Origin of the sequence: Paraburkholderia sp. XV (assembly GCF_020177535.1) — a bacterium.
Lineage (GTDB): Bacteria > Pseudomonadota > Gammaproteobacteria > Burkholderiales > Burkholderiaceae > Paraburkholderia > Paraburkholderia caribensis.
In genome coordinates, this window is the sequence record NZ_JAGUUD010000006.1 from 113,320 (window position 1) to 170,187 (window position 56,868).

General features: G+C 60.5%; 52 protein-coding genes and 4 pseudogenes (2 of these 56 cut by a window edge). 15 read left to right on the forward strand and 41 right to left on the reverse strand.

Going from position 1 to position 56,868, the window contains the following annotated elements; all coding sequences use genetic code 11:
* Positions 1-1,278, forward strand: partial view of a class I poly(R)-hydroxyalkanoic acid synthase gene (gene phaC, locus KFO72_RS05420; RefSeq protein ID WP_225031583.1) — the 3' portion only. The gene continues 483 nt to the left of window position 1, outside the view; the window shows 1,278 of its 1,761 coding nt (coding positions 484-1,761); the start codon falls outside the window, past its left edge; the stop codon is at positions 1,276-1,278.
* 88 nt (positions 1,279-1,366) lie between these two features.
* Here the strand turns inward: phaC and KFO72_RS05425 are convergent, their stop codons facing one another.
* The 5 genes from KFO72_RS05425 to KFO72_RS05445 form a co-directional block, all read right to left on the reverse strand.
* Entirely contained in the window at positions 1,367-3,178 is a 1,812-nt protein-coding gene (locus KFO72_RS05425; protein ID WP_176052437.1) for an ABC transporter transmembrane domain-containing protein, read from the reverse strand.
* 97 nt (positions 3,179-3,275) lie between these two features.
* Positions 3,276-3,521 (reverse strand): hypothetical protein, encoded by a 246-nt coding sequence (locus KFO72_RS05430; RefSeq protein ID WP_225031584.1) that lies wholly within the window; start codon positions 3,519-3,521, stop codon positions 3,276-3,278.
* Positions 3,522-3,555: 34 nt separating this feature from the next.
* Complete coding sequence (locus KFO72_RS05435) at positions 3,556-3,852, reverse strand: 4Fe-4S dicluster domain-containing protein (protein ID WP_062916756.1); 297 nt, start codon at positions 3,850-3,852, stop codon at positions 3,556-3,558.
* Entirely contained in the window at positions 3,849-4,163 is a 315-nt protein-coding gene (locus KFO72_RS05440; RefSeq protein WP_054935099.1) for a hypothetical protein, read from the reverse strand. The genes KFO72_RS05435 and KFO72_RS05440 overlap by 4 nt, the downstream gene beginning before the upstream one ends.
* 16 nt (positions 4,164-4,179) lie before the next feature.
* Positions 4,180-4,767, reverse strand: a complete 588-nt coding sequence (locus KFO72_RS05445; RefSeq protein ID WP_225031585.1) for an RNA polymerase sigma factor — start codon at positions 4,765-4,767, stop codon at positions 4,180-4,182.
* A 320-nt stretch (positions 4,768-5,087) separates the two neighbouring features.
* Here KFO72_RS05445 and KFO72_RS05450 point away from each other — a divergent pair, with 320 nt between their 5' ends.
* On the forward strand, positions 5,088-6,590 hold the full coding sequence (locus tag KFO72_RS05450) for an HdeD family acid-resistance protein (RefSeq protein WP_107201542.1): 1,503 nt from the start codon (positions 5,088-5,090) through the stop codon (positions 6,588-6,590).
* Between the two features lie 32 nt (positions 6,591-6,622).
* Here the strand turns inward: KFO72_RS05450 and KFO72_RS05455 are convergent, their stop codons facing one another.
* A complete protein-coding gene (locus KFO72_RS05455) occupies positions 6,623-7,462 on the reverse strand; it encodes an isocitrate lyase/PEP mutase family protein (RefSeq protein ID WP_225031586.1) in 840 nt (279 codons plus the stop codon).
* A 120-nt stretch (positions 7,463-7,582) separates the two neighbouring features.
* Positions 7,583-8,008, reverse strand: coding sequence for an OsmC family protein (locus KFO72_RS05460; RefSeq protein ID WP_035988268.1), 426 nt, complete (start codon positions 8,006-8,008; stop codon positions 7,583-7,585).
* A gap of 326 nt (positions 8,009-8,334) precedes the next feature.
* On the opposite strand from KFO72_RS05460, the gene KFO72_RS05465 reads away from it, so the two are divergent.
* Entirely contained in the window at positions 8,335-8,628 is a 294-nt protein-coding gene (locus KFO72_RS05465) for a DUF4148 domain-containing protein (protein WP_054935112.1), read from the forward strand.
* A 145-nt stretch (positions 8,629-8,773) separates the two neighbouring features.
* On the opposite strand, the gene KFO72_RS05470 is transcribed toward KFO72_RS05465, so the two are convergent.
* The 4 genes from KFO72_RS05470 to KFO72_RS05485 all read right to left on the reverse strand — a co-directional run bounded on the left by KFO72_RS05470 (position 8,774) and on the right by KFO72_RS05485 (position 13,704).
* Positions 8,774-9,328 carry a carboxymuconolactone decarboxylase family protein gene (locus tag KFO72_RS05470; protein WP_225031587.1) on the reverse strand — a complete coding sequence of 185 codons (555 nt, stop codon included), beginning with the start codon at positions 9,326-9,328 and terminating at the stop codon, positions 8,774-8,776.
* A gap of 32 nt (positions 9,329-9,360) precedes the next feature.
* Complete coding sequence (locus tag KFO72_RS05475) at positions 9,361-10,698, reverse strand: aspartate aminotransferase family protein (RefSeq protein ID WP_225031588.1); 1,338 nt, start codon at positions 10,696-10,698, stop codon at positions 9,361-9,363.
* 266 nt (positions 10,699-10,964) lie between these two features.
* Positions 10,965-11,825 (reverse strand): MurR/RpiR family transcriptional regulator, encoded by an 861-nt coding sequence (locus KFO72_RS05480; protein WP_054935105.1) that lies wholly within the window; start codon positions 11,823-11,825, stop codon positions 10,965-10,967.
* 775 nt (positions 11,826-12,600) lie between these two features.
* Complete coding sequence (locus KFO72_RS05485) at positions 12,601-13,704, reverse strand: DNA recombination protein RmuC (RefSeq protein ID WP_225031589.1); 1,104 nt, start codon at positions 13,702-13,704, stop codon at positions 12,601-12,603.
* Positions 13,705-14,213: 509 nt separating this feature from the next.
* On the opposite strand from KFO72_RS05485, the gene KFO72_RS42420 reads away from it, so the two are divergent.
* Positions 14,214-14,456, forward strand: coding sequence for a DUF4236 domain-containing protein (locus KFO72_RS42420; RefSeq protein WP_225031590.1), 243 nt, complete (start codon positions 14,214-14,216; stop codon positions 14,454-14,456).
* Between the two features lie 818 nt (positions 14,457-15,274).
* On the opposite strand, the gene KFO72_RS05495 is transcribed toward KFO72_RS42420, so the two are convergent.
* From KFO72_RS05495 to KFO72_RS05510, 4 genes and pseudogenes are all read right to left on the reverse strand, one after another.
* The gene (locus tag KFO72_RS05495; protein WP_098021640.1) at positions 15,275-16,393 is read right to left on the reverse strand and encodes an Imm72 family immunity protein; all 1,119 of its coding nucleotides are present in this window, start codon (positions 16,391-16,393) and stop codon (positions 15,275-15,277) included.
* On the reverse strand, positions 16,390-17,958 hold the full coding sequence (locus tag KFO72_RS05500; protein ID WP_225031591.1) for a hypothetical protein: 1,569 nt from the start codon (positions 17,956-17,958) through the stop codon (positions 16,390-16,392). Before KFO72_RS05500 ends, KFO72_RS05495 begins: the two co-directional genes overlap by 4 nt.
* Positions 17,959-17,960: 2 nt before the next feature.
* Positions 17,961-20,728 (reverse strand): annotated as a pseudogene (locus KFO72_RS05505) (type VI secretion system Vgr family protein).
* A gap of 599 nt (positions 20,729-21,327) precedes the next feature.
* Complete coding sequence (locus KFO72_RS05510; RefSeq protein ID WP_225031592.1) at positions 21,328-21,498, reverse strand: diguanylate cyclase domain-containing protein; 171 nt, start codon at positions 21,496-21,498, stop codon at positions 21,328-21,330.
* Positions 21,499-21,747: 249 nt separating this feature from the next.
* Here KFO72_RS05510 and KFO72_RS05515 point away from each other — a divergent pair, with 249 nt between their 5' ends.
* Positions 21,748-22,539, forward strand: coding sequence for an EAL domain-containing protein (locus KFO72_RS05515; protein ID WP_225031593.1), 792 nt, complete (start codon positions 21,748-21,750; stop codon positions 22,537-22,539).
* A 364-nt stretch (positions 22,540-22,903) separates the two neighbouring features.
* Here the strand turns inward: KFO72_RS05515 and KFO72_RS05520 are convergent, their stop codons facing one another.
* The 11 genes from KFO72_RS05520 to KFO72_RS05575 form a co-directional block, all read right to left on the reverse strand.
* Positions 22,904-23,311 (reverse strand): copper-binding protein, encoded by a 408-nt coding sequence (locus KFO72_RS05520; RefSeq protein WP_225031594.1) that lies wholly within the window; start codon positions 23,309-23,311, stop codon positions 22,904-22,906.
* Positions 23,308-26,511, reverse strand: coding sequence for an efflux RND transporter permease subunit (locus KFO72_RS05525; protein ID WP_225031595.1), 3,204 nt, complete (start codon positions 26,509-26,511; stop codon positions 23,308-23,310). The genes KFO72_RS05520 and KFO72_RS05525 overlap by 4 nt, the downstream gene beginning before the upstream one ends.
* Complete coding sequence (locus tag KFO72_RS05530; RefSeq protein WP_225031596.1) at positions 26,508-28,049, reverse strand: efflux RND transporter periplasmic adaptor subunit; 1,542 nt, start codon at positions 28,047-28,049, stop codon at positions 26,508-26,510. The genes KFO72_RS05525 and KFO72_RS05530 overlap by 4 nt, the downstream gene beginning before the upstream one ends.
* Before the next feature lie 11 nt (positions 28,050-28,060).
* On the reverse strand, positions 28,061-29,356 hold the full coding sequence (locus KFO72_RS05535; protein ID WP_225031597.1) for a TolC family protein: 1,296 nt from the start codon (positions 29,354-29,356) through the stop codon (positions 28,061-28,063).
* A gap of 93 nt (positions 29,357-29,449) precedes the next feature.
* A complete protein-coding gene (locus tag KFO72_RS05540) occupies positions 29,450-29,815 on the reverse strand; it encodes a hypothetical protein (protein WP_054935120.1) in 366 nt (121 codons plus the stop codon).
* A gap of 224 nt (positions 29,816-30,039) precedes the next feature.
* Positions 30,040-30,981 (reverse strand): copper resistance D family protein, encoded by a 942-nt coding sequence (locus KFO72_RS05545; protein WP_225031598.1) that lies wholly within the window; start codon positions 30,979-30,981, stop codon positions 30,040-30,042.
* The gene (gene copC, locus KFO72_RS05550; protein ID WP_060606170.1) at positions 30,981-31,355 is read right to left on the reverse strand and encodes a copper homeostasis periplasmic binding protein CopC; all 375 of its coding nucleotides are present in this window, start codon (positions 31,353-31,355) and stop codon (positions 30,981-30,983) included. Before copC ends, KFO72_RS05545 begins: the two co-directional genes overlap by 1 nt.
* Before the next feature lie 65 nt (positions 31,356-31,420).
* Positions 31,421-31,768 (reverse strand): copper-binding protein, encoded by a 348-nt coding sequence (locus KFO72_RS05555; protein ID WP_054935123.1) that lies wholly within the window; start codon positions 31,766-31,768, stop codon positions 31,421-31,423.
* A gap of 63 nt (positions 31,769-31,831) precedes the next feature.
* The gene (locus KFO72_RS05560; RefSeq protein ID WP_225031618.1) at positions 31,832-33,127 is read right to left on the reverse strand and encodes a copper oxidase; all 1,296 of its coding nucleotides are present in this window, start codon (positions 33,125-33,127) and stop codon (positions 31,832-31,834) included.
* Positions 33,128-33,129: 2 nt separating this feature from the next.
* Complete coding sequence (locus KFO72_RS05565) at positions 33,130-34,635, reverse strand: TolC family protein (protein WP_224099722.1); 1,506 nt, start codon at positions 34,633-34,635, stop codon at positions 33,130-33,132.
* A gap of 371 nt (positions 34,636-35,006) precedes the next feature.
* On the reverse strand, positions 35,007-35,414 hold the full coding sequence (locus tag KFO72_RS05575) for a hypothetical protein (RefSeq protein WP_225031599.1): 408 nt from the start codon (positions 35,412-35,414) through the stop codon (positions 35,007-35,009).
* A 246-nt stretch (positions 35,415-35,660) separates the two neighbouring features.
* Between KFO72_RS05575 and KFO72_RS05580 the strand changes: the two genes are divergently transcribed.
* The 3 genes from KFO72_RS05580 to KFO72_RS05590 all read left to right on the forward strand — a co-directional run bounded on the left by KFO72_RS05580 (position 35,661) and on the right by KFO72_RS05590 (position 37,331).
* Entirely contained in the window at positions 35,661-35,861 is a 201-nt protein-coding gene (locus tag KFO72_RS05580; RefSeq protein ID WP_225031600.1) for a heavy-metal-associated domain-containing protein, read from the forward strand.
* Between the two features lie 18 nt (positions 35,862-35,879).
* Complete coding sequence (locus KFO72_RS05585; RefSeq protein ID WP_225031601.1) at positions 35,880-36,842, forward strand: cytochrome D1 domain-containing protein; 963 nt, start codon at positions 35,880-35,882, stop codon at positions 36,840-36,842.
* 138 nt (positions 36,843-36,980) lie between these two features.
* Entirely contained in the window at positions 36,981-37,331 is a 351-nt protein-coding gene (locus KFO72_RS05590; protein WP_412101759.1) for a DUF305 domain-containing protein, read from the forward strand.
* A 49-nt stretch (positions 37,332-37,380) separates the two neighbouring features.
* Here the strand turns inward: KFO72_RS05590 and KFO72_RS05595 are convergent, their stop codons facing one another.
* From KFO72_RS05595 to KFO72_RS05615, 5 genes are all read right to left on the reverse strand, one after another.
* Positions 37,381-38,094: a phosphatase PAP2 family protein gene (locus KFO72_RS05595; protein WP_060607239.1), complete on the reverse strand. Its 714-nt coding sequence runs from the start codon at positions 38,092-38,094 to the stop codon at positions 37,381-37,383.
* Positions 38,095-38,309: 215 nt separating this feature from the next.
* Positions 38,310-40,565: a copper-transporting P-type ATPase gene (locus KFO72_RS05600; RefSeq protein ID WP_225031603.1), complete on the reverse strand. Its 2,256-nt coding sequence runs from the start codon at positions 40,563-40,565 to the stop codon at positions 38,310-38,312.
* Positions 40,566-40,585: 20 nt separating this feature from the next.
* Positions 40,586-41,242: a methyltransferase family protein gene (locus tag KFO72_RS05605; RefSeq protein ID WP_062917423.1), complete on the reverse strand. Its 657-nt coding sequence runs from the start codon at positions 41,240-41,242 to the stop codon at positions 40,586-40,588.
* Entirely contained in the window at positions 41,226-41,486 is a 261-nt protein-coding gene (locus KFO72_RS05610; protein WP_082845455.1) for a DUF2933 domain-containing protein, read from the reverse strand. Before KFO72_RS05610 ends, KFO72_RS05605 begins: the two co-directional genes overlap by 17 nt.
* A 25-nt stretch (positions 41,487-41,511) precedes the next feature.
* Positions 41,512-41,943 (reverse strand): hypothetical protein, encoded by a 432-nt coding sequence (locus KFO72_RS05615; RefSeq protein WP_062916791.1) that lies wholly within the window; start codon positions 41,941-41,943, stop codon positions 41,512-41,514.
* A gap of 645 nt (positions 41,944-42,588) precedes the next feature.
* Here KFO72_RS05615 and KFO72_RS05620 point away from each other — a divergent pair.
* From KFO72_RS05620 to KFO72_RS05635, 4 genes and pseudogenes are all read left to right on the forward strand, one after another.
* The gene (locus tag KFO72_RS05620; RefSeq protein WP_225031604.1) at positions 42,589-43,575 is read left to right on the forward strand and encodes a histidine kinase dimerization/phospho-acceptor domain-containing protein; all 987 of its coding nucleotides are present in this window, start codon (positions 42,589-42,591) and stop codon (positions 43,573-43,575) included.
* Positions 43,559-44,266, forward strand: coding sequence for an ATP-binding protein (locus KFO72_RS05625; protein ID WP_225031605.1), 708 nt, complete (start codon positions 43,559-43,561; stop codon positions 44,264-44,266). Before KFO72_RS05620 ends, KFO72_RS05625 begins: the two co-directional genes overlap by 17 nt.
* Before the next feature lie 477 nt (positions 44,267-44,743).
* Positions 44,744-44,863, forward strand: a pseudogene (locus KFO72_RS05630) (DNA-binding protein); the annotation flags it as partial.
* A 243-nt stretch (positions 44,864-45,106) separates the two neighbouring features.
* Positions 45,107-45,913 carry an RMD1 family protein gene (locus KFO72_RS05635; RefSeq protein WP_062916794.1) on the forward strand — a complete coding sequence of 269 codons (807 nt, stop codon included), beginning with the start codon at positions 45,107-45,109 and terminating at the stop codon, positions 45,911-45,913.
* A 22-nt stretch (positions 45,914-45,935) separates the two neighbouring features.
* Here KFO72_RS05635 and KFO72_RS05640 read toward each other — a convergent pair.
* Positions 45,936-46,130 (reverse strand): annotated as a pseudogene (locus KFO72_RS05640) (NADP-dependent glyceraldehyde-3-phosphate dehydrogenase); the annotation flags it as partial.
* Between the two features lie 215 nt (positions 46,131-46,345).
* Between KFO72_RS05640 and KFO72_RS05645 the strand changes: the two are divergent.
* Positions 46,346-46,927: pseudogene (locus KFO72_RS05645) on the forward strand (gamma-glutamylcyclotransferase).
* A gap of 193 nt (positions 46,928-47,120) precedes the next feature.
* Here KFO72_RS05645 and KFO72_RS05650 read toward each other — a convergent pair.
* Both KFO72_RS05650 and KFO72_RS05655 read right to left on the reverse strand, forming a co-directional pair.
* Complete coding sequence (locus KFO72_RS05650) at positions 47,121-47,573, reverse strand: hypothetical protein (protein ID WP_225031606.1); 453 nt, start codon at positions 47,571-47,573, stop codon at positions 47,121-47,123.
* A gap of 1,072 nt (positions 47,574-48,645) precedes the next feature.
* Positions 48,646-49,449 (reverse strand): hypothetical protein, encoded by an 804-nt coding sequence (locus KFO72_RS05655; RefSeq protein WP_225031607.1) that lies wholly within the window; start codon positions 49,447-49,449, stop codon positions 48,646-48,648.
* Positions 49,450-49,555: 106 nt separating this feature from the next.
* On the opposite strand from KFO72_RS05655, the gene KFO72_RS05660 reads away from it, so the two are divergent.
* Positions 49,556-50,347: a phytanoyl-CoA dioxygenase family protein gene (locus KFO72_RS05660; RefSeq protein ID WP_225031608.1), complete on the forward strand. Its 792-nt coding sequence runs from the start codon at positions 49,556-49,558 to the stop codon at positions 50,345-50,347.
* A gap of 24 nt (positions 50,348-50,371) precedes the next feature.
* On the opposite strand, the gene KFO72_RS05665 is transcribed toward KFO72_RS05660, so the two are convergent.
* The 4 genes from KFO72_RS05665 to KFO72_RS42010 form a co-directional block, all read right to left on the reverse strand.
* Positions 50,372-50,608: a hypothetical protein gene (locus KFO72_RS05665; protein ID WP_225031609.1), complete on the reverse strand. Its 237-nt coding sequence runs from the start codon at positions 50,606-50,608 to the stop codon at positions 50,372-50,374.
* Between the two features lie 351 nt (positions 50,609-50,959).
* Positions 50,960-51,325 (reverse strand): hypothetical protein, encoded by a 366-nt coding sequence (locus KFO72_RS05670; RefSeq protein WP_225031610.1) that lies wholly within the window; start codon positions 51,323-51,325, stop codon positions 50,960-50,962.
* A 174-nt stretch (positions 51,326-51,499) separates the two neighbouring features.
* Complete coding sequence (locus KFO72_RS05675; RefSeq protein ID WP_054935140.1) at positions 51,500-51,844, reverse strand: hypothetical protein; 345 nt, start codon at positions 51,842-51,844, stop codon at positions 51,500-51,502.
* 244 nt (positions 51,845-52,088) lie between these two features.
* Entirely contained in the window at positions 52,089-52,223 is a 135-nt protein-coding gene (locus KFO72_RS42010; RefSeq protein WP_263627293.1) for a hypothetical protein, read from the reverse strand.
* A gap of 223 nt (positions 52,224-52,446) precedes the next feature.
* Here KFO72_RS42010 and KFO72_RS05680 point away from each other — a divergent pair, with 223 nt between their 5' ends.
* A complete protein-coding gene (locus KFO72_RS05680; protein WP_054935142.1) occupies positions 52,447-53,637 on the forward strand; it encodes a porin in 1,191 nt (396 codons plus the stop codon).
* A gap of 199 nt (positions 53,638-53,836) precedes the next feature.
* On the opposite strand, the gene KFO72_RS05685 is transcribed toward KFO72_RS05680, so the two are convergent.
* The 3 genes from KFO72_RS05685 to KFO72_RS05695 all read right to left on the reverse strand — a co-directional run.
* A complete protein-coding gene (locus tag KFO72_RS05685) occupies positions 53,837-55,192 on the reverse strand; it encodes an LLM class flavin-dependent oxidoreductase (protein ID WP_225031612.1) in 1,356 nt (451 codons plus the stop codon).
* A gap of 43 nt (positions 55,193-55,235) precedes the next feature.
* Entirely contained in the window at positions 55,236-56,585 is a 1,350-nt protein-coding gene (locus KFO72_RS05690; protein WP_054935144.1) for an LLM class flavin-dependent oxidoreductase, read from the reverse strand.
* A gap of 61 nt (positions 56,586-56,646) precedes the next feature.
* Positions 56,647-56,868, reverse strand: the 3' portion of a protein-coding gene (locus tag KFO72_RS05695) for a DUF3088 domain-containing protein (RefSeq protein ID WP_107201534.1). Its footprint extends 123 nt past the window's final position; the window shows 222 of its 345 coding nt (coding positions 124-345); its start codon lies off the right edge, out of view; the stop codon is at positions 56,647-56,649.

The window sequence follows — 56,868 nt, forward strand, 5'->3', positions numbered from 1 at the left end:
GTGATCCGGCGTGCGCTCGAAACCAGCGGCAGCAGTCTGCTGGCGGGCCTCACGCATCTGCTGGAGGATGTGAAGCGAGGCAGCATTTCGATCACTGACCAGAGTGCGTTCGAAGTGGGCCACAGCGTTGCGGTGTCCGCAGGGTCGGTGGTGTTCGAGAACGATCTGTTCCAGCTGGTCCAGTACGCACCGTTGACGCCAACAGTCGCGCGGCGCCCCCTCGTGATCGTCCCGCCTTGCATCAACAAGTTCTACATTCTGGACCTGCAGCCCGAGAACTCCTTTGTGCGCTTCGCCAATGACCACGGGCTCACCGTGTTCATGGTGTCGTGGCGCAACGTGGACGCACAGACGGCACATACCGGCTGGGACGATTACCTCGAACAGGGTGTGATGAAGGCCATCGAAGTCGCGCGCGCCATCAGTCGCGCCGATAAGGTCAATGCCTTGGGCTGGTGCGTCGGCGGGACGATGCTGTCGTCCGCACTCGCTGTGATGCGCGCCAATGGCGACGAGTCGGTAGCCAGCGTGACCTTGCTGACGTCGTTGCTCGACTTCAGCGAACCGGGCGACCTCGGCGTGTTCATCGACGAGGCGGGTGTCGCGATGCGCGAGCAGACGATCGGCCGCGGCGGGCTGTATCCGGGGCGTGAACTCGGCTTCACCTTTCAGACGCTACGCGCCAACGATCTGATCTGGCCGTACGTCGTGAACAACTACCTGAAGGGCAAAACGCCGGCCGCATTCGATCTGCTGTACTGGAACGCGGACACGACCAATCTTCCCGGTCCGATGTATAGCTGGTATCTGCGTAACATGTATCTGGAGAACAATCTCCGCGTGCCCGGCAAGCTCACGATGTGCGGCACGGCCGTCGATCTCAAGCGCATCGACATGCCTGGCTATCTGCTCGCAACGCGGGACGATCACATCGTTCCCTGGCAATCCGCGTGGCGCTCGACACAACTGTTGGGCGGCAAGGTCGAATTCGTGCTGGGTGCCAGCGGGCATATCGCTGGTGTGATCAATCCCGCGTCGAAGAACAAGCGCAGCTATTGGACGAGTGGGACGAGCGCGACGAGCGCGGAATCGGCCAGCGACGCCCGGGCATGGCTCGCGTCCGCCGAGGAACAGCCGGGTAGCTGGTGGAACCATTGGATCGTCTGGCTGAAGCAGCATGCGGGCGAGCAGGTGAAAGCGCGCACTGTATTGGGAAGCACGAAACACCGTCCGATCGAACCGGCGCCCGGCAGGTATGTGAAGGTGCGCGCGGACTAGTGTGGTCGCCGCGCCATGCTGCTGTGTTTGCGGCCATCAAACGGAGAACGGCTGGCGGCCGGGTGCGGCGCGAATTCGCCCGCCCGGCTCACTGAAATCCTGCATGAGCGCGCGAGCTATCCCGCTCCACACTGTTCCCATGCAGTTCGCCAAACTGCAGTGCCGCGAGCTGCGCATACAGCGGCGAATTCTGCAGAAGCTCTGCGTGACGGCCTTGCGCGACAATGCGGCCCTGGTCCAGAACAACGATGCGATCCGCTTGCTGCACAGTAGCAAGACGATGCGCGATCACGAGTGTGGTACGGTTCATCGCGGCGTTGTCCAGCGCCGTTTGCACGAGCCGCTCGCTCGCGGCGTCGAGCGCACTGGTCGCTTCGTCGAGCAGCAGAATGGGCGGATTCTTGAGAATCGCGCGTGCGATCGCAAGGCGCTGACGCTGACCGCCCGACAGCCGCACACCGCGCTCACCCAGAAACGTGTCATAACCTTGCGGCAGTTCCTCGATAAAACCAGCGGCCGCCGCCATTCCGGCGGCGCGCTGCACCTGAGCGAGGGTTGCGTCGGGCATCCCGTAGCGGATGTTGTCGAGCACGCTGCCCGAAAAGATCACCGATTCCTGCAACACGACGCCAATCGCCTTGCGCAACGAAGCGAGCGATACCTGATCCGTCGACACGCCGTTGATCAGGATGCCACCCGATTGCGGCTCGTAAAAGCGCAACAGCAGCTGAAACAGCGTCGTCTTGCCCGCGCCAGACGGCCCCACCAGCGCGACATGCTCACCCGGACGCACATCGAGCGAGAAGCCGGAGAGCGCGGCGATGCCGGGACGCGACGGATAGGAAAAGCTCACGTCGTGGAAACGGATACCGTCGCCCTGCGCGGGCAGCGGCACGGTCGTCGCCGCTTCCTGCACCGGCGAGCGCGCGGCCAGCAATTGCAGCAGCCGTTCGGTTGCGCCGGCAGCCCGCTGCAGATCGCCCCACACTTCGGCGACGGCGCCCACCGCGCCCGCCGTGAATACCGCATAGAGGATGAACTGCGACAACTGTCCCGCTGTCATCTGTCCGGCGAGGACCGCCTGTGCGCCCAGCCACAGCACGAACACGACGGCGGCGAAGACGAACACGATCACCACGGCCGTCAGCGACGCGCGCGCGCGAATGCGTGTGAGCGCAGTGTCGAAGGCCAGTTCCACAGCGCCACCGAAGCGCTTTGCCTCATACGTCTCCTGCGTGTACGACTGCACGGTCGGCATCGCGTTGAGCACCTCGCCCGCCAGCGCGCTGGCGTTCGCGATCCTGTCCTGGCTTGCGCGCGAAAGCCGCCGCACGCGCCGCCCGAAGATCACGATGGGCGCGACCACGACCACCAGCGTCGCGATGATGTAGCCCGATAGCACGGGACTCGTCGTGATGAGCATCGCAATCCCGCCGACGGCCAGCAGCACGTTGCGCAATCCAAGCGACAGGCTCGTGCCAACTACGGTCTGGATCAGCGTCGTGTCGGTGGTGAGGCGCGACAGCACCTCGCCCGTCTGCGTGGTCTCGAAGTACTGCGGGCTCATTCGCATGACGTGGTCGTAGACCGCGCGGCGCAAATCGGCCGTGACCCGTTCGCCGAGCCACGACACCCAATAGAAACGCAGCGCCGTCGCGGCGGCGAGAATCAGCGAGACGATGAAGAGCGCGATGAAGTAGCGATCGATATGCGTGCGGTCGCCGCTCGCGAAGCCACGGTCGATCAGGTACTTGAACGCGACGGGGAGCGCCAGCGTCGCGCCCGCCGACGTCAGCAGCGCGAGGAACGCGAGCGCCCAGCGCCGCGCATACGGACGCAGGAACGGCAGCAGGGCAAAAAGCGGAGCGACACGTAGCGTGCGCGCAGCGGTATCGGGCATGGAGTGTTCTGTGTGGATCAGCGACAGGTCGATTATGTCAGCCCGTCGACTGGAATGTCGGCGGCACGGTCCGTGGACGGATACCGTCCGTTTGCGGCTAGAGCAGATTGTCGTCTTCTGTCGTCAGCGCGTCACCGTCGTGATGTCGTTCGAGGCGCGCGGCGGCTTCAAGCATATGCATTCCGGCGGGCGTCAGCATCGGCCGATGCCATCCGCCTGCGCGCGGCTCGATAGAGATGAGCCGGTAATCCAGCAAGGTATCGAGTTCGATACGCGTCGTGTCGATCTGATCGGGTGCGCTGCGCACGAGCATCAGCGTAGCCAGTTCATGTGGACTGCGCATGGTCGTTTCCTCAACCGTTATCGGGCGCGCCGGTTCAGCGCATCCTGACGAGCGTGATGGCGTGCTCCGGACACGCCGACACGCACTGGCCGCACGCGCGGCACGCGTCCGCACGCGGCGCGTAGGCGACCTTCATGCCGTGCACGCGCAGCTTGAAGCGTTGCAATGGGCGCAGCGCCTGGTAGTCGGCCGCATCGATGCGGCGGATGTCGAAGACGTTCTCGGGGCAAACCACCGCGCAATCCGCCTTGCCCTCGCAGCGGGCGAAATCGACCTCGGGGACGATCACGCCGGGCGGCTGTTTGCAGGCCGAAGTGGCATTGTGTGTCATGTGCCCGCTCCCTCGTTGTGGCGCGAAGCGGACGCCGGATCGTTGCGCAACCGCTCGCGCTCTTGCTGCGTCATCTGTTGCCAGTGCCGCCATTGGCGGGCTTTGTAGCAGCCCCCATGTCCGCGGAATCCGCCGAACAGAATCCGGCAGAGCACGAGCAGACCGATCGCGCGCGGATAGTCGATCGCATGCGCATCGATCACGAGGGCCGGGATGATCCAGTTCCATAGGCTCATGACGATCCAGCCCAGCAACGCAATGATCAGCACGAGCAACAGCGCCTTGGCGACAATTTTTCGGCGGAACTTCATTCCATTCTCCTTGGGTTCATATCTCGAAGCCGTCGTAAGACGATCGCAGGCGTTCGCGCAGATGCAGGACCGCATAACGCTTGCGCGCAAGCAGCGTGTTGACGCCTACGCCCGTCGCGGCCGCCATCTCCTTGAAGCTGCGGCCGTCCAGTTCGTGAGCGATGAACACCTCGCGCTGGTTCGCGGGCAACTCGTCGAGCGCGGCGCGCAGTGTGTCGAGCAGCGCCGCGCGTGCGTAAGCGGCCTCGGGCCCGGCATCGGCGGAAGGCAGCGTCAGGTCCAGGCGGTACGGATCGTCGGCTTCTTCACCATCGAAGGTGTTGACGGCATCGGGCAGAGGCGCTTCTTTCTTCTTGCGGAAGCGGTCGATGATCCGGTTTCGCGCGACGCGAAACAGCCACGCGCCGACCTGCTCGACGGGGTCCGGCAGCCGCCAGGCCTCGACGAGTTCCTCGAAGACGTCCTGTAGGATGTCCTCGGCTTCGTCCTGGTCGATGACGCGGCGGCGGATGAAATTGCGCAGCCTCGGACGCTCGCGGGCAACCGTATCGGCAATTTCGCGGTCCTGCTCGGTCATCGTGCTCGGGGCGTTTGGCGGTTCCATACCCGTGATGACGTTCCGCGAAGAAAAATATTGTGAGGCGCGCGACTGACCCGCAACATTTTGTCCGGCGGGCGAGCGGTTCAAGGTGGCGTGTCGAGAAAGCTCGACAGACTCGACGAAAAAATTCACCGCCTATCGTCACACAAAACAGGGGTTTCAGCCCTCGACCTGCATCCTGGCAACTGTTCTCATACTCACCAGAATCGCACTATGATGCGTTCTGTTGCCGACGCGCGGCACAGCCCGCGTCGCCCACGGCAAGCGCAGTCCGGCTGGTCTCCTGGCGTAGGGCACCCGGGAAGTGCGGCAAGGATGAAATCATGGTCCGTCTCGCGATGATTCTTCTTGGTGTCGACTATCTTCGCGTCCGCTGGCGCGAGCTGCTGATGGTCGGCTGCCTGAGTGTCGTGCTCGGTGTGACGATCTTCTGCGATGCGCTCGACGGCGCGCTGTGGTTCCCCATCATGCCGTTTGCCGCCCTGCTGATGCTCGAAGGCGTCGCGACGGTATGCGTCGCGTGGACGGGCATGGGTGGCCAGCGCACCCTGCGCTACGTGAAAGGGACCACGTTCATTCTGTCGGCGGCGCTCGTGCTGGTCGGCGGGGAACACGGCAACTTTATTCTGTCGATGATCTTCGGCACGCTGTTTCTCGTGGATGGCGCATTGCAGATCATCGCGGCCAGAGTGGTCCGCTACCGGAAGTGGAAAATCGCAGCCGCAGGCGGCGCACTGGAGGTTGCGATTGCAATCTTCTTCTACCAGCCCTACCCCGATCACTATGCGGGCACCGTCGCGTACTGCGTGGCATTCGGCTTGCTGTTCGGCGGCTGGAACATGATCCTGCTCGCCATGCGCGTACGGCGAATGGCCGTCAACCCCGCCGTCGCCGATGAGCAAACCGCTGCGCGCGCAACGGCATCGGCAGCGGCCGTCACGACGCAAGCGCCCGCCGTACAGCCGCGCCCGCTGCCGGGCCCATTCGACGGCCCACCCGAAGCGCACGAACCTGTGCTGACCGTGCACGTCTGGACGCCCGTTGGAACAGCGAAAGCCGAAGCGCGGCGGCAGCCGATCGTCGACCGTTACATCGCAGCCGTCGACAGGAACGGCTCGATCTCGACGGGGCACGCCGCGCTCGAAACAGCCGAAGGCATTTATATCAGCCTCTACCCGGCCGTTGAAATCGACAGGTCGCCGGAAGAATTCTCGCGGATCCTGCGTGCGACCCGCGACAACGATGTGCCCGGTGTGTTCCAGCCGGACTATGCGACGGAATCGGCAGCATGGTGCCCGTCGACGCGGCAGATCCGCATCCGTAACTACGATCCCGAGCGGCTCGCACGCTTCTGGGCCGAGTATCGCCGCGATACGACCTATAACCTCACGTACCGCAATTGTTCGAGCACCGTCGCTAAAGCGCTGGAAGCGGCGATCGAGGGTGCATCGGTGCGTGCCTGGGGAAAGCGTGGCGGCTGGCGGCCGTTCCTGCGCGTGGCGACCACGCCCGAACTGTGGGTCGCGGCACAGGTCAGAAAACGCTCGGCGACGATGGCATGGACGCCGGGACTCACGCTCGACTACGCACGCGCGCTCAGCATGCTGGCCGACCCGCGCCCGTCGGGGTGGGTGAAAATGGCGCGCCTCGCGCTGCGCACGATGTACGCATCGCGCCAGCGCTGGCGCGCGGAAAAAGCAGCCGCGCCGAACATCTATGATACGGACGCCGACGGCCAGCCCCCGGATTCGGAACAGACGTTGGCGCAGCCATGGCAGCCGGTCGCCGATCAGCATTACCCGGCAAAACGCCCGGACGCTTCGTAACACGCGCGGATCACGCCACGCGCCGCGCTGCGTCAATCGGGCTTGCGCACGGCCGCAAACAGATCGGTGATCTCTTTCATCGTCGCGGCTTCGTTCGTGTACGTGAACGTACCGCGCCCGAGCATTTCATTGGCGGCGCGCAGCAACGCGCCCAGCGCCGCACGCGCGAGCGCCCCGCCGACGCTGATCCGCTTCACGCCCATCTGCGCCAGATCGTCGACGGAAAACGGCAGGCCCGCCATGCCCATCAACACATTGACGGGCCGGTCGACGGAACTGACGACGGCGGCAATATCCTCACGCGTTTTCAATCCAGGCGCATAGAGCACGTCGGCGCCCGCCTCCTGGAAAGCCTGCAGGCGGCGGATCGTATCCGCGAGGTCGGCGCGGCCGTTCAGATAGTTCTCCGCGCGCGCCGTCAGCGTGAACGGAAACGGCAGCGAACGGGCCGCTTCCACGGCGGCGCGCACGCGCTCGACGGCGAGTTCGTGTGCATAGATGGGGTCGCTGGCGCGGCCCGTCGCGTCCTCGATCGAGCCGCCGACGACGCCCGCCGCAGCCGCCTGGCGAATCGTCTCGGCCGCGTCTTCCGGCGCGTCGCCGAAGCCGTTTTCGAGGTCCGCGCTCACGGGCAGGTCCGTCGACGGCGCGAGTTCGGCGAGATGGCGGATCATCTGCTCGCGGCCGACGGCGTTATCCGGCAAGCCCAGCGTGAACGCGTAGCCGGCGCTGGTGGTAGCCAGCGCCTTGAAACCGAGCGCTTCCAGCAGGCGCGCGGAGCCGATATCCCATGGATTGGGAATGATGAAGGGCGCGCTGGCCTCGTGAAGCGCGCGAAATGCCCGCGCCTTGTCTGCTTGTGTTGTTGTCATGGCGGCTCCATCGGTCGCGCAAGTGGATGCGGAAGATTCGCAATGTGCGGAACGGGAAGTGTTGCCCGGCCTGTCTCGCGACCGGGCAAAAGCAGAAGATGCGCAGATCGCGCCGCTTGCTCAGGTTTCGAGCTTCGCGTCCATCGTGATCGTCGCGTTCAACACCTTCGAGATCGGGCAACCGGCCTTGGCGTCGGCTGCGGCCTTGTCGAACGCGGCCTTGTCGCCGCCAGGAATCTTCACTACGACGTCCAGATGCGAGGCCGTCACCGCGAAGCCGCCGCCGTCCTTGTCGAGCGTGACCGTGGCCGTGGTGGCGATACGCTCCGGTTTGATGTTCGCCTTGCCGAGCTCGGCGGACAACGCCATCGAAAAGCATCCCGCATGCGCCGCCGCGATCAGTTCTTCGGGGTTCGTGCCGATGCCGTTTTCGAAGCGCGTCGCGAACGAATACTGCGTGTCCTTCAGCACGCCGCTGTCGGTGGAGATCGAGCCCTTGCCGTCTTGCAGACCGCCCTGCCAGATTGCTGATGCCTTGCGCTTCATTAGTCGCTCCTGTGTCGCGTTCGTGCTGCCGCGTTCCCCACCACGATGCCGGCCGCGACGGTCCCGCCCGGAATCACGCGGCGCCGGCATCGGTCACGCGTGCCGCGCCGAACCCGTGGGCCGTGGGCGTGGACCGAAGCTTCATCATAGGCGGATATCGGTGGCACTGCCGTGAAGCAGCGTGCATGCCCATTATTTCATCCACCGCAAGAATCTTTATCCAATCTGCCGCTTTTTTCATCACCCCGGCGGAAATACACTCTGCTCAACGGTTCGGACATCGGTGTTCAAACCGAACCGATCAACAAATGTTCCCGGAGGTCATCATGAAATCGCTTCTTTCCGCAGTGGTCGTCGCATCCGCCCTGATCGTTCCCGCTGCCGCGTTCGCCCAGCAAGCCAATGGCCCCGTGACGCGCGCGCAAGTCCAGGCCGAACTGGTCGCCGCACAGCAAAACGGTTCGCTCGACCAGAACGACGTGGCGTATCCCACGGCCAAGCCGCAATTCGGCGCCACGTCGGGATCGACGGAAGTTGGCGGCGTCTCGGCTGGCTCGTCGCAATCGGGCAAGCGTCCGAGCGTCGAACAGCGCATCTTCTCGACGTTCCGCGGCAACTAAATTGTTCGTGATGACGCGGCGCGTGTGATCCGGCACGAGTATTCGACAATCACGCGCGACCGTCGAAACAACGAAGGCCCCGGCTGACTCATCAAGTCAGCCGGGGCCTTTGCTTTTGCCGCGCCGCTTTTGTCGCGCGGCGCGCTTACTCGGCGAACGGCAGCGAGTCCTGCCCTTGCGCGCGCATGCCGAACACGTTCAGCGTCATCGCGACGAGCGCGTAGTAGCCGAGCAGCCCGACCAGATTGATCGCGACCTCGTGACCGAAGCGCTCGACTGTCTTCGCGTAGGTGGCATCGGTCACGCGCTTCGCCTCGTACAGTTCCGTCGCGAATGCGTAGATGAGCGCATCGTCGGCGTCGGCGAACGAAGGCGTCTGTCCGAGGCGGATCGCTTCGGCGTCTTCGGCGCGCACGCCTGCGTCGAGGGCGATCGGGTAGTGGATGAACCATTCGGCCTGCGCCTGCCAGCGCGAGGCCGTGACGAGAATCGCCAGTTCCGACAGCCGCAGCGGCAAGCCCGTCTTGTAGCGGCAGAACGCACCGAGGCGCTGCGCGTGCTGCGCGAGTTCGGGGCTATGAATCCAGCCGAGAAACGGCCCGTTCAGATTGCCGCGCGGTCCCGACAGGATTTCGTCGAGCACGGCTTTCTGGTCGGGTGTCGCGTGGCTGGCGTCGAAAGGAGGCAGGCGGTTGGTCATGAATCGCTCTTCGTGCAGGGTGGGTGGGTCGATCAGGCCGCGCCCGATGCCGCGAGCGCGCCTTCAATCGAATCCGTCAGGCGGCTGACGATCTCTTCGATATCGCGCGGCGTGCAGATGAACGGCGGCGCGAGCAGCACATGATCGCCGATCTTGCCGTCGACGGTGCCGCCCATCGGGTACACCATCAGACCGCGCTGGAACGCTTCGCGCTTGATCGCGGCGTGCAGCTTCAGTCTCGCATCGAATGGCGTTTTCGTCGCGCGGTCCCGTACCAGCTCGACGCCGACGAACAACCCGCGTCCGCGCACGTCGCCGATATAAGGATGCTGCGCATAGTGTTCGCGCAGCAGCGCGCACAGTTGCTCGCCACGCGCTTTCACGTTGTCGAGCAGATGTTCGTCGGCGATCACGCGCTGCACTTCGAGCGCGGCGGCGCAGGCCGTGGCGTGGCCGATGTAGGTGTGGCCGTGCTGGAAGAAGCCGGAGCCGCCTGTGATCGCCTGGTAGATCCTGTCGCTCACGAGCGTTGCACCGATCGGCTGATAACCCGCGCCAAGGCCCTTTGCGATGGTCAGCAGATCAGGCGTGACGCCGTCCTCCTCGCACGCGAACAGGTGGCCCGTGCGGCCCATGCCCGACATGATTTCATCGAGAATCAGCAACACGCCGTAGCGGTCGCACACCGCGCGAATCTTGCGGAAATACTCGCGCACAGGCGGCACCGCGCCTGCTGTCGCGCCGACCACCGTCTCCGCGACGAACGCGGCGACCGAGTCGGAACCGAGTTCGAGAATCTTCTGCTCGAGTTCGTCGGCCAGACGCTGCGCGAACTGTTCTTCCGTCTCGTCCGCGCGTTGCTCGCGATACGCGTAGCACGGACTCACGTGATGCGCGTCGATCAGCAACGGCAGGAACGGCTCGCGCCGCCACGCGTTGCCGCCGATGGCGAGCGCGCCCAGCGTATTGCCGTGATAGCTCTGGCGGCGCGCGATGATATGCCGCCGCTGCGGCTGCCCCACTTCGACGAAATACTGGCGCGCGAGCTTCAACGCCGCCTCGATCGCCTCCGATCCGCCCGACACGAAATACACATGCGCGAGACCTTGCGGCGCGCGTTCGACGAGATAGCTGGCGAGTTCCTCGGCGGGCTGCGTCGTGAAGAACGACGTGTGCGCGTACGGCAGTGCCTGCGCCTGACGCTTGATCGCATCGATCACGCGCTGGTTGCTGTGGCCGAGGCACGAGACGGCCGCGCCGCCCGATGCGTCGATATAACGCTTGCCCGTCGAATCGACGATCTCGATGCCCTCGCCTTTGACGGCGACGGGTAAGGTCTGCTTCGGCATGCGGTGGAATACGGTGGTCATACACTTTCCTCGAGTGAGCCAGTGAGCGGAAGCCGGCGACGCTCAGGCCGCCGTGCGTGCAATGAAGGTTCGCCGGGCCGGCGGCCGATTTCATACGACCCGCCCGCTATCCGATGCAACTCCCAACCCTGCTTCGGCACACGACACCTCGAACGTCAATCAACACGCGATGCACGTTTATAGTTCATTACAACATATGTTGTCAATGACGACGCAATCCACCCGTCTGTTGCAGGAACGGGGTCTTGCAGGTCGTGGGCGCGCGGTCAGGGCACGTAGGCGCCTTTCGCGTGCAGCGACTGCTCGGCGAGTTCGAGCTGCTGGACGGCGTCCGTGCCTTCGAGCGCGAGCAGATGCGCGACCAGCGATTCCGCAATCGCCGTCGCCGCCACCAGCGACGGGAAGAACGACGGGCTTTCGTGCGAGAAGATCAGCACCTTGTCGGCGTTCAGCGCGATGGGCGACACGGCGCTGTCAGTGATCGCGATGAGCTTGCTGCCTTTTTCCAGCGCGGCTTCGGCGACGCGCGCCGCCTCGACGGAATACGGCGCGAAGCTGACGACGACCGTCGCGCTGTCGCGTTCGATGCCGCGTAACTGCATTTCGAGCGTGCCGGCTTCGCCCGTCAGCAGCGACACGGACGAGCGAAACAGCCGGTATCCGTAGACGAAGCCGAACGCGACGGGAAAGCACGACCGGAACCCGGCGACATGCACGTGCGGCGCGCGCCGCAACAGCTTGGCCGCTTCGACGGTGACGCGCGTATTGTGCGCGGCCGTCACTTCGAGATTGTGTTGTTGCGCGACGAGCAGATCGTGCGCGAGGGCGTCTTTCGCATGACCCTTGACGAGGGATCGGGCACGGCTCGTCAGCGGCTCGGGCCGCGTGCGTACTCGCGCCACGAACAGATCGCGCAATTCATTCCAGCCCGGAAAGCCCAGTTGCTGCGACAAGCGCACGAGCGACGCCGGTTGCACCTGCGCGCGCTCGGCGACCTTGCGCATCGACGAGACGGCGACCTCGTCGGGGTGATCGAGCAGAAACGCCGCACCCATCTGGAACTGCGGACTGAGTTCTGAGAAACGTCCACGGATCAGAGCGGCGAGCTGGTCGAAGGTATCGGGCATGTGGTGTACCGGGGATGGGGATGACAACAAATGTTATCACCCGGTATGGAGGCAACGCCCGGCTCGACACGGTCTGGTGAATCGCAAACGATTCCTGTCCTATCGTAATTCAACCTGTCCCAGCAATATCTCGCAAATCAAACTGGCCTGAGACTCAGGGCACCAAACAAGGATTCGCAATACAAACTGGCCTGATAGCCGTAACTCATTGATTCGAATACACGCAGTGCGAACCTACGGTGACGTATCGAACACGGGCGGAGAAGCGCCGCATAGGTGTTGCAAGATTTACAAGCGACAGCGCCTTCCCCGAATGCGAACCGGCGCAATGCAGACCGCCCTAAATTCAGTGGGTTAGCTGAAGCACTTGCAAACAAAACTGGCCTGCGAGAATGCAGTTGCAAACGATATCTGGCCCGACAAAGTCGACCATAGTCAATTGATTTTAAAGGACTTTTCCAAGCTACAGAAGAGATGCCCGTGGCCGCAAGATAGGATGCAATGACACCCTGCCAAATTGCGCGTAGCGAAGTTGCTGCGCCGAACCGAGCTCAACAACAGTCTGTCGAATCGGTCGCTGGTTAGTTAAGCAGCCGAGTAAGCACGAAGTTCCTTCTCACTTCGAGCGGAATCGAGGTCATCGACGGAAACAACGACTTCGATGGCCCGCACGTAGTCTTCGAGCAAGTCCGCTTCCCGCGCGCCCAGCCGTCTGTCCCAATCGCTTTCTAACCGCTGCGACCTCGTCCGCCTCCGGAGCAGGCCGCCGCCGATGCTAGTTTTCGGTCACAGCGTCGAGCGACGACGTCGAATCGGCCAGTCCAGCAGGAACGACAATATCCGAGGTCATATCTGTTGAGGCGGCCTCGACAAGATTTGCCGGGAGTGTCTTGGATGGCTTTACACCCATTTCCCGTAGTAGTTCTGCCTGACGGATGACGTTTCCTCTACCTAATGAGAATTTGTTGTGCGCTTGGTCATACGCCTTCTGCGCCTGGTTGATTCCTTTTCCGACCTGCTGCAAATCCTCCACAAACCCACAAAGTTTGTCATACAACTCGCCGCCCCTGCGCGCGATATCCTGGGCGTTGCGGCTCTGTTGTTCCTGGCGCCAGAGGTGCGCCACAGTCCGGACCACGAACAGCAGCGTCGATGGACTGACAACCAGCACATTCTTACGCCACGCCTCCATGAAGAGGTCGTTGTCATTCGCCACTGCTAGCATGAAGGCCGGCTCAATCGGAATAAATGCGAGGACGAAATCGAGAGACCGCCCGTAAAGCGCCTGATATTGCTTTTCAGAGAGCGCTCTGATATGCCCCCGAACGGACTCGACGTGTTGGCGTAACGCGACGGTCCTCTCCGCGTCGGTGTCCGCTGAAGCGTACCGTTCGTAAGCATTCAGGGATACCTTCGAATCCACAACCAGCTTTTTCTCGTCCGGAAGGTTTATCACCACGTCGGGTTGCGCACGCGTTCCGTCCTCACGCACCTGACTGTCTTGAACCAAGTACTCTTCTCCCTTCCGCAGACCCGACGATTCGAGCACTCGCTCGAGAATCAACTCGCCCCAGTTACCCTGAATCTTCGCGGAGCCTTTCAATGCACTCGTCAGATTCTTGGCATCCTGACTCAGCACCTGGTTGAGGTCGACCAACTGCTTCACCTGAGCTGCAAGCGCGGAACGGTCTTTACCCTCTTGGATGTAGACCTCTTCCACCTTCCCTTGGAATTCCCGCAGTCGTGCTTTCAACGGCTCAAGCAGCGTCCCGATATTCGTCTGATTCTGTTCCGTAAAGCGCTTCGACTTCTCCTCGAGAATTTCGTTGGCTAACGTCTTAAACTGATTGCCCAGTGCCTCTTTCGCCTCTTGCAGCAACGCTATTCGATACAACGCACAACGGTGAAAGCGTCGCCGCGAAAATATACTCGCAGGCGCTGCCACCCGAGCGACAAGCCAAGTTGCGGGCAATGGCACAAGTTGGCGACACATACCTCAAGCAGATTGCCGCGTGGCCCATCAGTGTTCTCGCAACAATTGTCCGGCGGGGATGACTGCTCGTCCGTCGGGCTGTGTCCCGATGGCTATGCCGACGAACGCTCACCGAATATCTGCAGATGGGCAATGGCAATGCGACGATGGCTTCATGAGATTCGGGGCAATCTGCATGGCGATTCAAGCAACGCCAGCCAATGCTCACCTCATCGGAATGGGAACGGACTGGGAATGCAACACGGGATTCCGGCGCGTTGGGAACTTCTGTTCCGCCGTGAACATTCCGCCAAACGCACACCTTGCCGATACATCGACCGGATGGGCGTGCGACTCAGGGTATCGAATGGGCAACAACTGGTGCATGCCTCACTAGGCAAAAATCGGGGGACAAAATGCGGCTGAGTTACAGAAAGTCGATTTCAGCGGGACCATTCCGCTTCAACCTGTCAGATAGCGGCATCGGAGTCTCGGTTGGCGTACCGGGCTTTCGCGTTGGCAGCGGTCCTCGGGGCAATTATGTATCGATACGTCCGTGCTGTTGCGCTTGTATGCACCTGTCGGATACGCCGAGTCTTCGGGGCAAGTTCGCAGTCGAGAACGCATTTCAATTCGATACCGGTTATCGGCTTCTATAAAAGTAAGTGTTCGCAACTTACTCACAGACGACTATCCAGAACTGCGACTACAGATACCACTTCACATGCAACAGATGGTCGAGGCATCGGTTATAAATGTTTCGCGAAATCGCGGACGAAAAATCGAGCCTTAGGTTGCTGTCAAAAACCGATGCGAGGGTACATCCGTCCAGCACCAACGAATTTTCCGTTTCGATGGCTTGCGCCAGCGGTAACGCACGACTAGCAAGCATTGCTCGTCGGACGACGTCGTCATCGCTCGGTTTCGCCGACGGCCAGAATCACGATGACTCGACCGCATTTTCAACTGACATCCATCGGCCTGTCGAATGGCTTGTTGCGAGATGGGAAATGACCAGAAACGTAAGCAACTCGGACTGTGCGCGAAGGTCGAATCGGAAATAAAGTGTCATCTAGAGAAACTCTCCTACGACTCATTGTAGGACGGTCTGCATGACTTCAATGGTCAACATTATCGTTGAAGCTCTGTACAGCTGCGTATCCACGCACTATGTGTACATCAATCGAGCAACGCTATGCGGCCAATCAATGCTCGTAATACGGCCGCTCCCTCTTACCACGTATCGACTGCAACATGTCAAGTCGTTTCGGTCTCCGATAATTGGGCCTTCCGCGCTGCAGGTATTGCAAGAAACTGGAGCGACGAGATTGGCCAGCGGGCGACCGTCGAAGGATGAGTCAGCAACCCCGTCAAGCACCGGACCGTTACAGTCTGTCTTATCGTCGTTAAGGAAGAGTCGACGGCTCACGTTTCCAGCTCCTTTCCGGAATCCGGTTGTCCACAATGCGTCAGACGTTCACCCTCGTCTGACGAGACGCCATGTGACCCAGTGAACCCGGCGCTCACCAGAACCGGCTGCGCTCGCGAGCACGTCCGGCATGACCATGCCCTGCAATGCCTCGATGCGGTGATTGTCGAAGTCTGTCGCTTCCCAAGTGCCAGTAACCGGGCAAATGTCACCTGTTCGAACTTCAATTTCTGCTTCAGGTTCCTCGTGAGCGGCGCCTTCATCAGCGGGCGCATCTCGGTGCTGCGCAACGAGGAAATATTGTGACTCGTCGGGAATCACTCCATCCTTATACCGCGTGTCCTCCCACAATAGCCGCCAGTGAGTACTGGTGACCGCGGACTGCAAGGTGCGTGGGTCAGGCCGCCCTTTGATATTCGGAGCGGGAGTTCCTTTAACCAGATAGTTAAAGCACCCATTGTTTTCTTCCGTCTTTTCCCCGACTGATAGCAGCCCTAGCACCTTGCCGCGACTAATCTTTACCGGCTCCCAAATGCCGTCGACGGTAACCTCGTCGCCGGACTCGATTACCGGACCTTGGGGTGGAGGAACTTGTGGAAGCGTTGGCGGAAAAACGGGGTAATCCAATTCGTAGAACTGGTACGTATAGCGGTCCGGGTCCAGAAGTAATGTCGCCGACTGTAGCTGAGCAAAATTGTCGTTTGAGGCGGCCACCTCGAACGGCGCGTGTTCCATCTGGAACTCGGATGCACGCATCAATCGGGCAAGTCTGTCTACCTTGGGCGGATATGGAGCCTGTTGTGCGCCTCGCTCCCAGTACGACGGGTGGGGAAAGAAATACTGGCAGAGATGATAGTAACGATTGACCGCGAGCTTCAGTGGTTGACCATCTTTCCAAATGAAACGATATCCGCGCGCTAGCTGTTCCAGTCCTTTGTCATATAGGCTCAGAATCTCATAGATGGTTGAAAGGTTGTCAGCTGGCATGTACTCCGGGTCGTCCTCGGGCCACGTGTTGACCGCAACTTCGTATTCGTTGGCAAAGGTGGCAAACGCGTCACGCTTCCTTTTCCAGAGCGCATAGCTTGTCAGCCTCTGAAGCAACCAGAAGACTTGACGGCGAGTCAGGTCATCCTGCATGTCGTACTGTTTCATTGTATATATCACCGTTGCGTCTCGTGATTGGCGCCCGCTCTCACTGCAGCCGTCTTCACACTATTCGTCTGCGTGACCTTGCTCTGAACTTCATCGGTCGAGAGCCTCCGTGTTTTCGCCGCATAGCTGATATCGTCCTCGAATCGGCTGTACCCGTACACCTTTTCGACGTTTTCCCACTTCGTTTCAATGAAATCAACCCGAATACCGTCGATAATCATTGGCCCGTTGGCAGCTCGCTCGCCAGCTTTGATTTTTTCGCCAACCTTAGTTATCTCATCTGCCAGTGTGCCCAAGGCAATCACTACCTGCTCCCCTCCACCCTCCAGATACTGCACTGGCGTCGAACCTCCGAACTGCTCCGCAATCTTGCCTTGCCAGGCCTTCGCCTGTGGCATGCGCTCGGCGAAATCTTCTGGAAGATGCAGGACAACCAGATATCCGTTGCCGTTCCAGGTGTCGAGGACAGCGGAACGTGTGCGCCATTCTTCAGCGTTCTTAGGGGCCTCGCCGACACCCCAATATGCCGGGTTGCGCCCTCCGGCAGAACTTCCCGGTTTGTATGTCGCCAGCTCAGACTTCCTGCCAAACGCCCGATACAGCTTTTTCCCCGCTAGTTGCTGGGCGTCCACTGCCTTGATTTCGCCGTGAAATGAAGCGACGTCCAAGAACACCGTTTCCTCTCCAAACACGGGCATTTTGCCTGTCTTTCCAAAGAGGTTCGGCCACCCCTCGTCTATCTTAGGCTGATATTTGGCCCGAATCAGCGCCTCGGCCTCCCCCCCATCTGCTGCGCAAGCGGCGGAAGGAAACTTCCCTTTGCGGATTTGCCTCGCGAGCTTGCGTTCCTCCAGATACGCCTCGGCCTCGCGTCTTACCTTCGGCATGCCACCCGTGGCAATCTCGTGAATCTCGCCACGATAGACCATGTTCTGAAGGGTCTTCAACTTCGCATCGAGCTCCTTGACAGCCTGGGGAACCATTTGGTCAGCAAGGTCCTGAAGGGCGTGAAAACCGTCGCCAACACGTGCGAGTTGCGCGCGCCAGACCTCCGGCAGAAGTTGTCCAACGCGAGCTTTCAGAGAGCGCTCGATAGCCAGACGCACGGTTGCGCAGAAGTCTTTAACCTTAGAGAGCAACTGCGATTGGTACTTGCCGACGTCTAGCGCCTTCAGCCACTGCGGCGCGTCGCCATGCCCCATCCGGTTCAGGAACTGAACAACCTCCTGCAGCAGTTCGGCATCCTTTGCTGCGTCACCCGCGGCTCGTAGGGCGAGCCGGCCAACGCCCTTGATAACGCCGCCGACAACGGGAATCAACGCGAATATCAGAACGACGAACAGAACCCACTGCATCACCTCCTGGCGTTTTCGAGGGTCCGAACTCATGCCTATACCGACGGACAGCAGGTCGCGTACGGCTGTGACGTCACCGACTAGCGGAATCATGCCGATGGCGGCGTCCGTGATGACCTGGCTGATAGTCTGCTTTTCGTTGAATGCACCCTGCAGTGTGCCCCAGCACCACTGACCGACCTCCAATGAAGTGGCCTTGAAGTCATCTATGCTCCAGCTCACTGTCACGCTCCCCCGTGCTTCTGAATCAGCGAATCGATGTCAGCCTCAGACAGTTGTTCTCCTTTAAAGTCTGGATTGCTGGCTTTGTCCTTGCGAGCGTATGAGCGTGCGTCGGGTCCAAGCTCGACCTTGACGGGGCCTACCGGGACATCATTAAGATTCATCCGTCCCTGTGCGTCTAAGGTGCCTTGCCGCGTGCTACCGTCGGATAGCGTGGCTATATATTTCGCTCCCTGCACCGGTTCATCGTCGTGATACAGATACTGCATCGCCGTATCGTATTTGGATGTCGGCAGCGCCGGCAGCGGGTATGTGGTACTTGTGGGCCCGTTGAATGAGTGCTGGCTACCCATGATGTCTATCTTTCCGGGGGCATGGATTTCAATGTTGCCTCCCGCAATACGAACGTATGCGCCGCCCGAGGTCAACAGGATTCCCTGATTTGCTGCTGCCTCGATTGTTTCGGTGGCGGACAGTACGCGAAGCGTCTTCTGCGCAGTTATCTCTACGTTATTCGAATGGGCTTGAATCTCCACCTTCCCCTTTGCGGCAAACAGTTTCATGCCGGCGTTCTGGACGAAGAGGCTGATACGCTGCGCCACGCTTGCGACCAGTGACTTGCCTGTCGCTATATGTATGCTCTGCCCGCTGACAAAATTCGTTGCTCGTCGGCCGCAACATGCGTGGAATGAGGGGTGGACAGCGCAATGCCCGCCGGGCTCGCGAACAGCATCACGGGCTCCTTGAAAGCATTGGCGTTGCCGGTGCCACCGCCAGCTGTATTTCCTCCTGACGACGCTCCCGGAACGCTGCTTTGTGTCGCATCGGTGAACGCTTTCAGCGACTCCCGTCCGTCCTTCAGGCTTTCAGCCTGATGGGTCTCGCTAGCATCCGATAACGACTCCAGCACACTCCCCGATTTGACGAGTTGCTGCTGCGCGTCGCGGACATCAAGCGGCTGGCTCGACGAACCGTTCGCCGGATGAGTCGACACGTACAAGCCTTGTCCGGCCCGCACGGCGCCGTAGGCGTCCGACTTCAGGTCGAATCCGCTGCCCAGGTATGAGCCGCGGTTGTTTCCCGACTGCTCGATGAGATATCCGAGATGCAAATGGGCATTGGCGCTGGTCGAATAGAGGTGAACGCGGTTCTGGCTGGTCGAATCGTCCATCACCAGCTGGTTGTAGCCGGCGCCGCCAAGCTCTTTGGACTTGTACCCTGATAGCAGCCCGTTGGAATGCCAATGGGGGGACTTCTCAGCATTGAAAACGCGGCCGGTGACGATGGGCCGGTCACAGTCGCCATCGAGGAAAGAAACGATGACCTCTTCGCCGACGCGCGGCACGTGAACGCCGCCATAAGCTGCGCCCGTGTCTGAATAGGCCACCCGCACCCAGCAGGAAGCATTTTCATCGCCGCTGTTCAGTCGGTCCCAATGAAAGCGGACCTTGACGCGGTTCAACTCGTCAGTGAAAACTTCAGCGTTGGCCGGCCCGGCAACCGTAGCGGTCTGCATGCTCATCACCGGCTTGGCATGCTCGAACGGGCTATGGAATGGAACGGTGCGGCGCTGGAGTTCAGCTTCAACGAGATAAAACCCCTCGCTCCCGTCGCCGTGGGCGACAACAAACTTCGGTGCGGCGCCTGCATGCGCCGCGCGCACCCGCGACAGCTCCGTCGAGAGACTGTGCGGGAAATCGGCCGTGGTGGAGACAGGCAGATTGTTTTCGATGTACCAATGCGTAGCAATGACCGCGAACTGCCGCTGTTTGTCTGGGTCCCGGTCGTGCTCCGGGTGGCCTTCGAGCTGGAACCACTTTCCGGCATCGATGTTCCGTACGCCACCAACAGCCATGAAGCGCTTCGCCCGTGACTCCCACTCCTCCATCCGGATTCTGGAGAGGTGGTCGCCGCGGTCCTGCGTCAGATGCGTATATGCGCCGGTATATTCGTAGACCTCGGTCTGGACCGGCAGACTGCCGTGAGTCGACAACGTGGGCACGTTGGTGGACTTTTCAGCGCCGGGAGATTTGTAGTCGAATGTCCTCGTCGACAACGAGGAACTATGCAGGGTGCGTGAACCCGCCCATTGAACCCAGGCGTCTGGCGAAGTGTTCGTACCCGCGCGAGCGAACTGCAGCGTTTCAGGTACCGCTGGCTTCAGCGAATACACGTCGTCCGTGATGACAAGCGTATGCGATGCACCATCATCGGCTTGCTCGAAATAACCGAACAGACCTTCCGATTCCATCAGCCGCTGACAGAAATTCCAGTCGTCTTCGTATTGAACGCAAAAAGACCGCTGCGGCAACGGTGTTCGCAATTCGAAGCGAAAGGCACCCTGAGCCTGCGGATGCTGATTAAATACGTCGGTGAGAATCTCGTCGGCGGATTTATCCTGCCAGACACGCGCGTCTTTGCGAAATCGCAAAAAATGCAGCCACGATGAAAAAGCAATCTGGTAGCTCGTGATACTGCCGTTTGAGCCAAGTCGACGCACCGTATGTGCATAACCGTGATGCGGGCAATAAGACTTGTCCGCCTGCTGAATCCAAAGCGTAACGGGCTGGGCGATAAGCGATTTAAGCTCAATGGACCCTGATGTCGATATCACATCGACTGTGAAATCAAAATTCCGGCCAAGGCGGGACCTACCAATGGCGCGCTCAGGCACCAGAATGTTATCGCCCAATGGACTATCCAGCTTCAGCAGGCGCCCTTGCTGCATCATCACCCGAGCCGTCAATCCCGTTATGTCTTGCGCACCCATAGCGTCGTCTTCTATTTACATTGGCAGCCGCCGGCGCAATTCTACGAAATAATGCGAAAAATGGACAGGGAGAAATAGCGAATCGGCAGCTCCGAATATCCACCGTTCTGTGCGCGATTTTATGCAAATTGACTTAACAATTAACGATTCGACTCTCAGCTACCCCCTCAAACACCCCTTAACTATCTTGGAACAGATAAGCGTATATGGCTCCAGCCGGTTGCCTTGCATTCAATTGAGATTTTCCGAATCAACCTCAATGCGCTCGGCATTATCGACAACAGTTAAACCGTCCCTTGAGGAAGGCACGCCACGTTTTGTCAAATTCGCTTCTGCAGGGGTAGAAACGGTCGACCTTACGCCGGATGGCGTCGCTCCGTCCACTGCGTTTTCGGCGACAAGCATGCGGTTTCTACCCATACGTTTTGCGCGTTAAAGTGCTGAGTCCGCCCATTCGAACAGTTCTGCAACATCCGACGGACGACGCATTTTCCCTTGCGCCACTCCCATGCTCAACGTGACAACCTCCAAGGGGCTTTTAATATGGGTCAAGTGCAACGATTCGACCGCCGCTCACGCGTTCAGCCGAAGCCAATGCCTCAACGGGCCCACAGTTCGCCGTTGAAGTTTTTGAAGTGGTCAACATCGGCAAACAGAATAGCGACCGCTTCAGCCGAGGGATGGCGGTTCTGCGAACGCAGGCGCTGTTCAATCCAGCTGTCAAGGTATCGACGATTCCACAAGCCGGTGAGGCCGTCGACGAACGCCATGTCTCGGAGCGCCTGCTCTTCTCTGAAACTTGAGCGCGGTTGGCCACGGTCAGACGCAGAAACCTAGACAATACCGAGACAGGATTAGCGGCTGGGGACATGACGTTGGCGGCCTAGAGCCTTAATGCGGCCGCGCCGCGGTACTCATCCCGCTAAAGTCTGTCCGGTGTTCTGCCGACAATATACTTACATACGATGATGCCCTCCTGTCATTGAAATCCCCTCGACAAACCCAAGTGGCAATGGCAGATGAACGCTTTCAAGATTCATTCGAAGGACGAGACAACCGACCAGCGTGGCAAGTGCGACGGCTGTCGAGAGTCAACGCAGGCACCCATTGATATTGCGTTCGCCTTTCAGCCGATTGTCGATGTGAACAGTAGAAGCATCTTTGCTTGTGAGGCGCTCGTGCGCGGTCCCCGCGGCGAGCCTGCCTATTCAGTGCTCTCTCAAATCGACGCCGCGAATCGCTACCAGTTCGACCAGCGATGCCGGCAAGTCGCCATTGCCAGCGCCGCCGCGCTTGGCATGGATTCGCTTTTGTCGATTAACTTCATGCCCAATGCGGTCTATAAGCCAGAAGTCTGCATTCGCAGCACGCTGGACGCGGCTCGGGCGCACGGCTTTCCAATCGAACGCATCGTTTTCGAGACCGTCGAGGGCGAAGATGTGCGCGACCGGGCGCATCTTGTCGATATCTTCAGGGCCTACAAGGAGTTTGGCTTCCAGACAGCGATTGACGACTTCGGTGCGGGTTATTCCGGGCTATCACTACTTGTCGACTTCCAGCCCGACCTCGTCAAGCTCGATATGGCGCTCCTACGTGGCATCGATACGGATACCGTGCGGCAGAAAATTGTCCGGGGCGTCATTACTATCTGCGATGACCTCGGCATTCGTATCATCGCGGAAGGCATCGAAACAAAGGGCGAACGAGATTTCTTCGTCGCACATGGCGTCAGCCTCATGCAGGGTTACTGGTTTGCAAAGCCGGATTTCAATGCCATTCCGAGCATTGACGATTCTGCTTACCAGGGCTAAGACTGGAAATCTTCCCATCTGGCATCATGCCGCAATCCGATGCTTATAGTAAGGATGCACCTTGTCCTCAAGAATCGCGTATTGAGCAGCAAGGTCTTTCGGATTCGGATTGAGCCAGGCCGCGACAAAGGGCTGTAAGCGGGCAGACTCATCTTCCACCTGCACGGCGAGAAGCTCGCCGGCCTGTGGGGACTGAACGAGAGGACTCTTGGTATCCGGCAGAGCATTCCACCGACCGGGTAATTCAGACCCAGCCAGTGAACGCTCTCAGTGAGTCGTCAAGACCGCTTTTGCAGCCCGATTCAAGCCGAAGGCGTGCCATTGCCTTATTGCATTGCCTTGTATCGCTGGGCCTACAGCCGGTTCAGTCAGGCCGCAACTGACCGTTGAGGGCAGGCTGCGGCCACGAATCAGCAACTCGTCGCGACTGTTTTTCCAGCTTCACGATGGTCAGCGTGCCGTCGACGTTTTCGACACGCACCTTGACCTTGTCGCCTTCGTGAACGCGTTTGACCATGTCTGCGTCCTTCGCCTTGAACGCCATGGTCATCGGCGGCATGCCGACGTTCTCCAGTGCATCGTGCTTGATGGTGACCATTCCGGTAGCAGCATCAACCTTCTTGACCTCCGCATCCGTCAGTGCATTATTCGAGGTCATCTTCTTGGCCGACAGCTTCGCAGACATGCTCATGCCAGCCATGTCGTCACCTGCGAATGCCGGACCGGCCACAACAGCTACGAAAGCGGCGACAGCAACAATCATCTTCTTCATTGAGTTTCTCCAGTTTGAACAGAGGGCACTTGCGTGCCGGAAGGTACTGCATGAGGAAACCGCGCCTGGTGCCTCACGCGACGGCGCTGCAACAGTAACCAGGCTGCGGGAATAACGAACATCGAAAGGATGGGCGCGGTGACCATGCCGCCGACCATCGGCGCGGCGATGCGCTGCATGACTTCCGAGCCGGAACCGTGACCGACCATGATGGGAATCAGGCCGGCAAGGACAACCGAAACCGTCATCGCCTTGGGGCGTACGCGCAACACGGCACCTTCGCGGATTGCGTCGAGTAGCGTGGCCTCCGTCATGGGCTCGCCAAGCTCGAGTCGCCGGTTGAGTGCACCCTTCAGGTATAGCAGCATCACGACGCCGAATTCGGCGGCAACGCCGGCAAGCGCAATGAAGCCGACCGATGTCGCAACGGACACCGCGTGACCCAATACGCAGATGAGCCAGAAGCCGCCGACGAGCGCGAACGGCACGGTCGACATCAGCAGAAGTGCGTCAGCCGCGGAACTGAACGTGAGGAACAGCAGCACGAAAATGACAATCAGCGTGACCGGAATAACGGTGCGCAACTTCGCCGCCGCCCGCTCCAGGTACTCGAACTGTCCCGACCACGCAATCGAATACCCGGGCGGCAACTGGACCTTCTCTGCGACGGCGCGCTGCATTGCCTTCACGGCCGACTGCAGGTCCACGTTGCGAATATCGACGTAGACGTAGCCCGAGAGCCGCGCGTTTTCGCTGCGAATCGACGGCGGCCCATCGGCAATCTGCAGGTTGGCCACATCGCCCAGCTGTATCTGCGCGCCACGGTCGGTCACAACCGGTAACTGACGCAGCCGCTCGAGCGAGTCGCGGACCTCGCGTGGATACCTGATGTTGATGGGAAAGCGCTCCCGTCCCGTAATGACCTCGCCGACATTTTCTCCACCGACCGCCGATGAAACCACAGACTGAACATCGGCCACGGAAAGTCCGTAGCGCGCGGCCGCCTGCCGGTTGATGTCGACGTTGATGTACCGGCCACCATTCACGCGTTCGGCCAGCGCGGACGACACGCCCGGCACATCTTTCACCACTGCCTCAACCTGCGTGGCAATCCGGTCAATCTGCGTAAGGTCAGCGCCGGAGATTTTCACGCCGACGGGCGACTTGATTCCGGTGGAGAGCATGTCCAGACGGTTGCGGATAGGCGGCACCCAGAGATTCGACAGTCCCGGCACTTTCACCGTGCGGTCGAGTTCGTCCCTCAGCTTTTCCGGTGTCATGCCGGGTCGCCACTGGCTGCGTGGTTTGAACACAATCGTGGTTTCAAACATTTCGAGCCCAGGAGCCGGGTCGGTGGCCGTTTCAGCACGCCCCGACTTGCCGAATACCGTGGCGACCTCGGGCACCGTCTTGATGAGCCGGTCGGTCTGCTGCAGCAGTTCAGCGGCTTTCTCGGTCGAGATGCTGGGAAGCGCCGTTGGCATGTACAGGAGGTCACCCTCGTCGAGCTGGGGCAGGAACTCGCCTCCCAGTCGCGACAGCGGAATCGCGGTCAGCACGAGCGCCACGACGGCGAGTCCGATGGCGAACCAGGGACGGCGCAACGTCGCTTCGAGTAACGGCCGATAAAGACGCACCAGTACACGGTTGATGGGATTCGAGGCTTCGTGCGGGATGCGCCCGCGAATCAGATAACCCATTAGCACCGGAACCAACGTCACCGACAGACCGGCAGCGGCCGCAATCGTGTAGGTCTTCGTGAACGCCAGCGGCGAGAACAGTCGGCCCTCCTGTCCTTCCAGCGAAAACACCGGGATAAAGGACAGGGTGATGATGAGCAGCGAGAAGAAAAGCGCCGGCCCGACTTCGGCTGCTGATGTCGTAATCAACTCCCATCGCTGCACGGTCGTAATGGGCTTACCTGGATGCGCGTGCTCGTACGCCTCCAGGTGCTTGTGCGCGTTCTCAATCATCACGATGGCCGCGTCAATCATCGCGCCGATGGCAATCGCAATGCCACCCAGGGACATGATGTTCGCGTTCACGCCCTGATAGCGCATCACGATGAAGGCGGCGAGCACGCCGAGCGGCAGCGACAGGACCGCGACCAACGCGCTGCGCAGATGGAACAGGAAGACGGCGCACACGATCGCGACCACGATGAACTCCTCGATGAGCTTGTCCTTGAGGTTGTCCACCGCGCGTTCGATAAGCTGAGAGCGGTCGTAGGTCGTCACCACTTCGACGCCTTGCGGCAGCGAGCGCTTCAACTCCGCCATTCTGGCCTTCACCGCTTCAATGGTTGTCAGTGCATTCTTGCCAGAACGCATCACGACGACGCCACCGGCTACCTCGCCCTGGCCATTCAGTTCGGCAATGCCCCGGCGCGGCTCCGGGCCAATCTGGATACGCGCGACATCGCCCAGCAGCACGGGTGTGCCTGCGTCATTCGTTCGCAACACGACATTGCGGAAGTCATCGAGGGAATGCAGATAGCCTGACGAGCGGACCACATACTCAGACTCGGCGAGTTCGACCACCGAGCCGCCGGACTCCTGGTTGGCCTTGCCCAGTGCATCGGCCACCATCCCCTGCGTGATGCCGTAAGCCCGCAGTTTGTCCGGGTCGAGCACGACCTGGTACTGGCGCACCATGCCGCCGATGCTCGCCACCTCCGATACGTCCGGCACGGACTTGAGCTCGAACTTCAGGAACCAGTCGTTAAGTGCCCGAAGCTCCCCGAGGTCGTGCCGACCCGTACGGTCGACCAATGCGTATTCGTAGACCCAGCCCACGCCGGTAGCGTCTGGACCAAGTGAAACCGTCGCGCCCGGCGGCAAGCGGCTTTGCACCTGGTTAAGGTATTCGAGCACGCGGGAGCGCGCCCAGTACTGGTCGGTCTTGTCGTCGAACAGCACATACACGAATACGTCACCAAACGACGAGTAGGCGCGAATGGTTTTCGCGCCCGGCACACCGAGCAACGTCGTCGTAAGCGGATACGTTACCTGGTCCTCGATGACCTGAGGCGCCTTGCCCGGATACGACGCCTTGATGATGACCTGCGTATCCGACAAGTCAGGCAACGCATCGAGCGGCGTTTCCTCGAGCGAATATACGCCCCATGCCGTGATGAGCACCGTCGCGAGCAACACCAGAAACCGGTTGTGAATGGACCAGCGGATAAGGCGTGCAATCATTTGGCGCCTCCCATCGGTTCGACCTTCGTCAGCGCGTATCCGTCGTCGGACTTTTTGAAGACGAAGTGCGCCGTCTGGCCGGGCTTCACATCTGCGAATGCATCGGACGCTGGCTTGTTGAATGACATCGTCATCGCGGGCCAGCCGAGCGCCGGCACGGGCTGATGCGAGAACGTGATGTCCGCAGCGGTCACCTTTTCGACCTTGCCGGTACTCTCATAGCTTTGTGCGGCAGCGGGTGAGGAAGCCGCTTCCGGCGCACTTGCTCCTGTACCACTGCTACCCTCGAGTCTGGGCAGGATGCCCTTCAGGCTAGCTTCCGAGTCAATCAGGAACTGGCCTGACGCAACGACCGTGTCTCCGTCATTCAGGCCGCTGGTGACTTCGGTCAGGTTGCCGACATCATTTCCGACCGTGACGTTCACGGGCTGCAGGTGACCGTCAGCATGCTTGACGATGACGACCGAGCGCTTGCCTGTCGTGATGACGGCTTCAGACGGTACAAGTAGCCGCGAGACCGGCTTCTGCGCCGCGACGCGCACGCGCATCAGCATGCCGGGTGTGAGTTTCAAGGCGGAGTTATCGATTTCCAGACGCGCCTGCAGCGTGCGGCTCGTGGTGCTGATGCCGGGCAGGATTTCGCGAATCTGCCCCTTGAAATGCTGGGTCGCGTCACCGCTGAACGTCGCGTCAACGGTCATACCAGGACGCACGGTCAGCGCCAGGTTCTCGGGAATTTCGACGATGAGCCAGAGCTTCGAAAGCCCCGCGACCTTCGCCAGCGTCTGGCCGGGCAACACCTGCGCACCGTCGCGGACATTCAGTTCACTCACCACGCCCGTCTCGGGCGACGACAGGACAATATGGGTCTGCGCCTTGCCCGTGCGGTCGAGGCTCGCGATGACGCTCTCGGGAATAGACAGCGCCCGCATGCGCGCACGCGACGCTTCCAGCAAACCCATATCCATCCCGCCGCGCTTGAGCGACAGATACTCTTCCTGAGGTGCCAGCCAGTCCGGCACAAAGAGCGATGCAATCGGTGCACCCTTCGAGATGCGTTGCATCGGAGCGCTCGCGTACAAGCGGTCAATGTAGCCTGTGACGCGCGTCTGCACGACGTCGGCCTGTGATTCATCGAATTGCGTGGTGCCGACGGCGTCGAATCCTTCCGTGGTTTCCTCACGCTGCACGCTCGCGTAGCGGATTCCCAGGTTTTGCTGGAGCCCCGGGTCTATCCTGACGCCGGTCGAGCTGCCACCTTCATCCGCGTACACGGGCTCGAGCTGCATGTCCATGAAAGGCGACTTGCCTGGTTTGTCGAAGTGCTGGTTGGGCACCATCGGGTCGTGCCAGTACAGCACCTTCTTGCCAGTCTTCGGGTCGACCTGGTCGCCCGACGCAGTGCCCGCAGCAGGATTCATGGATACGGCCATATCGGTCGTCGAGGCGTGATGGGTGCCCGCGAAGTAGCCTGCACCGAGCAATGCCGCGCCGGCAAATACCAGTAGAACGGCGCGGACCAGTGGTTTATTCATCATCGTTCTCTCCTTCACTGGCCAGCGGCCATCGTCGATGGCACAACCTGGTACTCGAGCTGTGCCCAGGTCTGGGAAACATCGCGCCTGAGGTCGAGCACCTGAAGTTGCGCATCAAGCTGCGCGCGACGTGCCGCGAACGTATCGGCAAGCGAGCCTGTCCCTGACCGATAGGCAGCGTTCGCAAGCTGCACGCGCTGGTCGGCCGCGGGCAGCAGCGATTGGCTGAGATTGGCAATACGTTCGCGGCCGCTGGCGAGAGTAGCTGACTGGGCCTGAATATCCGCTTCAACCTGACGCTGCGTGTCCTCGTACAGCAGGCGCGCCTTGGTGGCGAGCTCCGACTTCTCGGCGGCGTCGCGGTTCTGGCGGTTTTTGCGGTTGATGGGCAGCGGGATGCTTACGCCAACCGACACCATGTTCGAATACGCACCACCGCGTTGCTGGTAGGCAACTTCCCACGTCCAGTTGGGACTGCGCTCGCTGTTTGCGACAGCCGTGTCGGCGTCGGCAACCGCGATGTCGTCGGCTGCGGCTACCAGCGTAGGCTGGACCTGCTTCAGTTCCTCGGGAGGCAGCGACGACACGAACGACGCCGGCGCAGGCGGCTCACCTGTGACGTCGGAAACGGGTGTCGCGGTCCAGCGCGAAAGCGCAATGAGGGCAGTCTTGTACGTCTGCTCGGCCTTGAGCACCTGGTCCTGCGTCTGCGCGAGCATCGCCTGACCCTGCACGACATCGGCGGCAGTCGCCTTCGCGCCCCGGTACGAGGCTTTCGTGGCGGCGAGTTCGTGGTTCATGTGCTCCAGCAGTTCCTGCTGGAGCGAGACGGCCTTCTTTGCATAGATGGCGTTAAGCCATGCACCGGCCGTCTGCTGACGCACGTTGGCGAGTTGCAGCAGATAGCCGTCGTGTTCACGACCGACCATCTGGTTAGCCAGTGTCGAGCGCAATTGCCGCTTCTCTCCCGAGACCCATTCCTGCTCGATACCAATGCGGCGCATCGTCATGAAGTCCTGGCCGATGGTGAATTTCTGCGGCCCGGTGACGGGCAGATTGTCAACACCTGCCTTGAGTGTCGGGTCTGGTAACTGGCCGGCCTTGACGGCGGCCTCCGAACTGGCGCGTTCCGATGCCTGTGCCGCCTGCATCGCAGCCGAGCGGTCGGTTGCGGACTGCAATGCGGCCTCAAGCGTGAAGGACGCGTTCTGGGCGTGCGCGGCGGCACTCGCGAGTATCAGCGCGACGACGGGCAAGCGCGCGCGCAGTGATGCACGCCGGCGCGGCGTGCCGATAGTTTTTGGTTGCATGTTCTAACCCTAACGGCGGAGACCCAATAGGGAATCCACGTCCTGGACGCAGGACGACCTCGCCGCAGATGCGGCGAACCAGTCAGACGAGGGTTAGATTGCTCTGGGAGGTCGCCAGAGGCCGCCCGGCTCGCGGCAAGCGAAGCACTCGGCGTAGTGAAAGACGACCTGATTGCTGACAGCCATGGGGTGACTGACGGTCGCCTGCGCAGGTGGGTAGTAGATGCTGGCGAACTGACACTGGGCCGTTATCTTGCATAAAACGCCCTTGGCCTTGCCCGCCGTCGGTGACTTCATCATGTTGCAGCCCGGCATGTCGACGGACATGGCGCCGTCGTCGTCATGCATGGACGCCGACTGCTGCATCGGACATTCGCCCGCCAAGCCGGTGGCTGCCAGCCCGCTCAGGGGCAGCATCGCACACAGCAGCAGCAGGAAAATGGTCCGGAGAATCTTCATGGCGTCAATCGTAGCGAATGCATTCTATCCTGGTTGCCCGGATATTTCCGTGGTGTTCCCTGGGCGAAATAATCGCGGGTCAGAGCATCGTAAAAAAGGGACCCGGCTTTACGCACGGGTCCCGTGAAAGACGGTCAAGCCTCACGTCGGTAAAGGAGCCTGCCTTCATCGACCGTCGGCGACGACCATCTGCGTGGACGTTGCGCGCATGAATGCATTGCGGCTTACATGGTCCCTGGCAGGGGACTCGAGACGAGAACCGCAGCGGCGACAAGCACGCCCGCCAGGACAACTGACTCCACATGCAGAACAGTGGCAAACCGTTTCAGCCGTCGGGCGATGCCTTCCGTGTGTCCTTCCCTCAACGAGGCAAGCAACTGCGGCATCTCGAAGAACCGGTTATGTCCGCCAAGCGCGGCAGCAATCAGCACGAGCGCGAATTTGAGCAGCAGCACTTGGCCGTACGCCGACGTCACCAGGCTCTCGGGTGCATTTACACCACGCCAGCCGTTGTATGCGCCGGTAATAAAGAGGACGACCAGCGCGAGGGTGGCAGCGTCAGAGAGTGATTGGACGAACGCAGCACTGTTCGCCCGCTCCGGGACGGGTGCACTGAATATGCGTGGCAAAACCACATACGTTGTCACGAGGACAAGTCCTACCCATACGCTGATAGCGAGCAGGTGTACCCAGTCGACCCACACTGGAAGGCTCAATACACCCGCATCGACGGGGTGGCCTGCGTGGCTGCGTGACATTGCAACACCGGCGAGCGCGAGCCAGATTGCCGGCTTGAAGCGTATCTGACGTCCCGACTGCACGAGCGATAGAATCATCATCACCAGCATCAAACCTGCGCCCGCCAGCCATGCATGGCCAAAGCCAGTTTCCACCAGCATCGAGCGGACGGCTGGGCCTGTCTCCCCGAGCGTTGATTCGCTCATCAGCGCGCAATGAATCCAGAAGGCGATTGCACTAGAGACAAGCACAGTGAGCGAACCGATGCGCAGGGTGAGCAGCAAGTGCCAGCTGACTCTGGTCTGCCAACGCGATGTGCCGCGAGACAGCCACGTGTCGCTCAGCAACGCTCCCACCAGAACAGCAAAGCTGATGTTCTGGAGCGCCACGAATGCAAGCCGCAAGACACCGAGGAAACCGTCATTCATCACTTCACCGCAAACGTGTAGGTGCCTTTCGTCTTATGGGCGTCATGCGTCATGACAGTCCATTGCACCGTGTACGAGCCGGAGGCGAGCTTCGGAATCGCGACCGTAAGCACGCGCGGGTTCGAGGAATCGACTTTGGCTTTTTCTTTGGTCGCGGATGCGCCGGATGCATCGACAACCTTAATCGTGCTGAACGACGATTCGAGGTCCTCGTTGAAGGTCAGATTGAGTGACTGTGGTGACGTATCGACCGTGCTGCCCGCCGCCGGTGTCGCGCTTTCAAGTTTGCCGTGCGCAAATACGAGCACAGGTGAAAGTATGAAAGCAGTGGTTGCCACTGCACGAACAGAAAGTCTGCGCATTTTGGTGTTCATGACTGTTGCCTCCCTGAGAATGAATCGTGACGCTCTGCCGTTGTACGGCGGATGTCCCTTTGTACTCACTGCTTCTGCAGCTTCGTCACGGTGAGCGCGCCATCAACTTCTTCTGCGACGAAGTCAATCTTGTCGCCGACCTTCACTTGCGACAGCATGGCCGGGTCCTTGACCTTGAACACCATCGTCATCGCTTCCATATCGAGGTTCTCGAGTGGCCCGTGCTTGATGGTCAGCTTACCGGCGGCGTTGTCCACTTTCTTGACCTCGCCGTGCGACATGCTGCTCTTCGCGTTTGCCCCCTGTTGCGCACCGCTTGCCGGTGTCGTGTTGCCCGTGTCACCGGCCGCATATGCAGTTGCCGAGACGGCCATGGCACAACCCAGCACAATCGAAACAATCGCATTCTTCATCACGCTCTCTCCTACAGTTGAAGTAACAAACCCGGCTGGCGTCATGTCCAGCCTTCTATGAAATCAGCTATCGGGCAGTTCACCCGTGTACTCGTATGCCACGGTCCCCTTCGGATGTTTGAACCAGCCCGGGTCGCGGTAATCGTTGCGACCGAGTCCTTCACGCACTTTGACGACAGTGAACATGCCGCCCATTTCCAACGCACCAAATGGCCCGGTACCCGTCATCATCGGCAGTGTGTTGTCCGGTAGCGGCATCTCCATTTCGCCCATCGAGCCGCCGGAACTGCCCATCGCCATGTAGTCCGGCACAAGTTTGTTGATACGTTTCGCCAGGTCTTTCTGCGGTACGCCAATGAGGTTCGGAACCTGATGCCCCATCGCATTCATCGTGTGATGCGACTTGTGGCAGTGAAACGCCCAGTCACCGGGCCGGTTTGCCGTGAACTCGATGGCGCGCATCTGACCGACTGCAACGTCGGCGGTCACTTCCGGCCAGCGAGCAGAAGGAGGAATCCATCCACCGTCAGTTCCGGCGACCTCGAAGCTGTACCCGTGAAGATGAATGGGGTGATTGGTCATCGTCAGATTGCCGAAGCGGATGCGCACCCGGTCTCCTGCGCGCACAGGCAGCGGGTCGACGCCAGGAAAGACCCGCGCATTCCACGTCCACATGTTGAAGTCCGTCATTTCGTTGACGCGTGGCGTGAAGCTCCCTGGGTCAATGTCGTAAGCGGACATCAGGAACACGAAGTCGCGGTCCACCTGCATGACGCTGCGGTCCTTCGGGTGCACGATGAACGTGCCCATCATCCCCATGGCCATCTGCACCATCTCGTCGGCATGCGGGTGATACATGAAAGTGCCGTGCTTCTCGAGCTGGAACTCATAGACGAACGTCTTGCCGGGCGGGATGTGCGGTTGCGTAAGACCGCCCACGCCGTCCATCCCGGACGGCACGAGCATCCCGTGCCAGTGAACGGTGGTGTGTTCAGGCAGTTTGTTGGTCACGAAGACACGGACCTTGTCACCTTCGACCGCCTCGATGGTCGGGCCAGGTGCCTGGCCGTTATACCCCCAGAGATTCGCCTTCATGCCCGGGGCCATTTCACGAACGACCGGCTCGGCGATGAGGTGGAACTCCTTCCAGCCGTTCTTCATCCGCCAGGGCAGTGTCCATCCGTTAAGCGTGGCCACCGGCGTATAGGGGCGACCATTGGGCGGAACAAGCGGCGGCTGCGTCGCCGTTTTTTCCATGATTGGCGCTTCTGGCAGTGAAGCCGCTCCAGCCTTGCTGACCAACGCCGCACCGAGGAGCGCCGCGCCTGAGCCGCCGAGAAAATTTCGACGTGAAACCATGTTCATTTACCTTCTGAATTCATCGGCGACGCGGGCTGCGTCGCAGGAGCGGGCAACGGCGAGTCCTGCATCGGAGCCGGTGCTGCTTGTGCGGCAGGAGCTGGCGCTTCAGCGCCGCGCGGTAAGTCGGGCGTCTGCGCCATGGCAAGCGGCGGAAGCCGGCCACCCAGCGACTGTTGAAGGTCCGTCTCCGCAAGCCAGTAGTCTTTCAGCGCGTCGATGTATCCGTTAACGGCCGCGACCTGGTCGCGCGAATCGGCGAGCAGTTCGAATACGCTTGTCAGCATGCCGTTGTAGCGCAGCAGCATTTCGTCCGAGATGGTCTTGCGCACAGGCACGACTTCATCGCGATAGTGCCTGGCAACGTCGTAGCTCGTTAGGTACGCGGAGTACGACTCACGAACCTCGGAACGTGCATCAATCGCCGTCTGGGCAAGCCGGTTCGCCGACTGCATGTAGATGGCTTCGGCCCGCGCGACTTTCGCGCTGCCCCAATCGAAGATGGGAATGTCGACGCTGATTTCGTAGCCGTGTTCGTGCCCCTTGTCGGTCTCGAAGTTGTCGAGATAGCCAACGTCCAGCGCATTGATGAACCGGGTTGCCTTGCTCAGACCCAGCGAAGTTGCAACGCCTTGTGTTCTCAGCTTCGCCGCCTGAATATCGAGGCGGTTTTGCATCGCAAAGCTCTCGACGTCATTCAGTTGAGGCCTGTCCTTCGGCACGTCAGGCAGACGGTCCGGCAGCTTGTACTGGGTTCCTGCGCCCCACAAGCCCATCGTGCGTGTGAGCTTCTCCCGGGCTACGACCGATTGCTGTCGGGCCTTGGCCAGTTGCGCGACCGACTCAGCGTAAAAAGCCTGCTCGCGCGCATAGTCGAGCTTGCTGAAACTGCCGGCCTGACGCATGCGCAACGCGAGTTCTGCCCCAGCTTCGGCCGAGTCCTTGACCTGGGCGGCGTAAAGGGCGGACTGCTCTGCAGCTACCGCGTTGACGTAGGCCTTTCGGGCGTCAGCGGCGACGATGAGCATCGCGTTGGCAGTCTCGAGCTTCGTCTGTTCAAACCGCCGACTCTCGATGCGGGTCGCCACCGGCAGAGTGAGCACCCCCAATACGCCCATCGAGAAGGTCCGGCTGATGCTGATGCCATCGCTCCAGTGCGTCCGACTGAACGTAAATCCGGGATTGGGCAGACGACCCGCCTGCACGAGGTCGGCCTCGGAGATGCCGAGTTCGGCGTACGATGCCTGGAGTCCCCGGTTGTTCAGCAGCGCGACCTGAACGGCATCGTCCATACCGAGCGGCTTCGACAGCAGTTCCTGAGTGCGCTTGAAAACGGCTTCACGGTCTTCGTCGGTTTTGACGTAGACCGCATCCTTGCCAAGCCGCTCAGACGCGGTAGTCGATACGGCGTTGAATCCCCCGTCCTTGGAGAACGTCGTGCAGCCGGCGAGGAGTGTTGTCGCGATAGCGATGCATGCCAAGCGGTTAGGAGCAAGGTAACGAATCATTTCGACTCGCCTCCGTGCTCGTGCCCGCCCTTCCCCTCTTGTGGCGATTCGGCTTGTTGACCGTGCTTCGTTCCAGTCTTCCGTTGACCGGGCGCGACAGCGCGATTCAACTGTTGCCAGCCGGGTGTTTCCCCGTCCTGCCAGGATTTGTAGCCGTCAAACGCTGACTGCACGGTGACAGCCGGAACCGATGCCCCGGCATCTGTCGGGTCGGGCAAAGCAGCGTGCGCGAGCAACGGCAACACTGCGCCCGCGCCGATAAGCGCCGCAGATATTGTTCGCATGAATTTTTCTCGTCGTGAACCATCCGGAGACCATGACGGGCTCCAGAAAGACCTTCCGGTCGCAGCCAATGGCCGCGACTGCGTGGATTAGACGAGAATGGACCGAGGAGGACGTTCAATGCCGCCGGTCAGGAACAACGCGACGCCGGCGTCTGCAGGCATTGAGACAGAGAAATGAGTCAGGTCAGTCGAAGCGGAAACCGCAGAGACGGCCGGTAACGCTGCACCGACACAGCAGGATGCGCAGGTGAGGCACGCGTGAGCGTGGTGGCCGCCGTCATGGTCGTGGCCGTTATGGTCGTGGCCGTCGTGGTCATCAACGTCCGCCACGACCTCATGTTCGTCCATCGGCCCAGATTGGCCGAGATGGCGAGTAGCAGATTCGTCACCGGCCCCTTCCGAAGGAGCGCAGACCATCGAGACGGCCGCAAACGACTGAACCGGAAGGCTCAGTGCAAGCAGCACGACGAGGAAGAGTTTGCGCCAATAGGACATGGGTGCAAAGTCTAGCACGGGGTCAAGGCCACTGTAAGCGCGCCAACGTGTCAGTGTGTAACGGCAAAAAGGCTGAGTTGGGGTAGTTTCACTCCCGCGTGAGGTTGGCGGGTCAGATGAATCCACGTGTTCGCGAAGGCATCCACGGCGTTGCCATGTCGGACCGGCGATTTCGTCCCCCCATTGACCTTCCCACCATGGGAAGGTGCATTCTGTACAGGTTGCCAGTTACAAGGAGCCGGAAAAATGGAATTCAACGTGCCCGATATGTCATGCGGCGGATGTGCGAGCGCCGTAAGCAGGGCGATAACAAACCTGGACTCGGCTGCCAAAGTCGAAATTGATGTCGCAGCAAAAACGGTGAAGGTCGGGTCAGCGCTGACGCAGGTGCAGATTGCCTCTGCAATTGAGGCGGCCGGTTTCCATCCGACGGCAACCACGTCTTAAGCGCGGGGAGATGGTGGCATGCGGACTGTATTAGCAGCGCTGGTTTTCGTGTTGACGGTTCAGGCACCCGCGCGGGCGGAAAACGTCATTGTTCTGAATTCCGGCGACGCGAGCGCTAGCCTTATCGATGAGGTAAGCCAGAAAGTAGTCGACACGGTTCCCGTTGGGAAGGAACCCCATCATCTGATGGCGACGCCTGACAACCAGTCCCTGATAGTGGCTAACTCGGTCGGCAACAACCTCGTCTTCCTGGACCCAAGAAGCGGTAAGGTCCAGCGATGGCTGTCCGATATTGAAGACCCGTACCAGCTCGGCTTTTCAAACGACCGCAAATGGTTTGTTACCAATGGGTTGCGGCTCGACCGCGTGGACATCTATCACTACGACGGCAAGGACTTTTCCCTCGCCAAACGGGTGCCACTTTCGGCGATGCCGAGCCACATGACTTTCACCTCCGACAGCAAAATCGTCTTCGTGACGCTGCAGGAATCTGGTGAAGTCGCGGCGATTGACCTGGCGACCCAATCCGTACTGTGGAAGATGCCGGTCGGAAGGGCTCCAGCCGGGCTCTGGCTCACTTCCGGCGACAAATATCTCCTGGTGGGCATGACGGGTGCTGACTATGTTGCCGTTGTCGACTGGCGTGTACGCAAAGTCGTAAAAACCATTCACACGGACAAAGGGGCGCACAACTTCCGGTCTCTTGCCGATGGCCAACATGTGCTCGTGACAAACCGCGTCGGTAACACCATCAGCATCCTTGACCAGAACACCTTGATGAACGTCGGAACCATCACTGGATTGCTGCCAGGACCAGACGACATGGAACTGACCCCAGACCGGCGGTATCTGTGGGTCACGTTCCGCTTTACCCGCTACGTGGGCGTCATTGACATGAAGACGCTGAAACTCGTCAACACCGTCAAGATCGGGAAGTCACCCCACGGTATCTACTTCTACAATCGCGCGCCATTGTTATAGGAGCACAAATCTGGGAGGTCGCGATGGACATTCACAGCGAACTGGGTCAAGCGCTGTCGTGGCAACAACATTGAAAACAAGGAGGTGAACATGCAAGCGCGAATTTCAATCAGGTCACTAGCCTTTTGTGCCGCATTGATGCTCGGTCTCACGGCTGGCCCCGCAAGTGCCCAGCAAGGAGCGTCCATGCCAGGCATGGCCATGAGCAGTTCTTCTGACGCTGACTCATCCGGCTCAACGCCGGCATTCAAGGCTGCAGACCAGAAAATGATGCAGCAGATGCAGGCACCGGCTTATACCGGTGATGCCGACAAGGACTTCGTCGCGCATATGATTCCCCACCATCAAGGCGCTATCGACATGGCTGAGGTTGAACTCAAGTACGGTAAGGACCCTGAGATGAAAACGCTGGCACGAAGTATCGTCAAGGCCCAGAAAGAAGAAATCGCCCTGATGCAGCGATGGCAGGCCAAACACGGCAGCAAGTAAGCAACGTGTCCAGAGGTGAGCGGCGCACTCGAATGGCGATATCCCTTTGCTACATGGCAAAGCGGATGAAATCTAAGCTGTGACGCAAGGAAATATGCATCACGGCGTTCGCTAGAAAAGTGGAAAGCGCGACGACCCACAATACAGAGGACCCTTGCCTGTCGCGGTCACGGAGATGATGGGCAACAGACAGAAACGCAATCCAGGCGATACCGAGACTGAGGCCAGCCAGGACGTCCGAAAACCAATGGACACCAAGGTATATGCGGGAAAAAGATATCAGCGCTATTAGCGAGCCGCTTGCCACGGCAATCCTAAGTTGCGTATCTCTTTGATGACCTCGGCACACGAGATAAGCGAGGAAGCCATAAACGACGATACTCAATGTGGCGTGGCTGCTGGGGAACGAAAACCTCTCAATGCCATCGTAGATTGATACCGGCCGTAGCCTCTGAACGGCGAATTTGAGCATCTTGACGAATGCCTCCGCCGTCACCACAGCCGCAATCCAATAGCCTGCGGTGCGCCATTCGCGCCGATATACCAGCACGAGAAGCACGGCCACAGACACGGGTAGCGTTACGGCGGCATCGCCAAGCTCCGAGACCGCCACCACTATGTGGTCGACAAAGGGAAAGCGAAGTCTCTGCAGTCCGTCATGAAGCACCCCGTCGACGGTGACCAGGGGGTCCTTGCTAAGGATGTCTTCCAGGATGCCCAGAAACAGCCAGATACCGCCAAGTACCAGAACGACGGCCACCATCAACCTCGCGAAGCCGGTACGGCGAAGTACAAGTCGCCACCCCGGTCGGTCGCTGTCCTCTGCTTCGGGCTCTATGTGCGAACACCGTCGCAACAACTTGCCGGATAGGCTGCTCAGCAACTCCATCGATAACCTACAAATTGGTAAAGAATTAGATAGCCAGTCGCGCTGCTAGCACCTGGCTTCCACGTCCACGCACCGGCCTGGATAACGATTCACGTCCGAACCCTGCGCAGACGCAGCGCGTTCCCGATGACAGACACTGAACTCAGCGCCATCGCCGCACTCGCGATAATCGGGCTAAGGAGAATGCCGAGCCACGGGTAGAGGACCCCTGCGGCAATGGGGATGCCGATGGCGTTATAGGCGAACGCGAAGAACAGGTTCTGGCGGATGTTCTTCATCGTCGCCATGCTAAGCGAACGAGCCCGCGCGATGCCCCGGAGGTCGCCTTTCACGAGCACCACCCGTGCGCTGTTCATTGCGACGTCCGTGCCCGTCCCCATCGCAATGCCCACGTTTGCCTGAGCGAGCGCGGGGGCGTCGTTCACGCCGTCGCCCGCCATGGCCACGATGCTCCCCGACTTCTGCAGTTCCTGGACATGCCTGTATTTGTCTTCTGGCAAAACACCTGCCTTGACGTCATCGAGGGCAAGGGACGCGGCGACCGCGCGAGCAGTGACTTCATTGTCACCCGTCAGCATCACAATCCGCACACCAGATGCCTTCAACTGCCGCACTGCCTCCGGTGTCGTGCCTTTTACTGGGTCGGCTACACCGATATAGCCTGCCAGCGAGCCGTCAATCGCGAGATACATGACGGTTTGCCCGGCCTCGCGCAGGCGGTCAGTGTCGCGCTCCACCGAGCCACAATCAACGCCCAAGTCCGCCATCAACCGGGCGTTACCCAAGGACGCCGCGTGCCCACCGATTTCTCCTGTTACACCTTTGCCCGGCACGGAGTCAAAGCTGTCAACGCGTGAGGTCGCGGCTCCCGCTTCTTTCGCGAATGTCGTGATTGCCTGCGCGAGCGGGTGCTCGCTTGCGCCTTCCAGGCTGGCGGCGTAGCCGAGAATCTGCGATTCCTGTGCGGGTTTGACCGCCACCACCTTCTGAACGCGCGGTTTGCCCTCCGTCAGCGTGCCTGTCTTGTCGACGACGACAGTGTCAACCTTCTCCATCAGTTCGAGTGCTTCCGCATCCTTGATGAGCACGCCCTCCTGCGCACCGCGACCTACGCCGACGATGATGGACACGGGCGTGGCAAGTCCGAGCGCGCAGGGGCAGGCAATGATGAGCACACTGATGGCGACGACCAGCGCATTTGCGAGCGCAGGAGTAGGTCCTGCAACAGCCCAGACTAGGAACGCAGCGACCGCGATGCCAATGACCGCCAGCACAAACCAGCCGGATACCTGGTCGGCGAGCTTCTGGATAGGTGCACGCGAACGACCTGCGTCCGCGACCATTTGCACGATGCGCGCGAGAAGGGTGTCCGAGCCGACCTTCTCCGCGCGCATCAGGAACGTTCCAGTCTGGTTGACCGTTGCGCCCGTCACCTTGCTCCCTGCAATCTTTTCCGAAGGGATGGATTCGCCCGTAATCATCGATTCGTCGACGCTTGAGCGACCTTCTGTCACTTCACCGTCTACGGGAATCTTTGAACCGGGTTTGACGCGCAAGATGTCGCCGACGATGACAGCCTCAAGAGGGACAGTCTCCTCCGCTCCATCTGGCCCGATGCGAACCGCCGTGTGCGGGGCGAGTTTCAGCAAGTCACGAATTGCGCTTGATGTGCGTGAGCGCGCGCGAAGTTCGAGCACCTGCCCAAGCAGAACGAGGGTCACGATGACGGCAGCAGCCTCGAAATACAGGGGCAGTTCCTGTCCGTGGCGGAATGCCTGAGGTAAGGCATCAGGGAAAAACAGTGCGAACACACTGAACACGTAGGCAGCCGCCACGCCCAGCCCAATGAGGCTGAACATGTTCAGCTGCCGGGTCGCGAACGACTTCCATCCGCGCTCGAGGAAAGGCCAGCCGCCCCACAACACGACAGGCGTGGCCAGCAACGCCTGGATGCATTGAGACCACGATGCCCTCATCCAGTGGGGGGTGCCGGAAAACAGCCCGTCAATTGCCGAATCAATGTCGAACGGCAGAATCATCTTGCCCATCGTCATCATCAACAGCGGAATCGACAGAACAAGCCCAACCCAGAAGCGTCGGCTCATCGACTCCAGTTCGATATTTCGCTCCTGCGTCCCGGCCGGAAGCACCGGCTCAAGCGCCATACCGCAGATGGGGCAAGAGCCAGGGGCAGACGCGCGAATTTGCGGATGCATCGGGCACGTGTAGACAACGCCGGTATCCGGCGCAGGGATGTTCCCCTCGTCCATGGCGCCGAGTGTGCGGGCGACGCCCCCGCTCGCCCGTTGCGAGTCCCCGTGAACATGCGTATGCGATGAAGCCATCGTGTGCGTCCCGACTCAGCTTAATGAACCTTGACCGTATCGTCCCCGTACAGTCGCGGAATAAAGCGCGGCGTGTGTGATGCGTACTCTCGCCAGGCGTCCCCGAAGCGCGCTTCCGACTCGCGCTCTTCCTGGATTGCGAGCCTGAAGTACATCAATACGAGTACCGGAAACATCACCAGTGTGACAAGCGTCGGCCATTGCAGCAGGAAGCCAAACATGATGACGACAAATGCAACGTACTGCGGGTGCCGGATTTTTGCGTACGCGCCCGTTGTCGCGAGCTGTCCGACGCGTTGTGCCTCGTACAGAACGTGCCACGCGGTCGACAGCAGATAGAATCCGCCGAAAATAAAGACAATGCTGAGAATGTGCGGAAGCGCGAAATGTGGGTCGCCGTGTCGGCCCGTCATCGTCCACCAGATGTGTCCGGAGTCGTGTGTGAACAGATTGGTTTGTGGAAACCGTGTCTGTAACCAGCCCGATAAAAGGTAGATGGTGAGCGGGAATCCGTACATCTCCGCGAAGAGCGCGACGACGAAGGCCGAAAATCCGCCGAATGTGCGCCAGTCGCGCCCGGTCGCCGGCTTGAAGAAGCTGAAGGCGAAGATAATGAAAACCAGCGAGTTGATGACGACCAGACTCCAGAGTCCGTAGCCGTTACCGATGCTGCTCATGGTCGCCTCCGTGTTCCGATGAACCTTCTTCATTCGCTGGACTGCGATGGCCATGACCATGTCCGTGATGCATGAAAAGATGCATCAGGGGGCACGAAAGCAGCAAAAGGTACGGCAGCACGCCAAGGAAATGCGCTCTGTGCTCAGAAAAGAGCAGGAACAACGCAATAGTCGCGAACACCAGCAGCGCAATCGCCGACCGTGACTTCCAGAAGGGGCGCGAGCCGTGCGTGGTCTCGTCCATGGTCACCTCCGGTTAGATATCGAACCTACTTGCCTGTAGGCGGAGTCTGCGCAGACTGCCGGTCCATCATCGCCTGCATCATCATTTGCATCATGTCGAGGCGCATTTCCATCATCTCGTGCTTCTGGCCTGACATCGGCATCCCGCTTGAATCCTGCTTCATCATGTCCATCATGTGCATGCCGTTCTGCATGGACTTCATCTGCTCATCCATCAGCGCGGCGCGCTCTTCGGGCGTAGTCGCGGCCATCATCTTTTCGTGCATTGCCTGCATCTGCTTCATCTGCTGGTCAACGCCTGCGAGTTTTTTGCTCTTTGCCGACGGCGCACTTGCTGTCGCCGGGTGATGCGCTTTGTGGGCGACGGCATCAGACGCCGGTTGAGCGCCAGTCGCAGCTCCAGCGTGCAGTACGAGAAGCGACGCAGCAATTAGTGCGAGCCGTTCTGGAAAAGTCATTCGTGCCTCCGTGAACACGGTTACAGGCAGCCGCCTCTGTGCCTGCTACCTTGAATGTATCGCCGCGCAGGGTGCGCTAGTTGATTTAGCTCAACCGAACCTTTCCGCTCAGACGGCCTCGCAACAGGCCTCGGCACGGAGCACCACCAAGCGTGGCGCCCTTGCAGGACTTGATGTATGTCAAGCCACCGAAGCGGAAGCCGCCGCAAGACGAAATGACACAAACGTGCGCCGTGGGCGCGAGAGTTGGCACGTGAATCTGTCGAATCGTAGGAGTCTCCCTATGCCAGGCAGCCAGAATCTCCGATGGCGCCCGACGCTTGGTTCGGACGGCTTTTCACGGTCCTGAATGGGAGACGAAGGGAAAAACATCGGCGAGTTCGTCGTCTTCGTCGTCAAGGGGCGGGATATCCGCCACATCGCTCACGGCGAACCTGAATGCGAGGCATTGGCAGACTGGCCGATGTTTACGACTGGAGAACATTGGCCACTGTCCTGTCAGTCGGCTACCGTTTGACGCGTAGGCGAACCGGGCGGCTTGATGTATGTATCTAGACGAAGTTCCGGGCGACTTGGTATTCGGGGTCCACAATTACATCAGTCGCCGCCCTTTTGCCGTGGTAACTTTTCTGGAAGAACTCAACCATGCCCAGGCCGCTCGCGTCGCCCACGGTCAGCCGCGTCCTGCGCACGGGCACCCTGGTGACTCAAGAGCTCGATGCACGCTTGGGTCGGTCCCCGGACTACGCTGCTGAAAACGAGGCGCTGCATGCGCTGGCGAAAGCGTTGACTGCGTCGCACTCAGCCATGCTTCAGACGCTGGTTGATACGGCCCTGACGCTGTGCGATGCCGGCAGTGCCGGCATCAGCCTGCGCGAAGCAGGCGCCGGCCGGGCGTCCGCGTACCGCTGGGTTGCGGTCTCGGGTCATTGCGCCAACCAGGTCGGTCACATCATCCCATCCGGCGACAGCCCCGGAGGCGTCGCGGTAGCAGTCGGCGCTCCGCAGCTCTTTGCTTTCCCGAAACGGCATTTTGCCTGTCTGGCCAGCATCGTTCCCGAAGTCACTGAAGAACTAGTGGTGCCGGTCCCGGGCACGCCGGAGCCTTGGGGGGCGCTCTGGGTGATGTCCCATGACGACGACCCGCACTTCGACAGCGAGCATCGCCGCATTCTCAAGAGCCTGGCGGATTTCACCTGCGCCGCGCTGACCATCGCAAAAGCCAAGGCCGACGCCGAAGCGCGCGCCGTAGAGGCCGAGACGGCACGAAATGCGTTGTCCAAGGTCGCATGCGCCAAAGATGATTTCATCGCCACGCTGGGTCATGAACTGCGCGGTCCGCTTGCTCCTATTGATAGCGCGCTGGCAGCCGCGCAAAAGTTGGCGGCCGGCCGTCCCGCCGTTTTGTCAGCACTGGCCGTCGCCAACCGGCAGGTGCAGCAGCTCAAACGTATCGTCAGTGACCTGCTCGACGCTTCACGGGTGCGTCACGGCAAGCTGTCAGTGCGGCCTGGCCGCATTGCTGGGCGACATCATGAAGGACGCTATGGCCGCTGTGAGCGACGAGGTCGAGCGACGCCAGCACCAGCTTCGCGCAACACTGCCTCCGTATCCCGTGACGGTCTTTGCTGATGCGCCCCGACTGACGCAGGTCATCTCGAATCTTCTGGGGAACGCGGTCAAGTACACGCCACATGGCGGTGTAATTACCGTGAACGTGGACGCGCCCGAGTCGGGGACGATACCTGAACACCATTCGACGCCGCGCGAGCTAGTCGTCACCTTCCGTGACAACCTCGTGGGCATTGCCCCCGACGAGTTGCCACGCGTCTTCGACCTGTATGCGCAGTCCCCCTCCGCTCGGACGGTGGCAGAAGGCGGCCTCGGGCTGGGGCTGTCTGTCGTGAAATATCTTGACGATGCCCACCAGGGGCAGGTGTCTATCACAAATGACGGCGAGGGCAAAGGGACCGAAGTTGTCTTGCGGTTACCTATTGTCCATAGAAGCGACATTGAACACGCCGCGCCGACGACCCACGGAATACAGCCTGCCCGTATCCTGCTCGTTGATGACAACGCGGATGCGACGGAGGCACTGGCAATGCTCCTGTCACTGGACGGTCACGAGGTCGAACGTGCGCGAAACGGCCCCGAAGCGCTTTCCATTGTTGACTCGTTCACGCCGGATTTGGCGCTGACTGACATTAACATGCCCGAAATGGACGGCCATGAGCTTGTCCGACGGCTCAGACAGATGCCGCAATGCGCGTCAACACGCCTCGTGGCCCTGACGGGATACGCCGGGACGCGGGGCGCCGGGTAAAAACGTACAAATCCTGTGTCGGAGTATCTGGGTAATCGAAGACAGGCTCGGGGCCCGTTGCTGGGATTGCTCGAAGAGCTGGCTGACGGCTCACCGGAAAAACACGAGTGGCCACCCGAAACTCCGCACGCGCCGACGCGAAACCTGGAACGTGAAAACGGCCTTGGCACGTGGTCGTCTTCCACTTTGAGCGAAGAACCTCCGCGGACTATTGGACTTTGCTATGCGCGTATCCGTCGCGGCATCGAGTTAATTCGAGCGCAGCAGAATATGCTGCAGCGGCTTCGCCGCCTTGATGTGGATACCTGCGGAACAACTCCACGACAGCCTGATGCATAGCGTTGCGGTACTTGTCCTGTTAGAACGCGTCAATTACGAGGATGCTGCGGTGCTATGCGTCCAAGGCGGTAATCGTGAAGGAGTTTCTCGAGGAACTCCATGAAGAAGGCCGGAAAGCGGCTGACATGTGGGTGAACTCGGAAGAAGCGCTTCGGCAAGGACCCGTTCACGGGCGAAGAGCGCTGGTTTGATGTCAAGCCGGCGACGGTATGGTTGAAGGTGCGCGCGCTGAAGAAGCTGAAGGACGCAGCGGCATAAGCACCCCCGCCGCTTGTTAGAAGGCCCGCTTTTCGAGCAGGCTTTTTTAATGACATCTCCGACGTAACGCGGTCCGAACTCGCTACGGCAACTGTGCCCCAATGGCAACCCAACGCCTGCGTGTTCCCAATTGTTGGCTGAATTTTCCGGCGTCCAAGACTGCGGTGGGTCAAACGCATACCGCAGCATTGGGTTCACGCCTATACTTTGCTTTCGATGACGTCAACGAATTGAAGTGACCCAATGTCGAATCTCGCCATCAGTTCGCTTCCGCAGGTACACGCCCGTGCGCATCTCATCGCCGACCGGATTGACCTCAAAAACTTCAAAATCACCGATTCACTCGCCACCACACCGCTGACGGTCACGGTAGGCGGCGCTGACGGCATCGCCATTCTTTTCAGGTACGGCGTCGTCGTGCTTTTTGGTGTGTCGTTCGGTGATGAGCAACGGTTTCTCTCCTCGTTAGCTCAGTTGCTGTACAACGCTTACGGACGACCTCAACTCGAAGAAATCGCCATCCAGAGCGGCAAGACGAACGTTGGGGTGCAAGGCGGTGCGGTCTGGCTCGATGCGCTGACGTTGGAAAAGGCTCAGGTGATAGCGGACAGCCTCAGCAAAAGCCTTGTGCTGTCGATGTATGAAGACAAGACCGCGAGCGAGTTCGATAGCATCATTCCGTTGGCATCGGAACTGGCGAAAACAGGAAAAGTGAGCGCGGACGCCAAAACGCTGCTCTCAAAAATTGGCGGGATGCTCCTAATCGAACACCGCATGGTCGGCCGGGCTGAAATCGGCGACAAGCCGGAGACCCTTTGGGAACACCCGGAGCTCGGCGGCCTTTATGCACTATTGGAGGACGAATACGAACTTCACGAGCGACAAGCCGCGCTTGAACGCAAGCTGCAGCTAATTTCGGGAACTGCGCAAACCCTGGCCGAAATTGCGGAAACCAAACACGTTCACCGCCTCGAATGGTATGTCATAGGCCTTATTGCGCTTGAAATCGTGATTGGTTTGGCGGACCTGACGCATAAGTTTCTTTTCTGAGTCCTTTCGCCTGGCCGTCCGTCGTGCTGCCCGCAGAATCCTTGCGCCCGGCAAATACGAAAACGCCCGGACTTCGCTGGCATTCGCAACTGAGATTAACACGGCATACTTGATTGACGAGCGGGTCGACCAACGCACCCATCTGAGCAGGGACAGTGCCGAAGGTGCTGACCTGCCCGTGGTCCGACGAGATGACGTACTCCAGCGGTGTCCCGATTGTCGCCGCTGAGTCGTAGGTGCGTCTCTCAACACGCTATTTCTCCACCAAAGGAGCTCCGTCATACTTTGCCCACGTTTGGGGGCATTCCCATCACGACAAGGCACGACATGTTGACACGCCAAGCTATTCATTCGGGCGCATACCTGGAGAACTTTGAGTCCCTGCCAGATTTGTGGTCGCGAGAACGCATCGAAGCATACCTCGCGGAGACGATGCGTGACCAACCGGCGGAGGCAACTGACGTCTGGATTTTCGCTTACGGGTCACTGATATGGAATCCGACGGTGAAAATGGCTAGCAAACAGGCTGCAACGCTGCACGACTGGCAGCGGAGCTTCTGTCTTCGCATGGTTGTCGGCCGCGGCAGTCCGGATAAACCTGGGCGCATGCTTGCATTGGAAGCCGGTGGTCATACGGATGGTGTCGCATCGAAACTCCCAGAAGACACCGTCAACGAAGAGCTCCTGCTCGTATGGATTCGCGAGATGGTGCTCGGGTCATACCTGCCGAAATGGGCACCGGTGACATTCAGGGATGGCGCACGGACACACGCATTGGCGTTCGTAGCCGACACCACACGCGACCAGTTCGAGCCCGATTCTTAGGTGACGACCGTTGCACCGTTTATCGCGTCTGCCCCCGGCAATTTCGGCACCAACGTCGAATACCTACACAAGCTTCATGCTTCGCTTGAGGCGCATGGCCTGCAGGACCCATACATCGATGCCCTCTCAAACGCGACTAAACAATTTCAGCTGAAGCCGGCATGCGACCTTCGCGGCGTCCACGAATGACTCCCCGAGGGTAACCATATCGTCTGCATTGCCTCCGTTACCGAAGGCGAGACGGCGGCGAACTGGAGCATCGAACCTGGCGATGCCCGGAAGTATCGAACTTCCAGAGCCACAGGATGAGCAGCAAGCGGCCTGAGAATCTGATACAAAAGCACAGAGACCGGCAGCCTGCGCGATGTACATCGCGCAGGCTTTAGTCGGCGTTCAACGCGGCGACACGCCTCAGGCATTCGTCGAAAAGGTCTTTATTCTTGCGCCTGAGCTTCCGCAAGTCCACCAACACCGCTTCAAACCGGGTCGCCTCGGTACTATGTTTGATGTCGTCAATTCGCGCCTTGATGTCGAGGAACGCGTCGATAGCATCGTCACGTTTTACGTTGCTCTGCCTTATGAGCGAGTCGAGGGCGTCGGAGATGCGGCCAAGCTGCTTGCCGTAGCTCTCCTTGCTGACAATTGCCCGCTCCGCCGCAGGATTGCTCGAATTCGTCTGATTGACTACCAGACCCGCAAATGTCCACGGCAGTATCGACTGTTGAAGGTGCTGCGGTGTGGCAAAAAGCGCTTCCGCGAATGGGGATGGCCATAGCATGGCCGACCACGGCCACGGTATGTCTCGACTATCTGGTGGCATGTTGTTCTCCTTCATACCAACGACACGTGTGCCATTCGTCGCGACAGGAGCGACGGCTGAATGCGTACCCGGAAACGCGTGTGTCGAATGCCGCCAGTAACAATCGTCTATGCGAAAGAATATTGTCTGTTAGGTGGCGCACGCGTGCGACCAGATAGCATTGCCGTCAACGCACACAGCATAGGTGTTGATGCTTCGGCCGGCCGAGCTCAAAGAGTCTGGCCTTCGATGGAGTTCGCATGCCGCATTCCTTGGGCAATCGGCTTCGCTTTGGCCCGGTAAGTCGGGAAGCAGCAGCTGCCGCATTGTGCCATCTCTTGAAGCCGGGGCGGCTCTACTGTCCGGACCGACCGCAGGAGGCGTAGAGTTCTCGGAAGTGGCCGGCTGGCACGTTAGCTCATCGCTGAATGGCGCCCTTAATTATCCGGGGCTCGGTCTCAGCTCACACTGACGAACCTCATTTCGAGCGCGTCCCTCACGCAGTATGGCGCATGAGACGGGCACGCTTCCTTGGGGCCTTGCAAAGACCTCAGGCACAGGCGGCTGGTTGAATACCAGAAAACAAGGGTGAGCTCCTCGGCAGTCTGCACATCCGGGCATGCCACCATCTCGGTTTGGAGCCAAAGGGGCTGGCGCGTCTGCTCTCAGATGGAAAGAGTGACCTGTTTTTCCTCTACCCCTCCTCTCGACCCGTTGCCGAGTCTGAGTTAAGCAGCAACGTTCGCCGAAACCCTAGGACAGATATCGTTTGCGAATCGCGTAAATCCGCTGTAAGGGCCTGGGCCAGATTCTTTTGCGACACAAGTTATGGGCATTTGTTACAACCCATTCAACATCAACGTGTTAGACGACCTCTCTGGGCCACTTTTCGTTTGCGAGCCACCAAGTCACCTGAAATCTCACAATGCAAAATCATCGCCCGTGTCACAAAACCGCATGCTGCATGGCAACGCGGAAGCGATGCACATGAGGAAAATACGTTTCGCTACATGAAATGAAACCAGCAAACTATTGATTTTAAGTCGATTTTTATCCGTTCGCCGCACCACACTCCGTGCTCGCGGCCATCTCCTGATTCGGTACTCTCTTATACAAGAGGTGGAGACTCGACGACGACCAGCCGACCGATCGGCGAACCGATGCGACCCGCCCAGTGCTTTTTCATACCGCTGGAGAAAATCAGATGTTGCACGTTTATGTCGAACCCGTACCGAAGGGCCGATGGGGGCCCATAGATGGATACACCGTCGAATTCAAGGACGGCACCAAGGTGACCCCGGAGATCTACCGCTCGGAAAAGCTCGCCGTCGGTGAGATCAAGCTGCGCGGCTATGTGCCGCTTCTCGCGAAGGTGCGCATCACCGACAAGGCCGTCACCGAGCACTGGCAGGCGGACGGGCAACCACTGCCGCAAGACTGACGACGACCCGCCGCGCACATTCGCTGCGCACAACGCGTGCTTCGCGCCCGTCCTCCGGCGAAGCACGCGCCCACCCCGCATGAAACATCCCCTTCCATCTGGCTGGCGCAACAGCGCTGCCTGACATGCCGCGCGGATAAGCAGGTACCGCTCCGCGCGCCGGTCGATATGAATATGATCGGTAAAGGTAGCCTGCATTCCGGCCGGATCGACGAGGCATGCGTGGCACTCGGCGAGACGCATCGCAAGCGGCAGCGCCCTGCTCGACAGCATGACCCGGCGCGTGACATCGACAGCGCTCGAATCGGGCATGTGCCAGCGACGCATCGCGCCGACCGCCTGCGACGGCGACAGCCACCATCGTGTTTCCGCATAGACGAGCAGATGCAGCGCGACAATCAGCGTAAGCAGTTTGACCTGAGCTTCCACGTCGCAGTCGAATGCGGCTTGAGTCATGCGTGCGTTGCTCATTTTTCGCTCCCCACGAATCGATGCACAGCCGCGAGCATGAAACAGGCCCGACGCCGCGCCACGTATTACAGTGGAGACTTCCATCAACGCCATGCCGGAGACGCCGATGAGCCGCTATACGACAACCGAACTCGACTCGCTTGCCAGGCAGTTCGACGCCGACGGGATGGTCGTGCTGCGCCGTCACTTCCCCAAAGATACCTTGCTGAAGTGGCGCAAGGCCTTCGACGTGCTGCTCGAACAGCGCCTGCGGGAAAGTGCGACGGCCGTCAGAGGACCGAACCGGCATTACATTACGCTGCCCTTTACAGGCGAGTTCGCCGATGAAGCGATTTTCGCCGACCCCGACGTGCTGGGCATCGTGGAGCGTGTGGCGGGCGACGAGCCCGTCATGTGCCAGCTCGCTTCCGACACGCCGCTTCTTGGCTCCGACTATCAGGACGTGCACCGCGACACGCCCGCTCTCTTCGATGGCTTTCCGGAAACGCCGTCGTTCCAGCTGGCCGTCAATTTCCCGCTATGCGACGTGACGCCCGAGAACGGACCATTCGAAACCACGCTGGGCACGCATCGCATGCCCGACAAGCAAGCGCAGGAAGCGTATCGAACCGGGCAGGCGCCGATGCACACGATCACCATGGAACTGGGCGACGTCATGATCCGGGACGTGCGCGCGCTGCATAGAGGAACGCCGAATCTGACGAAAGCGCCCCGCCCCATGGTCGTGATCGGCTATAGCCGCAGCTGGTACTTCCGGCCGGAAGTGAAAATCGATGTGCCGGAAAGCGTGTATCAGCGCCTCAGCGCCACAGGCAAACGGCTTCTGCGCTATATGCCGCGCGTGGACGACGCCGATGCCGGCGCAGCGGGTGAAAGCTACACCAAGTTCGCCTATTGAGCGGTTCCTTACGGTGTAGCCTGCCTACTTCGCTGCAGTGCGCCCGTCGTTCTCCACGCCGTCAGCCTGGGGCCCATGCGCGCACGCTTCAAGCGCGACGACGGCTTTCTTCGCCACCGCCATCGTTTCGTCACACACGGCGCGCCGCACTGATTTCGGGCAACCGCCGTTTGCGGCGATCTCGTTGAGTGCGCCTCTGGCCTTCCTGAGCGCGGCCTCCGGAGAACCCGTATCCGCGATCAGCCGGGCGATGTTGAACACGCTGCCCGACGGCAGTATCACGTAGTCGGGACAGGTGGACTCGGCGTGGACGGGCGTCGCAACAAGCAAGGCGAATGTAGGAGGAACAAGCCTGGGAGCGAGCGTGCGAACAAGCGCGGAAACACGCCCAGTGGAGCGAAAATTGATCGGCATGACGGGCGACCTCCGAAATGGACATCGACGCTGGCGCCGGTTGAACCGGCTAGTCCGGGCCCTTTTCTGATCGTTGACTGGCAGCGACACGCAGATCGCATTTGCATCAAACGTTATAGCTGCGCAGCCTTAACGATCGCTTACGCCCGTTGCATTCTTAGCTTTCCGCCTGATCTGACGGCTTGATGGATTGGTCCGTCAAAAGTGCGGGTGACATTCGAACGTGAGTTGCGCCTCGTGGGTTTCGAGCGCCCGCACGCCCCTGGACGACTCCGACACGACGCTTGGCACCTCGCCGCGTTGCGCGCAAAAGTTGCTTGCGCTCTGCATGACTGCCTTGTGAGACCTCGCCCACGCCGCGTTACCGCCCGCCGCCGATGCGTGCAAGGTGTATCGCCCTGCATCGCCCGTCTCGACGACCGGGCTGGAACTCGCGCACGCCTGCATCAGCAAGGGCACGAGCGCGACGATCGCTGCACTTGCGGCGCGCCGCCGCGCCACGACTCTCACCTGTTGCCTGATCAGATCGACCAGCGCCGACAGGACTTGGTTGACTCCAGACATAATCACGACAACCTCTAAGCTGAATGCTCGCACCTGCACGATGCGGTGCGCGACGATTGCGAAGTATGAATTGGCCCCGTCTCGCGATCAGCTATCGAAGTTGCAACACAGTGTTCGCCCGGTGCACGCTCCCAATTCAGCCCGACGTCTGCCGAGCGTTTGCCAGGAACATGTTCAAAGCGCTTCCTGACACAACGACATCATCCGTTGCACCATCGTGCTCGCTTCGTTCAATTCCATCTCGCTCGTAAAGAGCGCATTGACGCTGGACAGACGCACGGCGATGCCCGCATCCAGCAGATCCTTGCTGGCAATCTTCAACGCGAACTGGCCGATTCTGACGCGGTCGAGCCAATCCATCTTCACATCGTTTTTCGCGAGCCAGCGGCGGCAACATTCGACGACATGATCGACGCGCCATTCCTGCGTCAACGCGTACGACGCTGCCGCGATGGCCACGAGGTAGCAAAGCAGTTCTGGACGCGCGCTGCCCGCGTCATTGAATTCGGGTTTGAGCATGGGTTGTGGACCTCGATTCTGTTCGGCCTGTCTTCAGGACGTATGTGCTTTTGCACCGAAAACAACCTGCGCACATGGCAGACGGGTCGACTCCGATGAGCGCCCCGTCGCACCCGGTTCAGCGTGCCTAGCCGAAAGTCTACCCCTTTTTGCGCCCCCGCCGATTTGATGAGCGTCCCTTCTTGCGCCAACACAAACCGGCCGCCCGGTCAGCGCAGCGCCTGTCGTACGCCGAGCGCGACGATCACGGCACCGCATGCGCGGTCGATCTATTCCTGTGCGCGGCATACGCGCCCGACACGGCCTCATGCGACAGAAACAGCGCGACGCCGACGACATAAGCCGAGAACACGGCCGCCACGGCGGAGAAATCGATCATGGAACCTCGATGAATATCGATTGAAGTTGCGAGTCCGGAGAGACGGCCACCATGCCATAACGTAATCCGCTATGCGGCTGATCTGCATTTCACTGCGAAAGTCCGTTGTAAATCGCATTGCATGCGGATAACAAAGTAGAAATAGTTGCTTCGTGTTGAGTGTTCTCCCTAATAGCATCGGGTTCCTTATTAACCATGTGACTTCTACAAAAAAGGGAATCCAATGAAGCGTGTTGTTCTGGCCAGCGCCGCAAGTCTTGTCGCTGCATCGCCCGCGCTCGTGCATGCGCAGAGTGCCGTCACGTTGTATGGACTCGTCGACGCGGGCATCACCTATACCAACAACCAGAAAGGCGCGAGCAACATTCAGCAGACCAGCGGCAAACTCAACGGCAGCCGCTGGGGCTTGCGCGGCGCCGAAGATCTCGGTGACGGACTGAAGACGGTCTTCACACTGGAAAGCGGCTTTCGTCCGAACGACGGCACAGCGGCACAAGGCGGACGTCTGTTCGGCCGCCAGGCGTTCGTGGGCCTGCAGAAGACGGGCATCGGCACGGTGACGGTTGGCCGGCAGTACGAGCCTGTGACCGATCTCGTCTCGCAGTATGCAGGCCCGGGCTTCTGGTCGCCGTCCACGCACATCGGCGATAACGACAATCTGAACCAGACGTTCCGCGTGAACAATGCAGTCAAGTTCCGCAGCGACACGATTGCGGGCTTCACCGTCGACGGTCTCTACGCATTCAGCAATCAGGCGAATAGCAGCAACGGCACGGGCTTCAGCAACAACCGCGCATGGGGCGTGGCGGCGAACTACACGAACGGTCCGTTTTCGATCGGCGGCGGCTATAACGTATTGAATCATCCGAACGCCGCATCGAACACGGGTGGCGCGATCGGCGGCGCATCGACCACCTCCGGCGACGACTACAGCGGCGCGTTCTTCTATGGATTGAATGGCGGCGTCGTGCGTCAGCAGATCGCCGCAGCGGGCACCAGCTACGCGCTCGGCGCGGCGACATTCGGCTTCGCATGGAGCCATACGCAGCTCGACTACAGCGACGGCTCGTCGCGCAAGTTCAACAACTACGATCTGAACGCGCGCTATCTGTTCACGCCCGCGCTGACGCTGATCGGCGTGTACACCTACACGGATGGACGCGCGACCAATCTGCCCGGCACCAACGGCGCGAACCTGAAGCCGCGCTGGCACCAGTTCACGCTTGGTGTCGATTACGCGCTGTCCAAGCGCACCGACCTCTATCTGTCGGCGGCGTATCAACTCGCAGCGGGCGATGCATCGACACGCGTCGGCACGGGTTATCAGAAGATCGCCGCGATTGCCGACGCCGGCACGGCTTCATCGACGAACCGTCAGGTCGCAGTGTTCTCGGGTGTGCGCGTGAAGTTCTGATAGTTCTGGTATGGGCTCGAATGCGTCACCCGTGGCGGGTGACGCAAGCACTCGATTCCGCGCGCTCGACAATGCGCCTGCGTCGACACATCGAGCGCGAAGACGCGTTCATCGCAGATCAACGGACGCGTTGCGAGCCAGAGCGCACAATGCCGCCCCGCTGCCACAGCAATTGACGCGCGCCGTCACACGTATCAGGTCAAGACGTTGCCGTTTCGCGTGCATAGCGCGAAACGGGCCGCGCCAAACCGAGGTTCTCGCGCAGCGTGCGCCCTTCGTACTCGCTGCGGAACAGCCCGCGTCGCCGCAGTTCCGGCAGCACGAGCCGGATGAAATCGTCGAGGCTGTTGGGCAGCAGCGCCGGCATCACGTTATAGCCATCCGCACCGTAGTTGACGAAGCGCTCTTCGAGCGCATCGACAATCTGCTCCGCCGTGCCGACCAGTTGCCAGTGTCCACGCGCGCCCGCGATGCGCAAATACAGTTCGCGGATCGTGAGGTTTTCGCGCCGTGCGAGTTCGAGCGCCAGCGACTGGCGGCTCTTGCTTGCGTTGGTTTCCGGCAGTTCCGGGATCGGGCCGTCGAGCGGATAGCCGGACAAATCGAAGCCGCCCGTCACCGTCGAGACCAGCGCGAGCCCCACGGCGGGATCGATCAGCGCCTGAAGCGCGTCGAACTTTTCGCGTGCCTCGCTTTCCGTCACGCCGACAATCGGCATCACGCCGGGCATGATCTTCAGATCGTCCGGCTCGCGGCCATACGCCGCCATCCGGCCTTTGACGTCCGCGTAGAATGCGACGGCATCGTCGAGCGTCTGCTGCGCGGTGAAGATCACTTCCGCCGTGCGCGCGGCCAGCGCCTTGCCCGCCTCGGACGAGCCCGCCTGCACGACGACGGGCCGGCCCTGCGGCGAGCGCTCGACGTTCAGCGGCCCGCGCACACTGAAGAACTCGCCGCGATGGTCGAGCACATGGCGCTTCGACGGATCGAAGTAGCGCCCCGATGCCTTGTCGCGCACGAACGCGTCTTCGTCCCAGCTATCCCACAGACCTTCTACGACCTCGGCGAATTCGACCGCGCGCTCATAACGCCGCGCATGCGCGAGATGCTCGTCGAAGTTGAAGTTCTTCGCCTCGTGCGCGCTCGACGACGTGACGAGATTCCACCCGGCGCGCCCGCCACTGATGTGATCGAGTGACGCAAACTTGCGAGCGATGTGATACGGCTCGTTGAAGGTCGTCGATGCCGTTCCCACCAGACCAATCCGTTGCGTGACGGCAGCGAGCGCCGACAGCAGCGTCAGCGGCTCGAACTGCGCGACATAGCTGTGTGCCGTGCGGCTCAGAAAATCGACGTTGTCGCCGCGCGTGCCCGCGCCGTCCGCGAGAAAGACCAGATCGAACTTCGCGGCCTCCGCGGCCTGCGCGAGCTGCACGTAGTGCCGGAAATCACGCCCGGCGTCGACCAGCGAGTCGGGATGCCGCCATGCGGCAATGTGATGCCCCGTCGGATAGAGAAAAGCGCCGAGGCGAAGATGACCCTTGCGTGAACTCATGACTGGAGAGAATAGGCGTGGATGGGCGTGAATGGGCGTGGACTCAGGCACTCTTGCGCCATAGCCGCGCATTGTCGGGACGCGCGAGCCCAAGGTGCTCGCGCAGCGTCGCGCCTTCGTAGCCGGTGCGGAAGAGGCCGCGCTTCTGCAGGATCGGCACGACGCCGTCCACGAAGTCCTGCAGACCGTCCGGCAACGCATCGGGCATCAGATTGAAGCCGTCCGCTGCGCCGCCGTTGAACCAGTGCGCGATATCGTCGGCGATCTGCTCGGGCGTGCCGACGATCACGCGATGCCCCGTGCCACCCGCCAGCGAGCGGATCAGTTCGCGCACCGTGTAGCCGTGACGGCGGCCCTGCGCGAGGGTCGCGTGAAAGAAGGTATGGTTGCCGTTGCCGCCGCCGGGCAGCGCGAGATCGTCGGGCAACGGCTGGTCGAGTTTCAGGCGCTCAGCGTCGATGCCCAGCGTACCCGCGAGGCGGTTCAGGCTGTAGCGCCACGGAATCTGATCGACCAGTTCGTCGCGGCGGCGCAGCGCCTCGGCCTCGGTCGCGCCGATGATGGTCGTGAGACCGGCGAGCACTTTCACGCCGGGCCGCCCGTATGCGGCTGCGCGCGTGTTGAGATCGCGCCGGTACGCCGCCGACTCCTCGAACGACTGTGACGCCGAAAACACCGCTTCCGCGTGGCGCGCGGCGAGATCGCGGCCATCGGGCGAACCGCCCGCCTGCACCAGCACGGGATGCCCTTGCGGCGAGCGCGGCAGATTCAGCGGACCTTGCACATCGAAGTGCCGCCCGCGATGCGCGACGGGATGCACTTTCGAAACATCGACGAAACGGCCACCCGCCTTGTCGCCGACGAACGCGTCGTCCTCCCAGCTGTCCCACAGCGCCTTTACGAGTTCGGTGAACTCGGCAGCGCGCTCGTAACGCTGCGCATGGTCCGGCACGGCGTCGCGGCCGAAGTTGCGCGCGGATGCAAGATCCGCCGTCGTCACGACGTTCCATCCCGCGCGTCCGTTGCTCACATGGTCGAGCGTCGCGAAACGCCGCGCGATGTTGTACGGTTCGTTATAGCTCGTCGATGCCGTGCCGATCACGCCGATGTGCGTGGTCGCGGCCGCGATGCTGGCGAGCAGCACGGTCGGCTCCAGCGCGGTGATGGGGCGGAAATCGATCTGGTCGACGATCGCGGCGTTATCCGCGAGAAACACGGCATCGAGCTTGCCCGCTTCGGCGATCCGCGCGACGCGCACATAGTGATTGACATCGACGAAGGCGCGCGGGTCGGCGTCCGCCAGCCGCCACGCGGAAGGCACGAAGCCTGAATGCAGGATGTTCACGTTCAGATGCAATTGGCGCGGCGTCGCCGGTGCCGTGTTACGGCTCATCGAAATTCTCCGCTGTGTCGGGTGCGCCTGGACGCGCACTCATGATGCTTTCACTGATGCGTCAATGCACTTTCGGAAAGCCGTGCCGCTCGGCAAGCAGATCGAGGATGCGGCGCGTGTCGGTGATGAAGCGGCGGTCACCCAGCGTTTGCGCATCGGCTGGGGCGGGTTGCTCGTCACCCAGCACGAGCACGGGCAAGCCTTGATGCGCTTCGTCGAGTGCTTCGACGACGGCCTCGCGCGGACGCTCGAACGGCACGCGCCGCACGTCGAGCCGCGCGAC

Coding starts and splice junctions, on each gene's coding strand:
- KFO72_RS05425 (WP_176052437.1), bottom strand. CDS start 3,178: ATGCCCGATACCGCTGCGCGCACGCTACGTGTCGCTCCGCTTTTTGCC.
- KFO72_RS05430 (WP_225031584.1), bottom strand. CDS start 3,521: ATGCGCAGTCCACATGAACTGGCTACGCTGATGCTCGTGCGCAGCGCA.
- KFO72_RS05435 (WP_062916756.1), bottom strand. CDS start 3,852: ATGACACACAATGCCACTTCGGCCTGCAAACAGCCGCCCGGCGTGATC.
- KFO72_RS05440 (WP_054935099.1), bottom strand. CDS start 4,163: ATGAAGTTCCGCCGAAAAATTGTCGCCAAGGCGCTGTTGCTCGTGCTG.
- KFO72_RS05445 (WP_225031585.1), bottom strand. CDS start 4,767: ATGGAACCGCCAAACGCCCCGAGCACGATGACCGAGCAGGACCGCGAA.
- KFO72_RS05450 (WP_107201542.1), top strand. CDS start 5,088: ATGGTCCGTCTCGCGATGATTCTTCTTGGTGTCGACTATCTTCGCGTC.
- KFO72_RS05455 (WP_225031586.1), bottom strand. CDS start 7,462: ATGACAACAACACAAGCAGACAAGGCGCGGGCATTTCGCGCGCTTCAC.
- KFO72_RS05460 (WP_035988268.1), bottom strand. CDS start 8,008: ATGAAGCGCAAGGCATCAGCAATCTGGCAGGGCGGTCTGCAAGACGGC.
- KFO72_RS05465 (WP_054935112.1), top strand. CDS start 8,335: ATGAAATCGCTTCTTTCCGCAGTGGTCGTCGCATCCGCCCTGATCGTT.
- KFO72_RS05470 (WP_225031587.1), bottom strand. CDS start 9,328: ATGACCAACCGCCTGCCTCCTTTCGACGCCAGCCACGCGACACCCGAC.
- KFO72_RS05475 (WP_225031588.1), bottom strand. CDS start 10,698: ATGACCACCGTATTCCACCGCATGCCGAAGCAGACCTTACCCGTCGCC.
- KFO72_RS05480 (WP_054935105.1), bottom strand. CDS start 11,825: ATGCCCGATACCTTCGACCAGCTCGCCGCTCTGATCCGTGGACGTTTC.
- KFO72_RS42420 (WP_225031590.1), top strand. CDS start 14,214: ATGCGGCTGAGTTACAGAAAGTCGATTTCAGCGGGACCATTCCGCTTC.
- KFO72_RS05510 (WP_225031592.1), bottom strand. CDS start 21,498: ATGGCGTTCGTCGACGGCCTCACCGGCTTGTGGAATCGTCGATACCTT.
- KFO72_RS05515 (WP_225031593.1), top strand. CDS start 21,748: ATGAACGCTTTCAAGATTCATTCGAAGGACGAGACAACCGACCAGCGT.
- KFO72_RS05520 (WP_225031594.1), bottom strand. CDS start 23,311: ATGAAGAAGATGATTGTTGCTGTCGCCGCTTTCGTAGCTGTTGTGGCC.
- KFO72_RS05525 (WP_225031595.1), bottom strand. CDS start 26,511: ATGATTGCACGCCTTATCCGCTGGTCCATTCACAACCGGTTTCTGGTG.
- KFO72_RS05530 (WP_225031596.1), bottom strand. CDS start 28,049: ATGATGAATAAACCACTGGTCCGCGCCGTTCTACTGGTATTTGCCGGC.
- KFO72_RS05535 (WP_225031597.1), bottom strand. CDS start 29,356: ATGCAACCAAAAACTATCGGCACGCCGCGCCGGCGTGCATCACTGCGC.
- KFO72_RS05540 (WP_054935120.1), bottom strand. CDS start 29,815: ATGAAGATTCTCCGGACCATTTTCCTGCTGCTGCTGTGTGCGATGCTG.
- KFO72_RS05545 (WP_225031598.1), bottom strand. CDS start 30,981: ATGAATGACGGTTTCCTCGGTGTCTTGCGGCTTGCATTCGTGGCGCTC.
- copC (WP_060606170.1), bottom strand. CDS start 31,355: ATGAACACCAAAATGCGCAGACTTTCTGTTCGTGCAGTGGCAACCACT.
- KFO72_RS05555 (WP_054935123.1), bottom strand. CDS start 31,768: ATGAAGAATGCGATTGTTTCGATTGTGCTGGGTTGTGCCATGGCCGTC.
- KFO72_RS05560 (WP_225031618.1), bottom strand. CDS start 33,127: ATGGTTTCACGTCGAAATTTTCTCGGCGGCTCAGGCGCGGCGCTCCTC.
- KFO72_RS05565 (WP_224099722.1), bottom strand. CDS start 34,635: ATGATTCGTTACCTTGCTCCTAACCGCTTGGCATGCATCGCTATCGCG.
- KFO72_RS05575 (WP_225031599.1), bottom strand. CDS start 35,414: ATGTCCTATTGGCGCAAACTCTTCCTCGTCGTGCTGCTTGCACTGAGC.
- KFO72_RS05580 (WP_225031600.1), top strand. CDS start 35,661: ATGGAATTCAACGTGCCCGATATGTCATGCGGCGGATGTGCGAGCGCC.
- KFO72_RS05585 (WP_225031601.1), top strand. CDS start 35,880: ATGCGGACTGTATTAGCAGCGCTGGTTTTCGTGTTGACGGTTCAGGCA.
- KFO72_RS05590 (WP_412101759.1), top strand. CDS start 36,981: ATGCTCGGTCTCACGGCTGGCCCCGCAAGTGCCCAGCAAGGAGCGTCC.
- KFO72_RS05595 (WP_060607239.1), bottom strand. CDS start 38,094: ATGGTGGCCGTCGTTCTGGTACTTGGCGGTATCTGGCTGTTTCTGGGC.
- KFO72_RS05600 (WP_225031603.1), bottom strand. CDS start 40,565: ATGGCTTCATCGCATACGCATGTTCACGGGGACTCGCAACGGGCGAGC.
- KFO72_RS05605 (WP_062917423.1), bottom strand. CDS start 41,242: ATGAGCAGCATCGGTAACGGCTACGGACTCTGGAGTCTGGTCGTCATC.
- KFO72_RS05610 (WP_082845455.1), bottom strand. CDS start 41,486: ATGGACGAGACCACGCACGGCTCGCGCCCCTTCTGGAAGTCACGGTCG.
- KFO72_RS05615 (WP_062916791.1), bottom strand. CDS start 41,943: ATGACTTTTCCAGAACGGCTCGCACTAATTGCTGCGTCGCTTCTCGTA.
- KFO72_RS05620 (WP_225031604.1), top strand. CDS start 42,589: ATGCCCAGGCCGCTCGCGTCGCCCACGGTCAGCCGCGTCCTGCGCACG.
- KFO72_RS05635 (WP_062916794.1), top strand. CDS start 45,107: ATGTCGAATCTCGCCATCAGTTCGCTTCCGCAGGTACACGCCCGTGCG.
- KFO72_RS05650 (WP_225031606.1), bottom strand. CDS start 47,573: ATGAAGGAGAACAACATGCCACCAGATAGTCGAGACATACCGTGGCCG.
- KFO72_RS05655 (WP_225031607.1), bottom strand. CDS start 49,449: ATGAGCAACGCACGCATGACTCAAGCCGCATTCGACTGCGACGTGGAA.
- KFO72_RS05660 (WP_225031608.1), top strand. CDS start 49,556: ATGAGCCGCTATACGACAACCGAACTCGACTCGCTTGCCAGGCAGTTC.
- KFO72_RS05670 (WP_225031610.1), bottom strand. CDS start 51,325: ATGTCTGGAGTCAACCAAGTCCTGTCGGCGCTGGTCGATCTGATCAGG.
- KFO72_RS05675 (WP_054935140.1), bottom strand. CDS start 51,844: ATGCTCAAACCCGAATTCAATGACGCGGGCAGCGCGCGTCCAGAACTG.
- KFO72_RS42010 (WP_263627293.1), bottom strand. CDS start 52,223: ATGATCGATTTCTCCGCCGTGGCGGCCGTGTTCTCGGCTTATGTCGTC.
- KFO72_RS05680 (WP_054935142.1), top strand. CDS start 52,447: ATGAAGCGTGTTGTTCTGGCCAGCGCCGCAAGTCTTGTCGCTGCATCG.
- KFO72_RS05685 (WP_225031612.1), bottom strand. CDS start 55,192: ATGAGTTCACGCAAGGGTCATCTTCGCCTCGGCGCTTTTCTCTATCCG.
- KFO72_RS05690 (WP_054935144.1), bottom strand. CDS start 56,585: ATGAGCCGTAACACGGCACCGGCGACGCCGCGCCAATTGCATCTGAAC.